This window comes from Paraliobacillus quinghaiensis, assembly GCF_003426025.1.
GTDB classification, from domain to species: Bacteria; Bacillota; Bacilli; order Bacillales; family Amphibacillaceae; genus Paraliobacillus_A; species Paraliobacillus_A quinghaiensis.
In genome coordinates this window covers 1-57,671 of the sequence record NZ_QJSH01000009.1, presented here as the reverse complement: position 1 = coordinate 57,671, position 57,671 = coordinate 1, and the positions used below count along the sequence as shown (strand labels likewise).

The 57,671-nt window shown below is 34.4% G+C and carries 54 protein-coding genes and 1 other annotated feature (1 of these 55 running past the window's edge); of the genes, 11 read left to right on the top strand and 43 right to left on the bottom strand.

Annotated features, from left to right (window positions below; all coding sequences use genetic code 11):
* The 3 genes from D2K40_RS07845 to D2K40_RS07835 all read right to left on the bottom strand — a co-directional run.
* Positions 1-41: the start of a PspA/IM30 family protein gene (locus D2K40_RS07845; RefSeq protein WP_117154709.1), read on the bottom strand. Its footprint begins 628 nt before the window's first position; the window shows 41 of its 669 coding nt (coding positions 1-41); it begins with the start codon at positions 39-41; its stop codon lies beyond the left edge, outside the window.
* 16 nt (positions 42-57) lie between these two features.
* The gene (locus D2K40_RS07840; protein WP_117154707.1) at positions 58-567 is read right to left on the bottom strand and encodes a DUF4178 domain-containing protein; all 510 of its coding nucleotides are present in this window, start codon (positions 565-567) and stop codon (positions 58-60) included.
* A gap of 754 nt (positions 568-1,321) precedes the next feature.
* Positions 1,322-2,074 (bottom strand): SDR family oxidoreductase, encoded by a 753-nt coding sequence (locus tag D2K40_RS07835; RefSeq protein WP_117154705.1) that lies wholly within the window; start codon positions 2,072-2,074, stop codon positions 1,322-1,324.
* A gap of 162 nt (positions 2,075-2,236) precedes the next feature.
* On the opposite strand from D2K40_RS07835, the gene D2K40_RS07830 reads away from it, so the two are divergent.
* Positions 2,237-2,692 (top strand): universal stress protein, encoded by a 456-nt coding sequence (locus D2K40_RS07830; RefSeq protein WP_117154703.1) that lies wholly within the window; start codon positions 2,237-2,239, stop codon positions 2,690-2,692.
* A gap of 80 nt (positions 2,693-2,772) precedes the next feature.
* On the opposite strand, the gene D2K40_RS07825 is transcribed toward D2K40_RS07830, so the two are convergent.
* The 4 genes from D2K40_RS07825 to D2K40_RS07810 form a co-directional block, all read right to left on the bottom strand.
* Complete coding sequence (locus D2K40_RS07825) at positions 2,773-3,957, bottom strand: acetate kinase (protein ID WP_117154701.1); 1,185 nt, start codon at positions 3,955-3,957, stop codon at positions 2,773-2,775.
* Between the two features lie 133 nt (positions 3,958-4,090).
* Positions 4,091-5,074: a class I SAM-dependent methyltransferase gene (locus D2K40_RS07820; RefSeq protein ID WP_117154699.1), complete on the bottom strand. Its 984-nt coding sequence runs from the start codon at positions 5,072-5,074 to the stop codon at positions 4,091-4,093.
* Positions 5,075-5,160: 86 nt separating this feature from the next.
* Positions 5,161-5,586, bottom strand: a complete 426-nt coding sequence (ytfJ, locus tag D2K40_RS07815; RefSeq protein WP_117154697.1) for a GerW family sporulation protein — start codon at positions 5,584-5,586, stop codon at positions 5,161-5,163.
* A 31-nt stretch (positions 5,587-5,617) separates the two neighbouring features.
* Positions 5,618-6,205, bottom strand: coding sequence for a DUF2953 domain-containing protein (locus D2K40_RS07810; RefSeq protein ID WP_117154695.1), 588 nt, complete (start codon positions 6,203-6,205; stop codon positions 5,618-5,620).
* A gap of 122 nt (positions 6,206-6,327) precedes the next feature.
* Here D2K40_RS07810 and D2K40_RS07805 point away from each other — a divergent pair, with 122 nt between their 5' ends.
* Entirely contained in the window at positions 6,328-7,128 is an 801-nt protein-coding gene (locus D2K40_RS07805) for an NAD kinase (RefSeq protein ID WP_117154693.1), read from the top strand.
* A 117-nt stretch (positions 7,129-7,245) separates the two neighbouring features.
* Here D2K40_RS07805 and D2K40_RS07800 read toward each other — a convergent pair whose 3' ends face one another.
* The 6 genes from D2K40_RS07800 to ezrA form a co-directional block, all read right to left on the bottom strand.
* Positions 7,246-8,853 (bottom strand): amidohydrolase, encoded by a 1,608-nt coding sequence (locus D2K40_RS07800; RefSeq protein ID WP_117154691.1) that lies wholly within the window; start codon positions 8,851-8,853, stop codon positions 7,246-7,248.
* A gap of 116 nt (positions 8,854-8,969) precedes the next feature.
* On the bottom strand, positions 8,970-9,173 hold the full coding sequence (locus D2K40_RS07795) for an alpha/beta-type small acid-soluble spore protein (RefSeq protein WP_117154689.1): 204 nt from the start codon (positions 9,171-9,173) through the stop codon (positions 8,970-8,972).
* 112 nt (positions 9,174-9,285) lie between these two features.
* Positions 9,286-10,488 (bottom strand): tRNA uracil 4-sulfurtransferase ThiI, encoded by a 1,203-nt coding sequence (gene thiI, locus D2K40_RS07790; RefSeq protein WP_117154687.1) that lies wholly within the window; start codon positions 10,486-10,488, stop codon positions 9,286-9,288.
* A 6-nt stretch (positions 10,489-10,494) separates the two neighbouring features.
* Positions 10,495-11,634, bottom strand: coding sequence for a cysteine desulfurase family protein (locus D2K40_RS07785; protein WP_117154685.1), 1,140 nt, complete (start codon positions 11,632-11,634; stop codon positions 10,495-10,497).
* A gap of 163 nt (positions 11,635-11,797) precedes the next feature.
* Positions 11,798-12,115: a hypothetical protein gene (locus D2K40_RS07780; protein ID WP_117154683.1), complete on the bottom strand. Its 318-nt coding sequence runs from the start codon at positions 12,113-12,115 to the stop codon at positions 11,798-11,800.
* Positions 12,116-12,127: 12 nt separating this feature from the next.
* Positions 12,128-13,828: a septation ring formation regulator EzrA gene (ezrA, locus tag D2K40_RS07775; RefSeq protein ID WP_117154681.1), complete on the bottom strand. Its 1,701-nt coding sequence runs from the start codon at positions 13,826-13,828 to the stop codon at positions 12,128-12,130.
* A 262-nt stretch (positions 13,829-14,090) separates the two neighbouring features.
* Between ezrA and D2K40_RS07770 the strand changes: the two genes are divergently transcribed.
* Complete coding sequence (locus tag D2K40_RS07770; protein WP_117154679.1) at positions 14,091-14,570, top strand: GAF domain-containing protein; 480 nt, start codon at positions 14,091-14,093, stop codon at positions 14,568-14,570.
* 40 nt (positions 14,571-14,610) lie between these two features.
* Here the strand turns inward: D2K40_RS07770 and D2K40_RS07765 are convergent, their stop codons facing one another.
* Positions 14,611-16,488, bottom strand: coding sequence for a sensor domain-containing diguanylate cyclase (locus D2K40_RS07765; protein WP_229666622.1), 1,878 nt, complete (start codon positions 16,486-16,488; stop codon positions 14,611-14,613).
* A 398-nt stretch (positions 16,489-16,886) separates the two neighbouring features.
* Between D2K40_RS07765 and rpsD the strand changes: the two genes are divergently transcribed.
* On the top strand, positions 16,887-17,489 hold the full coding sequence (rpsD, locus tag D2K40_RS07760; protein WP_117154677.1) for a 30S ribosomal protein S4: 603 nt from the start codon (positions 16,887-16,889) through the stop codon (positions 17,487-17,489).
* Positions 17,490-17,600: 111 nt separating this feature from the next.
* On the opposite strand, the gene D2K40_RS07755 is transcribed toward rpsD, so the two are convergent.
* The 3 genes from D2K40_RS07755 to ligD all read right to left on the bottom strand — a co-directional run bounded on the left by D2K40_RS07755 (position 17,601) and on the right by ligD (position 21,829).
* Entirely contained in the window at positions 17,601-18,407 is an 807-nt protein-coding gene (locus D2K40_RS07755) for a class I SAM-dependent methyltransferase (RefSeq protein ID WP_117154675.1), read from the bottom strand.
* Positions 18,408-18,672: 265 nt separating this feature from the next.
* Positions 18,673-19,899, bottom strand: coding sequence for a TsoY family (seleno)protein (locus D2K40_RS07750; RefSeq protein ID WP_117154673.1), 1,227 nt, complete (start codon positions 19,897-19,899; stop codon positions 18,673-18,675).
* A gap of 163 nt (positions 19,900-20,062) precedes the next feature.
* On the bottom strand, positions 20,063-21,829 hold the full coding sequence (gene ligD / locus D2K40_RS07745; RefSeq protein WP_162879169.1) for a DNA ligase D: 1,767 nt from the start codon (positions 21,827-21,829) through the stop codon (positions 20,063-20,065).
* 90 nt (positions 21,830-21,919) lie between these two features.
* Here ligD and ku point away from each other — a divergent pair, with 90 nt between their 5' ends.
* On the top strand, positions 21,920-22,756 hold the full coding sequence (gene ku / locus D2K40_RS07740; RefSeq protein WP_117154669.1) for a non-homologous end joining protein Ku: 837 nt from the start codon (positions 21,920-21,922) through the stop codon (positions 22,754-22,756).
* Between the two features lie 73 nt (positions 22,757-22,829).
* On the opposite strand, the gene pfkA is transcribed toward ku, so the two are convergent.
* Together pfkA and tyrS are read right to left on the bottom strand one after the other, a co-directional pair.
* Positions 22,830-23,786 (bottom strand): 6-phosphofructokinase, encoded by a 957-nt coding sequence (gene pfkA, locus D2K40_RS07735; RefSeq protein WP_117154667.1) that lies wholly within the window; start codon positions 23,784-23,786, stop codon positions 22,830-22,832.
* Positions 23,787-23,968: 182 nt separating this feature from the next.
* On the bottom strand, positions 23,969-25,234 hold the full coding sequence (gene tyrS, locus D2K40_RS07730; RefSeq protein WP_117154665.1) for a tyrosine--tRNA ligase: 1,266 nt from the start codon (positions 25,232-25,234) through the stop codon (positions 23,969-23,971).
* A 61-nt stretch (positions 25,235-25,295) separates the two neighbouring features.
* Positions 25,296-25,507: a binding site (T-box leader), on the bottom strand.
* A gap of 133 nt (positions 25,508-25,640) precedes the next feature.
* On the opposite strand from tyrS, the gene D2K40_RS07725 reads away from it, so the two are divergent.
* Positions 25,641-28,643 (top strand): transglycosylase domain-containing protein, encoded by a 3,003-nt coding sequence (locus tag D2K40_RS07725; RefSeq protein ID WP_117154663.1) that lies wholly within the window; start codon positions 25,641-25,643, stop codon positions 28,641-28,643.
* 75 nt (positions 28,644-28,718) lie between these two features.
* Here the strand turns inward: D2K40_RS07725 and motS are convergent, their stop codons facing one another.
* The 4 genes from motS to D2K40_RS07705 form a co-directional block, all read right to left on the bottom strand.
* Entirely contained in the window at positions 28,719-29,519 is an 801-nt protein-coding gene (gene motS, locus D2K40_RS07720; protein WP_117154661.1) for a flagellar motor protein MotS, read from the bottom strand.
* Positions 29,506-30,330: a flagellar motor protein MotP gene (gene motP / locus D2K40_RS07715; RefSeq protein ID WP_117154659.1), complete on the bottom strand. Its 825-nt coding sequence runs from the start codon at positions 30,328-30,330 to the stop codon at positions 29,506-29,508. Before motP ends, motS begins: the two co-directional genes overlap by 14 nt.
* A gap of 84 nt (positions 30,331-30,414) precedes the next feature.
* Positions 30,415-31,416, bottom strand: a complete 1,002-nt coding sequence (ccpA, locus tag D2K40_RS07710; protein ID WP_117154657.1) for a catabolite control protein A — start codon at positions 31,414-31,416, stop codon at positions 30,415-30,417.
* Between the two features lie 234 nt (positions 31,417-31,650).
* Positions 31,651-32,712, bottom strand: a complete 1,062-nt coding sequence (locus D2K40_RS07705) for a bifunctional 3-deoxy-7-phosphoheptulonate synthase/chorismate mutase (RefSeq protein WP_117154655.1) — start codon at positions 32,710-32,712, stop codon at positions 31,651-31,653.
* A gap of 217 nt (positions 32,713-32,929) precedes the next feature.
* Here D2K40_RS07705 and pilM point away from each other — a divergent pair, with 217 nt between their 5' ends.
* The gene (gene pilM, locus D2K40_RS07700; RefSeq protein ID WP_117154653.1) at positions 32,930-35,059 is read left to right on the top strand and encodes a cell division protein FtsA; all 2,130 of its coding nucleotides are present in this window, start codon (positions 32,930-32,932) and stop codon (positions 35,057-35,059) included.
* A 56-nt stretch (positions 35,060-35,115) separates the two neighbouring features.
* Here the strand turns inward: pilM and D2K40_RS07695 are convergent, their stop codons facing one another.
* The 11 genes from D2K40_RS07695 to D2K40_RS07645 all read right to left on the bottom strand — a co-directional run bounded on the left by D2K40_RS07695 (position 35,116) and on the right by D2K40_RS07645 (position 46,130).
* On the bottom strand, positions 35,116-35,556 hold the full coding sequence (locus D2K40_RS07695) for a YtxH domain-containing protein (RefSeq protein WP_117154651.1): 441 nt from the start codon (positions 35,554-35,556) through the stop codon (positions 35,116-35,118).
* A gap of 45 nt (positions 35,557-35,601) precedes the next feature.
* Entirely contained in the window at positions 35,602-36,003 is a 402-nt protein-coding gene (locus D2K40_RS07690; protein ID WP_117154649.1) for a DUF948 domain-containing protein, read from the bottom strand.
* 209 nt (positions 36,004-36,212) lie between these two features.
* Positions 36,213-37,505, bottom strand: a complete 1,293-nt coding sequence (murC, locus tag D2K40_RS07685; RefSeq protein WP_117154647.1) for a UDP-N-acetylmuramate--L-alanine ligase — start codon at positions 37,503-37,505, stop codon at positions 36,213-36,215.
* Positions 37,506-37,598: 93 nt separating this feature from the next.
* A complete protein-coding gene (locus tag D2K40_RS07680) occupies positions 37,599-38,708 on the bottom strand; it encodes a nicotinate phosphoribosyltransferase (protein WP_117154645.1) in 1,110 nt (369 codons plus the stop codon).
* Positions 38,709-38,800: 92 nt separating this feature from the next.
* A complete protein-coding gene (locus D2K40_RS07675) occupies positions 38,801-40,999 on the bottom strand; it encodes a DNA translocase FtsK (protein ID WP_117154643.1) in 2,199 nt (732 codons plus the stop codon).
* 122 nt (positions 41,000-41,121) lie between these two features.
* Complete coding sequence (ytpR, locus tag D2K40_RS07670; RefSeq protein ID WP_117154641.1) at positions 41,122-41,724, bottom strand: YtpR family tRNA-binding protein; 603 nt, start codon at positions 41,722-41,724, stop codon at positions 41,122-41,124.
* Between the two features lie 2 nt (positions 41,725-41,726).
* A complete protein-coding gene (locus D2K40_RS07665; protein WP_117154639.1) occupies positions 41,727-42,554 on the bottom strand; it encodes a DUF1444 domain-containing protein in 828 nt (275 codons plus the stop codon).
* A 113-nt stretch (positions 42,555-42,667) separates the two neighbouring features.
* Positions 42,668-42,979 (bottom strand): thioredoxin family protein, encoded by a 312-nt coding sequence (locus tag D2K40_RS07660; protein ID WP_117154637.1) that lies wholly within the window; start codon positions 42,977-42,979, stop codon positions 42,668-42,670.
* Positions 42,980-43,228: 249 nt separating this feature from the next.
* Entirely contained in the window at positions 43,229-43,744 is a 516-nt protein-coding gene (locus tag D2K40_RS07655) for a hypothetical protein (RefSeq protein WP_117154634.1), read from the bottom strand.
* A 132-nt stretch (positions 43,745-43,876) separates the two neighbouring features.
* Positions 43,877-44,389, bottom strand: coding sequence for a DUF84 family protein (locus D2K40_RS07650; protein ID WP_117154631.1), 513 nt, complete (start codon positions 44,387-44,389; stop codon positions 43,877-43,879).
* A 673-nt stretch (positions 44,390-45,062) separates the two neighbouring features.
* A complete protein-coding gene (locus tag D2K40_RS07645) occupies positions 45,063-46,130 on the bottom strand; it encodes a M42 family metallopeptidase (RefSeq protein ID WP_117154628.1) in 1,068 nt (355 codons plus the stop codon).
* 163 nt (positions 46,131-46,293) lie between these two features.
* Between D2K40_RS07645 and D2K40_RS07640 the strand changes: the two genes are divergently transcribed.
* A complete protein-coding gene (locus tag D2K40_RS07640; protein WP_117154625.1) occupies positions 46,294-46,605 on the top strand; it encodes a PepSY domain-containing protein in 312 nt (103 codons plus the stop codon).
* Positions 46,606-46,660: 55 nt separating this feature from the next.
* Here the strand turns inward: D2K40_RS07640 and trmB are convergent, their stop codons facing one another.
* Positions 46,661-47,299, bottom strand: a complete 639-nt coding sequence (gene trmB, locus D2K40_RS07635; protein ID WP_117154622.1) for a tRNA (guanosine(46)-N7)-methyltransferase TrmB — start codon at positions 47,297-47,299, stop codon at positions 46,661-46,663.
* Positions 47,300-47,390: 91 nt separating this feature from the next.
* On the opposite strand from trmB, the gene D2K40_RS07630 reads away from it, so the two are divergent.
* Positions 47,391-47,675 carry a YtzH-like family protein gene (locus D2K40_RS07630; RefSeq protein WP_117154619.1) on the top strand — a complete coding sequence of 95 codons (285 nt, stop codon included), beginning with the start codon at positions 47,391-47,393 and terminating at the stop codon, positions 47,673-47,675.
* On the opposite strand, the gene D2K40_RS07625 is transcribed toward D2K40_RS07630, so the two are convergent.
* From D2K40_RS07625 to D2K40_RS07610, 4 genes are all read right to left on the bottom strand, one after another.
* Positions 47,659-48,462: a phosphotransferase family protein gene (locus tag D2K40_RS07625; protein WP_117154616.1), complete on the bottom strand. Its 804-nt coding sequence runs from the start codon at positions 48,460-48,462 to the stop codon at positions 47,659-47,661. The genes D2K40_RS07630 and D2K40_RS07625 overlap by 17 nt on opposite strands.
* Positions 48,463-48,645: 183 nt before the next feature.
* Positions 48,646-49,563 (bottom strand): NERD domain-containing protein, encoded by a 918-nt coding sequence (locus D2K40_RS07620; protein ID WP_117154613.1) that lies wholly within the window; start codon positions 49,561-49,563, stop codon positions 48,646-48,648.
* A 12-nt stretch (positions 49,564-49,575) separates the two neighbouring features.
* On the bottom strand, positions 49,576-50,133 hold the full coding sequence (gene thpR, locus D2K40_RS07615; RefSeq protein ID WP_117154610.1) for an RNA 2',3'-cyclic phosphodiesterase: 558 nt from the start codon (positions 50,131-50,133) through the stop codon (positions 49,576-49,578).
* A 404-nt stretch (positions 50,134-50,537) separates the two neighbouring features.
* A complete protein-coding gene (locus D2K40_RS07610; RefSeq protein ID WP_117154607.1) occupies positions 50,538-51,554 on the bottom strand; it encodes a potassium channel family protein in 1,017 nt (338 codons plus the stop codon).
* A gap of 154 nt (positions 51,555-51,708) precedes the next feature.
* On the opposite strand from D2K40_RS07610, the gene D2K40_RS07605 reads away from it, so the two are divergent.
* The gene (locus D2K40_RS07605) at positions 51,709-51,927 is read left to right on the top strand and encodes an HTH domain-containing protein (RefSeq protein ID WP_117154604.1); all 219 of its coding nucleotides are present in this window, start codon (positions 51,709-51,711) and stop codon (positions 51,925-51,927) included.
* A gap of 41 nt (positions 51,928-51,968) precedes the next feature.
* Here D2K40_RS07605 and D2K40_RS07600 read toward each other — a convergent pair whose 3' ends face one another.
* Together D2K40_RS07600 and D2K40_RS07595 are read right to left on the bottom strand one after the other, a co-directional pair.
* A complete protein-coding gene (locus D2K40_RS07600; protein ID WP_117154601.1) occupies positions 51,969-52,691 on the bottom strand; it encodes a pseudouridine synthase in 723 nt (240 codons plus the stop codon).
* Between the two features lie 11 nt (positions 52,692-52,702).
* Positions 52,703-54,340 carry a putative polysaccharide biosynthesis protein gene (locus tag D2K40_RS07595; protein ID WP_117154598.1) on the bottom strand — a complete coding sequence of 546 codons (1,638 nt, stop codon included), beginning with the start codon at positions 54,338-54,340 and terminating at the stop codon, positions 52,703-52,705.
* Positions 54,341-54,626: 286 nt separating this feature from the next.
* Between D2K40_RS07595 and D2K40_RS07590 the strand changes: the two genes are divergently transcribed.
* A complete protein-coding gene (locus tag D2K40_RS07590; protein WP_117154595.1) occupies positions 54,627-55,883 on the top strand; it encodes a BaiN/RdsA family NAD(P)/FAD-dependent oxidoreductase in 1,257 nt (418 codons plus the stop codon).
* A gap of 155 nt (positions 55,884-56,038) precedes the next feature.
* On the opposite strand, the gene D2K40_RS07585 is transcribed toward D2K40_RS07590, so the two are convergent.
* Positions 56,039-56,908, bottom strand: coding sequence for a DMT family transporter (locus D2K40_RS07585; RefSeq protein ID WP_117154592.1), 870 nt, complete (start codon positions 56,906-56,908; stop codon positions 56,039-56,041).
* A 536-nt stretch (positions 56,909-57,444) separates the two neighbouring features.
* Positions 57,445-57,671 (bottom strand): zinc ribbon domain-containing protein (locus D2K40_RS07580; RefSeq protein WP_162879168.1); only part of this gene is annotated, 227 nt, incomplete at its 5' end.

The window sequence follows — 57,671 nt, the reverse complement described above, 5'->3', positions numbered from 1 at the left end:
GAACTCACAACTGTTTTTACTCGACTAAAAAATTTAAACATTTCCATTCCTCCTTGATTAATTTGAACCTGCTATAATTTTTACTTCATAATCTTCAATCTCATAACCAATACTTGCTTCTATTTCACTACCCCAGTCTTCTAAACTAATAAACAGTTCTTCTTCTTCATCATAATACTCGGCATATTCCATTACTCGACCATTTATATTACGACTTCTTCCCTCACCAACTACTCTGGCTTCACCGTATTCATCAAGGTAATATGTCTTTCCTTCATGATTAAGCTCTTTTGGAAAAGGCTTTTGCACAGGTAAAGCAATAGTTTTATAAATTCCTAACTCTAGGGAGTCATCCATTTCTACTGCTAACCAAATTGTATCTCTTCCTTGTAGTAATTGATAGCTAATCCACTCGTAGTTACCTTGCCGATATGTGATTTTTCCAACTACCTCATAATCGCCTAAATCATACTCAATTATATCACCAATCTCAATCGATAACGGATCCCTTTCTTTCACTTCTGGTTTTGTATTTTTTTTCGGGAAAAGCTTAGAGAATATTCCCATGTAACACACCTCTTCTCTAAAAACCTTATATTATTTGTACGAGTGAAACAATAAAACGTTTCACTATTTTTTAAAAAATTTACATATTAATTTTAACACAGTACAGAAAGACCTGAAACAAATTCCTCTTCAAGACGGCTGCTAGTTCCTAAAACGTGCTGTTTATGGCTAATTTAACATAAAATGCGTATTAGTCAGTAAATAGCAATATAGTTACCGCTCCTCAAATGAAATTGACTCCCTTTCCGCAGGCACGGCCTCAACTAATTTTTAGAAGAAGAGCACTTCTAAAAATGGATTTTCGGCCCGTAGGACTGCGATTTACTCGTCCCATCGAAAATATTTGATGTTCCTGCAGGAGTGTCGCCAATTTCATTTGATCCGCTAGTGTAACTCGTGAAGTAAGTAGTGTGTAAAATACTATATTACATTTAACTACAACAAGATTTAGCAACAATATAAATTGAAAGTTATATGAAAAAAATACGCTATCTAGCGATGTAAGTGAAATGGTCGAGACTCCTCGGAAATATAGTTCAATTTCCTTCGTGCGATGTTAGTTCATAGAAGCAATCCTTGTCCTGCGGGAACAGCGAATGTTTCCGAGTTAGCTGAAGCCGTGCCTGTGGAAAGGGAGCGAATTTCATTTGAGGAGCGTGTTAGTAACTCGCGTTACTAATTAATGCGCATTTTATATCAAGTCTGAATTTATAGAATCAACAAAACTACCAAAATAAGACTTGAAAAAGGTTATTCAACGGTGTCGATGAATAACATCTAACCCTCCTGTAATCTCAAAAACAGAACCTGTTATCATATCTGAATCTTTTTGACAAAGAAATAATACTGATCTTGCAATGTCTTCCCCAGTACCAGATCTACCAATTGGTGTATCAAGGTCTGGCACACGACGACTTTTTTCAATGGATGCTTCTTTCATTGCACCCGTAATGTTTCCAGGACAAATCATGTTTGAAGTAATACCATGTTCAGCTTCCTCAAAAGCAATTGTTTTTGTCAGAGAAACAAGTCCGACTTTGGCAGCAGCAAATGCAGAACGATTTAACCACCCTGCTGCTGTATTTGCACCTTGAAATCCATAATTAATAATACGTCCAAATCCTTGTTCACGCATTGCTGGAACTGTCAGCTTCAGTAAATGAAAGACTGCATCTAAATTACCTTTTTGCATTAAGTCCCATTCTTTTTCTGTATAATCCATTAATTTTTTTCGTTCAAAAACAAATGGGCCAGCATTATTAATTAAATAATCAATGGTACCAAATTTATTATTCGCTTCCAGTACCGCATTTCCTAACTCTTTTTTTGATGTAACATCTGCTCGTACTGCATGTAATTGTTCAGAAGTATAAATTTCTATTAATTCCTCTACTTTTTTATTATCTGAACGATATGTAAGGGTCACGTTATGTCCTGATTGAAGAAAAAGTTCTGTGACCTTTCTCCCTAAACCTTTACTTCCCGCTGTAATGAAAGCATGTCCCATTTCACTCCTCCTTTTACCATAATTATGTACTTCTATCCTACACGAAGGAAGCCTCTTTTTCTAATAAATTGAAAGTTATGGCTATTTCTAATTTATATTCATGTTTTGGTAATCTTAAACATGGTATAATATAAATATAATAAAGAAAGGAAGTGTTTCATAATGCCATCCGAATACAAGAAGATTTTAGTAGCCGTAGACGGTTCGAGGGCTTCCGAAAAAGCGTTTCAAAAAGCAATAGCTGTTGCAAACCGAAATGATGCACAACTTATTATTGCGCATGTTGTCGATACCAAAACAATTTCTACAGCTGAGACCTATGATCAATCGTTAGTAAACCGTTCTGAAACTTATGCGAATGCTTTATTAGAAGATTATCGTAATCAAGCAACAACTAGTGGGGTAAAAAATGTAGAAGTTCATATTGATTATGGTTCACCAAAGGTTCGTATTCCAAAACACGTTGCAAAACAATTTAATGTAGACTTAATTATTTGTGGAGCCACTGGATTAAATGCTGTGGAGCGTTTTCTAATTGGAAGTGTTTCAGAAAACATTACGCGCTATGCAAAGTGTGATGTGCTTGTAGTACGTGCAGATGAAATGATTGAGGACTAATTCAAAATTCAGACATTAATAATGAATACAAAAGCTGGTACAAGGTTTTCATCACAACCTTGTACCAGCTTTTATTTTGTTTATGTTAATCGTAAAACGTCTCTTGCAATCATTACTTCTTCGTTAGTTGGAATAACAATGACTTTTACTGGTGAATGTGGATAGTTAACAAATGCTTCTTTTCCACGGACGTTATTTAACGCCGGATCCCAATAAACACCCATAAACTCTAATCCTTCTAATACACGTTGGCGAACTTCCGCACTATTTTCACCAACACCTGCAGTAAAGATGATTGCATCAACACCCTGCATTCTCGCTGCATAGGAACCAATGAACTTGTGAATGCGGTCTGCAAAGATTTTAAGTGCTAATTCTGCACGTTCATCTCCATTTTCTGCTTTTTCTTGAATATCACGTAGATCACTAGAAAAACCAGATAATGCTAACATACCACTTTCTTTATTTAACACCTGTAATACTTCGTTAACTGACTTTCCTGTTTTCTCCATAATGTAAGGCACAAGAGCAGGATCAATGTTACCTGAACGAGTTCCCATTGTTACACCAGCAAGTGGTGTGAAGCCCATTGATGTATCAATTGATTCACCATTTTCTATTGCAGCAATACTTGCACCATTTCCTAGGTGACAAGAAATAAGACGCAATTGTTCTACTGGAACACCCATTAAGTCTGCTGCACGTTCTGAAACATATTTATGTGACGTACCATGGAAACCATATTTTCTAATACCATACTTCTCATAGTATTCATATGGCAAGCTATAAAGATATGATTGCTCTGGCATTGTTTGGTGGAAAGCAGTATCAAACACTGCCACCGCTGGCACATCAGGTAAAATGTCTTTGAACGCACGGATACCTGTTAAATTAGCCGGATTATGAAGAGGTGCTAATTCAGAAACTTCATCAATCTCTTGGATGATTTCTTCTGTCACAAGTACAGAATCACTAAATTTCTCTCCACCATGTACGACACGATGACCAATTCCGTCTATTTCATTTAGTGATTTGATTACACCTGAAGCCTTTAATTTTTCTAATAACATTTTAACTGCTTCTTCATGGTCAGGAATATCTTTTACAGTACGATCTTTTTCTTCACCATATTCAATAGTAAACACAGAGTCGTTAATTCCGATTCGTTCTACTAATCCTTTTGCTAAAACATTTTCATTTGGCATTTCGATTAACTGGAATTTCAATGATGAACTACCAGCATTAATTGCTAAAACATTACTCAAAATCATCCATTCCTTTCAACACGCTAATTTATCTTTTTTTATCCATTACTATTCTAACCAAGTTTTTAGTCAAATTGCAACATGAACCTACAATATTTAAGTATTCCATGTCGAATTTGTTATTTTCTAATAATTAATAACCTTCATTTTTAAACCAGTGATTCATTTTTTCTACAATTTGTTCAGTAGCACGTATGTCTTTAAATGAAGGTAATTGTGCTAATAACGCCTGTTTTGGAGCTTTGGTATTTTCACCTTTTTTCTGCAAGATTAAAATACTTTTGGCTTGCTTCTCAGACGCAAAAATACTAGTAGGTAATTGCAATAAACCAACTATATGAACGTGCTGTTGTAAATAAACATGTAATTTATCTGCTTGATCACTATCAAATAAAAAGTTTGGGATAACAAACAACATAAATCCGCCATCTTTCGTATAGTGTACACTCTGTTCAATAAACAAATGATGTGAGTAAGCATGGCCGTCAGCTACATTTAATTGATACTCGCTTGCTCGCACGTCATCTGGGTAATACCCAACAGGTAAGTCAGATATAACTAAATCTACGGGTTCTAACAAAAATGGTTGTAAACTATCTTGATGGAAATACTCAATTTCTGTTTTTTGTATATTTGCATTTATCAATCCAAGCTTAATTAAAGTAGGATCTATCTCACTACCATAAGCCTTTACTTCCATTCCTAGTTGATTTATTACAGCAGTTAACAAGTTAGCAGTGCCTGATGCGGGATCAAAAATGCGTATTTTTTCATTGTTATGTACTAACTTTTGTGCAACATAACCAATAAACATTGCAACAGTATCAGGGGTAATCAAATGCTGTTGCTGTGTTGCCCCTTTCATACTTTTTAGTATCGCAAGCTGGATCACTTTACGAATTTCTTCCTTCTTTAATTTATCAAAAGAGAGAGCGCTGATTTTTTCATCAACAAATTGCTGAACAGACTCTGACATCTCTTCTGGAGGACTTTGTGTAAATACATATTCTAATCCAATTATTAAACTTTCCATATACGACAGCTTCATGTTTTTCTCAACATATTCCGTCATTTCGTCTAATAACTGATAGTTTTTTTCCACATTTGATTGTTCCATGTACGATCTTCCTCTCAAAGCATTTAAATATGTAAAAAAGAATGCCAACAATATTATGAAGGCATTCTTTAGATATGTCTAGCAATTTAATTGTCTTTATCTTGTCCTTTACCTTTTCCAGCGATGATATCCTGTATTTTTTCCAATGCTTGTGGTGCAACATCGACTAATTTTTCATATAAATTAGCAGTACCATCCAAGTGTATCATTTGTACACCTTGTTGCTTATTGACAATTAAAAATCCAATAGGCGTAATGGTAACACCTCCACCACTACCTCCACCAAACGGAAGTGAAGGCTTCTCTTCCTGATCGTTTTCCGAAGGTTTAGTTTGTCCAAATTCACTTCCTCCAGCTGCAAAACCAAATCCTACCTTTGATACAGTAATAATGATGCTTCCATCAGGTGATTCAATAGGTTCACCAACAATAGTGTTCACATCTATCATTGTTTTTAAGTTTTCCATTGCAGTTGACATTAATCCCTCAATCGGGTGTGTTTTATTATTCATTAGATGACCTCCTCATACACAATATTGATTTTTAATTAAGTAATTTTCTGTTCCATTTTCCGATTTGCATCAAGGTATACATAGCTTGCCCTAGTCTAATTGAAAAGATACATGTACAAGTCGAGTTAATTAATTTCTCTTGAAAAACGGGAGTTACTTGATAATTGGGGGTAGTTTTCAACTTCATGAATGAATCAAGCATAGCACCAACACTCCCCTTAATTGACCAGCACAACCCACTAATCATCCCTGTGCTTGCTGCATCAGCTGTACCAATGGTTGTCTCCCAATCAAAAGTATGAACTTTTACTTTTCGTAACCTTCTACGAATTAATTTTTGAATAATGTGTCTTTTTTCATAAAGATTTATATATTTTTTGAACCTTTCTTTAAATCCACTGATTATATTCTTTGATCCTTCTACTAGGTCCTCAGTACCTTCTTCGCTCATATCCATCTCAATTATTTCTTCTTGTTTGTAACAAGGGATACCGGCAACATGTATAATTAGTAAATACAGAAGATCTTGTTGTTCCCATTTAATTTCAACTGTGAATTTAATTGAAATGAATAAACTAATTAATAGAATTGATACAATAATTAAAATAATAATAAGCATGCCTATAAAACCTCCCTATTATCAGTATGGCAATTTATTCTAATAATTAATCATATTGCGTTTAAAATTCCTTTGCATAGGCTATAAAGTAAATAAGAATGAGTTATATAGGAGGATTAGCAATGCGATCTTTAAAGAATATTTATTTTTATTATCCAAAAGAAAGTGTGTCGGCTGAGAGACTGTCACAATTAACTCAAGCATGTAAAGATAATGGCTTTAACATTGTGGAAGCAGATAATGAAGCTGATGTAGTAATTTGTATTGGTGATGACGGTGTATACTTACAAGGTGTTCGACATACCGGATTTCGTAGTGACTGTTTATATATCGGAATTTCAGAAGAAGATCAAGCGGGATTGTATGAAGGATTTTTATTAGATGATTACCAAGAGATGTTTGATACATTAAAACAGGAAACATTCGAAGTTCAAAATTTTCCTCTTATTGATGTCTCAATTAATGGTGCTACACCATTTTACTGTTTAAACGAAGCCAGTATTAGGTCCTCAATTATAAAAACAATCGCTATAGATGTATATATAGATGATCGCCATTTCGAGCGTTTTCGTGGTGATGGCTTGATTGTGGCTACCCCAACAGGTAGTGCTGGGTATAATAAATCCACCCAAGGTGCTATATTAGATCCTGCAGTACCATGTTTTCAATTAACAGAATTAGCTTCACTTAATAATAATCACTATCGTACTTTAGGCTCTTCGCTAATTTTAGCGGAAAATAAAACACTCCGTTTAGAAGTAATACAAGATGGAAATGACTACCCAATCATCGGTTTAGATAATGAAGCGTATTCCATCCGTAATATTCAGCACATAACACTAACTATGAGCGGAAAATCGATTCAGACAATAAAGCTTCCAGGTGATACTTACTGGGACCGTCTAAAACATATATTTTTATAAAGTAAACCTTCAATCAGTGGGAGTTTTACGGACGGTTACACCGGGATAAACTAATTTTTAAGTATTAATAAATTAAAAACAGTCTCATTTGACTTAAGGTCAAATAAGACTGTTTTTTCATTTCCTGTTACTTTGTTCAAACATAATCGACTCATCAACAACTGTCATCACTACATTAACATCACGAATAGACTCTTTTTTCACTTTAAACAGATCTTGATCAAATATAGTGAAATCCGCCACATAGCCCGGCTCAATAAGGCCACGATCATGTTCATGTCCAATTACATAAGCACTTCCTTCTGTATATAAAGAAACTGCCTCAAATACTGATAATTGTTCTTTTTCGTTATATATTTTGCCATTCAGACTCGATTTTCGTAAAACAAAGGCCTCAATACCTAACAATGGATTAACTTCTTCAATTGGTGCATCAGAACCAGCAGCACATGGGATGTCTTCTTGTAAAAATGTTTTCCAAGGATAAGATGTCTTTACTCGCTCTTTTCCAATTCTTTCTATAACCCATGGAAAGTCAGAAGCTACAAAAGAAGGTTGGATATCCAATACAGCATTTGTCTTCTTTAGTGCTTGTAGAACCGCTTCATCAACAATTTGTGCATGGATAATCCGATCTCTTCTCTCATTTTTTAATGGATATTTGTACAACAAATTAGCAACTGTCAAAATGGCTTGGTCTCCAATTGCATGAACTGCAATTGGCATTTCTAATTGACGTGCACGGATAACAAGAGACTCTAAATTTTCTTCTGTGTGAATCGGAATACCAACGTTACCTGGGTCATCTGAATACGGGGCTTGAAGCCAAGCCGTCCTTCCACCCAATGCTCCATCAGAGAATATCTTCATTGCACCTAAAGTAACATAATTTGTCCCTGACCCATAGCCCAAACCTCGCTTTTCCATATCCTCAATAACTTCATGATGAACAAGCAAATGTGCACGAAATTTTCTGTTCTTTCCTTCTATGGCTTTATGAAATGCTTCCCACGTCTTATTAAAACTGTTTTCACCATAATAAGCTAAATCTTCACTATGTCCACCTACTAGACCAAGTCTTAACAAGTCATCGACGGATGTTGTTACTAATTTTGTTAAGTCATTCTTTGAGACATCTGGAATGGCCTGCTTAATAAGGTCTTGTGCATTATCTAAAAAATAACCTGTTAATGCCCCATTTTCATCTCTCACAATCTTACCACCTTGCGGATCCAGTGTTTCTTCTGTGATATTTGCTAATTGAATTGCTTTTGAATTGGCAATTATAGCATGCCGACAAACACGGGTTAACATAACGGGGTGTTTTTCCGTAATTTCATCTAGTTCTGATTTATCAATGACACGCGGGTCATCCCACTGATTTTCATTCCACCCTTCACCAATCAACCATTCCCCTTCTGATAACGTCTCCAATCGTCTTTCTAACGCATACAATACCTCATCCGCATGCATCATCTTAGATAGGTCCAAGTGAACAATCTTCTCACCGTGACCAATAATATGTAAATGACTATCAACGAAACCTGGAAATAGCACAGTACCTTGTAGATCATGATTAGTCACTATCCGTTCATTATATTTTTCCTTTAATTCATTTAAATTTCCAGTAGCTACTATTATGCCATTTTCAGTATAAATAGCTTCTACTTTTTCATTTTCTTCTTTCATTGTATAGATTGTTCCACCAAACCATAATGTGCCCATGCACCTATTCTCCTTTGTACTTCCCTTCTTATATGATTAAACGATACCAAAATAAACGCCTATTGAAAAGAGTAGTGCTCATTTAGAGCACTACTCTTTGTTATGCCATCTGATATTTAGTTAGATTGTCCGCCCATTTGTTGTTCGGCCATTTGTACTAGACGTTTCGTGATTTCTCCACCTACAGAACCGTTAGCACGAGAAGTTGTATCAGCACCAAGATTTACACCAAACTCTTGTGCAATTTCATATTTCATTTGGTCTAATGCTTGGCTTACACCAGGTACTACTAATTGGTTTGAGCTATTGTTACTTGCCATGATTTCTTCACCTCCTCTGTGGTACATCTATAGAATGTGTCGAAAGGAGAGAAATCATTCAAAAAAATAGCTGGTAGTTGTTTCATCTTTCACCTAAATTTACGTATTTAAATTAGAACAAATCGTCCATTGGATCAATTGCCTTGGTGTTATGCGAAACAGTAACTACTTTAATACCATCGAAAATATCTTGCATTTCTTTTTCAATATCCATTTGCTCTTCAAAATAGACAACTTTATCACGTTTCGGCTTTGTCTTAGGAGCTTTCGGAACAAATAGTGTACAGCAGTCGTCGTATGGTCGAATTGAAATATTATAGGTGTCTATTTTCTCAGCGATAGAGATAATTGATTCTTTGTCCATTGCGATTAGTGGTCGTAGCACTGGATAACGTGTCACATCATTAATAGCATGCATACTTTGCATTGTTTGACTTGCTACTTGACCAAGACTTTCACCCGTTATCAATGATAATATCCCTTCGTTATCAGCAATTCTCTCACTAATACGTAGCATCATTCGTCGCATTACTGTCATGGAGTAACCATACGGAATTTCACGATGTATCTTTGACTGTAATGCAGTAAATGGAACAATATGAACTTTCACTTTTTTTCCATACTTCGTTAATTCTTTAGCCAAATCTAAAACCTTTTGTTTAGCTGCTTCACTAGTATACGGAGGTGAATGAAAATGTACTGCCTCTATTTGCACACCTCTGTTCATTGCTAAGTAGCCAGCTACAGGACTATCGATGCCACCTGATAATAACAATAATGATTTCCCAGCCGTGCCAACAGGTAAACCACCCGCACCCTTAATTTTTTGTGAAGTGATATATGTGGCATCTTTCCGAATATCAATATGCAATTCTAAGTCAGGTTTGTGTACATCAACTGTATAATCAGTCGTATTAGTAAGTAAATGAGTACCTACTACATGATTAAATTCTTGTGAACCAATTGGAAATTCTTTATTTGCACGTTTTGTTGTGATTTTAAAGGTTTTAACGTGTAGTGCTTTGTTTAAAGCGAATAAAGCCGCCTCTTTAATAAGCTCTACATCATTATCAACTCTAATTGCTAAACTTAAACTTTGAATTCCAAAAATAACTTTACATTTTTCAATGATTGGACTTGGGTCTTCACCATTTAACATAATCGTCATACGATCACGTGCATTTTTAATTTTCACATTAGGATATGCATGCAATTTATCACGAACGTTTTCATGTAGTTGATGAATAAATATCTTTCTGTTTTTCCCTTTTAAAGCTAACTCTCCATATCGAATTACAATGTGATCATAATGCATTTTCATCTACCCCATAACTTTACTCAATTGTTGTACTACTCTTTGTAACGAGCGACTAAATAATTCAATTTCCTCTTTTGTATTATAATAAGATAAACTAATTCGTAATGCGGATATTGTTCGATCATGTGAAAAGCCAACAGCTTTTAGAACTGCACTCTCATCAGTTTTTTTTGAAGAACAAGCAGACTTTGTTGATATAAAAATATCTCTTTCTCCTAGAGCATGGATAATTACTTCAGGTTTATATCCTGGAATAGAGATGTTTAATATGTGTGGTGCTTGATCCTCAATTGTGTTGATTTTTATAAAGGATATTGCTAACAGCTCTGCTCGCAGTTGTTGATTTAACTCTTTGAGATACTCACTGTGTGTTTTTGACTTTTCAGTTATAAGACGCATGGCTTTGACCAAAGATACAATACCAGCTAAGTTTTCTGTACCAGATCGCAAATTACTTTGTTGATTTCCACCATGTAATAACGGAAATAATTTTGTGCCTTTTTTTACATACAATAATCCCGTTCCCTTTAAGCCGTGGATTTTGTGGCCAGATACTGTACATAAATCAATCCCAGTTCCATTCATATCTAATGGGATTTTACCATACCCTTGAACATGATCTACGTGGAAATATATTCTCGGCATCTCTTTTAGCATCTTTCCAATAGCTTCAACGGGTTGAATTGTTCCTAATTCATTATTGACATGCATAATACTAACCAAGATTGTTTCTTTTGTAATTGCTTGTTTAACATCTGCAAATTTCACTATACCGTTACTGTCTACTGGTAAATAAGTAACTGTAAAGCCTAATGTCTCTAATGACTTACATGCCTCTATTACGGAAGGATGTTCAATCTCTGTTGTAATTATATGTCTTCCTTTATTTTGATGGGCTAGCGCTATCCCCTTAATTGCCATGTTATTTCCCTCAGTACCGCCAGAAGTGAATACAATTTCTTCTTGTTCAACTCCAAATAACTCGGAAGCTTGATTTTGAGCTTTCCTCAAAAGATTTTCTGCATCAATTCCAAAGCGGTGAATCGATGATGGATTACCATAAAATTGCTGTGAAACTTTCAGAAAACTTTCCAGCACCTCTGGAAATGGTTTCGTTGTTGCACTATTATCAAAGTAAATCATTATAATCTCCTTAAATTCCTTTTTGCATTGAAACATCTTAACATAGATTACACATGAGGGAAAGTCTTTATCCGATGTTTTAACTACAATGAACACACTATAAGAGAGTCTCACATAAAAGTCCCTTACTATACATTAGCAAGGGACTTTCTGTAACCGACAGTTACTCTGTTTCAATATTCAATGCGCTCAATAGCTCATCAATTGATACACTATTTCCTTGTTCAAAATCATATAAAACATTAGTTGTGTCTATTGTTTGTTGATCCGTTAGGTTTATATTTGTGTTAGGATCTTCATTTATTAGATGAGTTGTTTCAAATATCCTTAGATTCTTACTTAAGACAACTTTTTCTCGAACGGATATTGCATGTTGCTGACCAGCCAATTGTGGTGTCTCTTTTCCAAGTAATACAAAAAAGAAGGATATCCATACAATAATTATTGAAGAGCTAAGCCCAATAACCATCCATTTTTTCATATTCTAATCACCCTAACTTGGTACTTGAACTTGTATCAAAGACTCTAAACGTTTTAGGGAGCCGGGTTCAATCTCTTCTAATGCGTTAGCTGCTGTTTCAAGAGATTCTTCATAAGCATAATCTCTAAACAGCTTTTCAGATTCTGATAACTTCGCTGCTAGTAAAGGATATTTACTACGGTATCGATTCGCATACTGTATGATTGTTTCCACTAAATATGCTTGATCTAAAACTAGATTAGTTTGTTCAATCATTGTTTGAACAGAAGCTTCAGCCTCTTCTAAAGCATATTGCACTTCGCCCATATCAAGTGGTTGTCTCTCTAGTTTATCAATAACTAAACTGCTTTTTTCTGTAGCTTCGTCTAACTGAATCCATAAAAATGCAGGCACACCTGGAATATTACTTTTTTGCAATTTGCGGTTTGTATTGAATAGCTGCTTTTTTAATGTATCAACTTTCTGTTTTGCGTTTATTTCATCTTTTCGAATTGTACGAACCTGCTCTTTAAAATCCTGATGTGACGTTTGTAACTGTTGTAAATCTTGATAGGTAGTTTCTAAATGATCACTAAGAGCCATGTAAGTCCGTTTTTCATTTTCTAGATCCGCTTCTAACTCTTCAAATTGCTGTTGTATCTGACGAATCCACTTCTCTAAGTTTGAATGTAATTCTAGATCACTTTCTTCTAAATAGTATGTCTGTTGTAAATTTTTAACTTCTTCATTTGTAGCTTCAAAATCACTCGAAACATCACTAATCATTTTTTTAAAGTCTACTAGATTTTTCTCAACATAAGATCTTGCGTGTGCTTCTTTTTCTAATATATTGTAAATTTCCGTTATCCGTTCTTCAATTGATTCCAGCAACTCATTAATATCAGCTACATCACCTTTTTCAAGTTGATCAACACATTTCGTTAATTGATCCTGATAACTTTTTAACTCTCTTTCAAATCCTAGGTGTCCAATTCGATAGCCTTCATCCTTCATTTGTTTTACGCCAGTTAACAATTTGTCTATTTGATGAGGAATTTCGCGGTTACATTTTTTGTAAATGACAGGAAACTCTTCAATTTTTTCAGATAACATCTGCATATTTGTTTTTAGTTCATCAACATATTGTTTTGCTTCAGAGTAATTTCCTGAATCAATTGAAGCAAAGTATTGATCCAATAGCTGCTGTAGGTCATCGATTTCAACTTCAAAGCGAATTTCTGCCTTTCCATATTGATGACGATTTCGTAATAATTCTCTTCGTAATTCTTTAATTTTCGGTTGGACTTCTTCTACTTCTTTTCTGCTTTGTTTTTCAGAATCAAGTAACTCATCTAATTCATTAAACATTTGCTCAATAGTAGTTTCAACTGTTTGTAAAGTCTGTTCAACTGTTTTTAAGTTTTTCTTAGCAGTTGCTATTCGAAAGCGATCTGCGGCTTCTTCCGCATCTAATAAAAATTCTTCTATATCAGGCAATTCTCTTGTAAGAATATAATCCCAGCTATTTTTCCACTCTTCAAATTTTTCCTGTGTTTCACCTGACAAATTTAAACTTTTAATCCGCTGTAATTCTGTTGTTACATTTCGGTTCATAATGTCCATTTTCCAGCTCTCGTGTCTATCTACTTCATCATATACCTTTTTTCGTAATATTAATCCGATAATAATCAACGTGATTATAACGAGAATAACCCCTATGATATAGGCAACCATGTTTGTTAATCCCCCTTAAACAACTTAAACTCAAATAAACCTAATGATTACTATTGCTTCTAACTTGTTAATTAAAATTTTATGTATTAACCATATGATACCATGATACGACATATTTTTGCTAAAAAATAAATAAATTATTTATCTACTAGACATTTTTCTTGTTAATATCAAATAAGTAAACAATTGGACTGGTGAAAATCTGTAAGATATAATAAGATTCATTGTAAGATTGCTCTTACTAAAAAAGGGGAGAGATATCATGTTTAATAGTGTGTCCTACACAAATTCACCAGAAAAAGATTACCAACTTTTATTAAAACAATTGGAAGCATTAATAGAGGATGAAAAAGACATCGTTGCTAACCTATCCAATGCTGCTGCCTTATTAAATCAATTTTTGTCAGATATTAATTGGGTAGGCTTCTATCTTCTTAAAGAGGGGGAGCTAGTATTAGGACCATTTCAAGGTTTACCAGCCTGTGTACGCATTGCAGTTGGAAAAGGGGTTTGCGGCACAGCTGTTAGCGAACGTAAAACACAAAGAATTGCTGATGTACACCAATTCCCTGGTCATATAGCTTGTGACGCTGCAAGTCAATCTGAAATTGTTGTGCCAATTATTGTGAATGAAGAAGTTATCGGCGTATTAGATATTGACAGTCCAAATAAAGATCGATTTGATTCACTTGACCAGAAATACCTAGAAGAATTCACTGGGATTCTTGAGGGTTATTTATAAGAAAACAGCCTCCTTAATTTCTTAAGGGGCTGTTTCTTTCTTATATCTTAGCTACTCCATTTTTCCCTAAACGTTTCGCCTCATATAGGGAACGATCTGCACGGTCAAAGATAGACTGCATTTTCTCTGGATTGTTCTGGTCCCAATGCGCAATACCAATTGAGACAGTAATTTTAGGCTGTGTATTTGCTTCAATCATCAATACTAAATCAGAAGCCTCTTGCAAACCGTTCTCAACAGAAGATTCTGGTAAATAGACCGCTAATTCCTCACCACCCCACCTTGCAGTAAATCCTTTATTTTCTATATTTTCACGTATGATTGTTGCCACTTGAATAATTAATTCATCACCAACATCATGTCCATACGTATCATTAATTTGTTTGAAATCGTCAATATCAATTAACAAAAATACACCTTTACTATCTACTTCCAGATGTTGTTTGCACTTCTCATCCAAATACTTACGAGAATATAACCCTGTTAAATAATCAGTAATAACAAGCTTTTCTAATTGCTCTCGTAACATTGAATTGACAAAGGCTAATGTTGAATGATGTACGATTGACTTAATTAATTTAAAACTATCAAAAGAGAAAAAATACGGATTTTGATGTAAAAGAATAATTACACCCTTTAATTGGCAAGACTGTACCATAGGTATTACCATCACTGATTTCAAACCAAAGAATCTATTTGGATACTTACTAGAGAAATCTCCAATAAAAATTGCATCCTTTTTTTCTTTTATTATAAGAAGCATGTCATCTAAAAAATCCTCTGCTAGTGGTGTATGAAAAAATGTTGTTGACTCATCCAGGAGATTATACTTCTGATTCTCTTCATTTAATAGAACAAAACCAACTTCCTCAGCATGAAATGATTGTTTAAATTGTTCCCTCATAAATATTGTTGTTTCAGTCAAGCGTAAATTTGAGTTTAAATTGTGTGAGATTTCGTTTATTAATTGCAAATCTGCAATGAGTTGATTTGATTGCTGATACAATTGTGCATTTTCTAATGCATTTCCTGCTGTACTGGCTAATAATCGAATAAATTCAATATCACTTTCTGGAAATTTAGAGATATCATATGCTGTAATTTGTAATACACCATAAATTCCTTGTTTTCCGTGTAATGGTGCAAATAAACGTGTTTTACCCTTAAGCATCTCTAATTTTATGTCTCCTGTCAAAAAGGCCTGTACACTTAACTTTTCAGCAAACTCCTCATTATAAATCAACCGCTTAACTGGTAGATTTTTATCATTTTGATAGTCACTAGATAAAAACAAGTTGCATCTAAATTCAGGATATATATAACGTATGGTGTTGACTATTTCCGTCAACACATCATTTGTATTCATAGTTGAATGAAATTTTTGAGTTACACTGTACATTAATTCATATTTATTTGCTTGTTCCATCATTAGTGAATAATCATCTAAACTGCTTAACAGGCTATTTGTTTCAGATGCTATTTCCTCCAAAAAGCAATAGAAATGATCATTATCATCCACTTCCTCATCAAAGGCAATTAACATAAAGCCAACTTTAGAATTGTTGTTATTTAGGGGAACTAAGAATGTTGGGTACTCGTAGGTGTTATGAAATGCGGATTGTCCATTATAAATATTAAATTCTGAATGAAAGCTTTTATTTACTTGCTTATTAAAAAAACCATCTGTAATCAAGTGCTTTATTAATAAGTTGTCTTCCTCAGCATTTGTTTTAGCTAATTTAAAATCATCTTTCCAACGATCATACAAATATACTGCAACATGTGAGGCATATGTAAGATATTTAATTTCTCTAACTATCTTTTCAATCATCTCTTCCTGATTATGCATGGTAGAAATAGCACCTTTTGGAAATAGCTTATGGAATCTATCTTTAGCAACCATATAATTAATTTTCATTGTTCCCTCACCTACTGTTTTTAACTTAATGTCACATCTTACAAAGGTTGTTATAAGCATGATAGATATTACTCTTTTATAGAATATGTTCTATTATCTATTATAAAGCATTACTTGTTATTTTCCTACCAATAAAATAGGACAAATTTCTCACAACTATATTAAAAATCTTTCTCTATTGACTTCATGTGCAAAAAGTCATATAATGAACTTTGTGTAAAAAAGGTAGCCTATGTGAACCACCGTTTGTTCATTTTGTTCCTTATCTTTTAAAAGTAAGGTGTATCGTGTAACTCTCTGCTGCTGGAGCGATGGTACATGAAAACAAAATGTCATGCGATCATGGAACACTCTGTCTTATTTTATGCAAATCCAATATATAAAGGAGAAGATGCATAATGGCTCGCTATACAGGTCCTGTATGGAAAAAGTCTCGTCGTCTCGGAATTTCATTAACTGGTACAGGGAAAGAATTAGATAAACGCCCTTACCCACCAGGTCAACATGGTGCAAATCAACGTAGAAAGCTTTCAGAATATGGTTTACAACTACAAGAGAAGCAAAAACTTCGCTTCATGTATGGTGTTAACGAACGCCAATTCCGTAACTTATTCGACAAAGCTGGTCACATGAAAGGTATTCATGGTGAAACTTTCATGATTCTATTAGAATCTCGTTTGGATAACATTGTTTACCGTTTAGGTCTTGCACGTACTCGTGCACAAGCACGTCAATTAGTTAACCACGGACACATTACTGTAGACGGAAGTCGTGTTGATATTCCTTCTTACAGTGTAGCTCCTGGACAAGTAATTGGTCTACGTGAGAAGTCACAAAAGCTAAACATTGTTGCTGAAGCGATTGAAGCTAACGCATTCGTACCAGAATACGTTTCATTCGATGCAGACAAATTAGAAGGTACGTACACTCGCTTACCTGAGCGTTCTGAACTACCTGCTGAGATTAACGAAGCACTTATCGTTGAGTTCTACTCACGTTAATCTATATTTACAAAATCCCCCTGATACATTGTTTTATACAATGTATCAGGGGGATTTTATTTTTGATTAAATTGCAAGAAAAGTACTATCCTTTTGTTTTTATTTTTATTTTTACTTTTTCTCTGCTTTCAAACTTAAAACCAAAGGTATTTTACCATCTAGTTCAGGATAATAACTCATACCATGTTCATCCACTGCACTTCCACTCATTCCTGGAGCACATCTATCATACTCTTTAATATACGACACATACAGGTTTCCACTTAAAAGACCGTTGATAATTGTGCTTAATTGGTGCCCCCAAAAGTAGTTTTCTGCTTCTTTAGCTTCGGAGGCATATCCTCCAATAAATCCATCTATGTCAGCTGTCAAATCGAAATAAGGGTATGTAGGGATCAAATCACCTTGAGATAAAGCATCCTCATCAAAGATCATCATAAAAGGATGCCCATCATGTAAATAAAAGAAACCTTCCTCTTTAAGAAAATGTGCTACAACTTTACCCCACTTATTTAAATCTGGTAACCAACCCAAAACTCCATCAGTTGTCATTACTATATCATATTCTCCTTCATGAACTTCCATCAGCTTGAGAACATCAGATTCAACAAAATTTACATTATTCACCTCAAAATCTTTCGCTAATTTTTTTGCATAGCAAATGTTCTCAGGAACTAAATCCACACCTGTAACGATAGCTCCCTTTTGGGCCAAAAGAATAGTATCAGCCCCAGTATTACATTGTAGATGAAGAATTTTCTTACCAGCGATATCACCTAGCTCTTCCTCAACTATAGGGTTTAATTTGTAGTCCTCTTTCACTAACCTCATTTTAAAGTGCTCGTAATGTTGTTGAGCAATTTTACCCCATGCAATCTTATTTGTTTCTATTTTATTTTTATTTTCTTCTAAATTCATATATTTTTCCTCTCCCTCTTCTAAAATAGACCTATTATATTATTTCAACAAAATACTAAAATTTCCTGTAAATTCAACAAGACACTTATGAGAAACCAGGCATTATTCTTTTTGGGACTAATATGTCGTGCTTAGAGGTTAAACAATTCTTTTTGGGTGGATTTAGGATCGATTGTGAGAGCTGCATATGATTATTCATTACTTTGATTATGGCAAACAAAAAGGCTCTTATCTAAGATAAGAGCGCCTTTTGACTTAGCTTCTATTAAACTCCCTGATAAATATTTTCATCAGAAATCACTGTTTTTTGTTTATCTTCTTTTAATAGTTTTCGGTTTAACTTAAATAAGGTTACAATTGTTTTTATTTGCACATAGATGAATGGAAGGAGCATAGCAAAATAAATAGGAGAAAATTGGGTAACGATACCGTTTTTTACAAATCCCCAATGTATAAAGAACATCCCTAAAACCATAAAGGCTACTCCAGGGCAAATAAGTGCAAAGCTTCCAGGACTTTTGTGTGGACCTTGAACGTAATCTTTAAAGTAATTAATGTTCTTCAATACAGAATAGCCGATGAATCCAAACATGATTTGCAAGGATACTAAAACAACTAGTACTAAAAACACTGGTAAAGCTGACGGACTTTGCACATGAAGCAAGTTATGACTCACCCCCATGTATAGACGTACAAATGTAATACCTAAGAGGGTGAGAATAGGGATAGAGATCCAGACACTCGGACTACCAACCTTATCAATTCCTTGTTTGAAAATCGATTTAAAACCTAGCACCATCTTGATTCCCATTAACAATAGAGCAAGACTTGCAAAGAATAAAGACATAACTAACCCAATCACAAAAGTTGCTAATGTATGACTCATCGCTGCTGGCGCTGCAAATCCTACTGAAATCATAGAGAAGGCGAATACGGTGAGCATATGGCTCAAGTTGTTGTTGTTGACGAAATCTAGATCTCCATGAATCATGAATCGAGTAAAATAATCCTTAAAGATCATAAGTGCATATACCCCAACTCCCATAAAACCTAGTAAAGCAACTGGAAACAAGTACTCCACCACACTCCATAAATTAGGAACAAAAACAGCTCCCACTATAAACAACACATTTATCGTCATCCCAAGCGTTAATGGAATAGCCATAAGTGAAACTTCTGCGTTTGAATTACGCAAATATTTGTACGCAGACGTACGCTTATAGAGACGGTATTCTTGCATATTCCAAATTAATAGCTGGATATGCTTGATACCAAAATAAATAATTCCCAATAGGGCAATAACAACTGTAATCGATAGTAAAATATTATTCCCGCTTATTGCTGCTGAAACGTGCTCAAAATTTGCCATTGGTCTGCCTGTGTGTTTTACCATAAACATTAAATACATAAAGAATGAAACCGCTAATCCGCCACTACCTAATGCTGCTAGAAAATACAATGGGCTATACTTTTCTTTCAGTTGCTTTGGCATTTCTCTACCCCATCCTTTTGGTTGATTTATTTTACAGTGTTCATTATATATACCCCCGCAGGTAATTTCAACTGACTACTTCGTATATTTGATATTCCATTTGTAAATTTGAACGTTTTTGGACAATTGTTTTTATCCGTCATAATTTTTTATTAGTATTTTTTTAAAGATAATATAACGGACACCCTTTCTCAATTAATCGCGTTGGGATCGTTTTTATAGTGAAAGCTTTTGGATCTAATTGTTCATTTACTTCATCCCAATATAATGGTGTAGCAACCGTGGCTTCTTTTGTAGCTCTAGGTGAATAGGCTGCAACAATTGTTTTCCCAGGTGCATGTTGTACATAATCTATATATAAGCGTTTCCCACGATTCTTTTTAAGACGTTCAATCGTAAATGAATCTGGATATTTTTCAACTAATATTTTAGCAACTGCCTCCATAAATTCTCTCGTCCGATCAAAAGTCATGCTCTCCTGTTCAAGTGGAATATGAATTTGAAGACCAGTTTTTCCTGATGTTTTCACAAACGGGATAAACCCTTGGTGTTCAACCATCTCTTTAATTAAATGAGCTGCTTTCACTGCAAGGTGAAATTCTTCTAAAGTTGGTGGATCTAAATCAAAAACAATCTCATCAGGATAAGTTGAGTTTATTGAATGAAAAGGGATGTGAAACTCTAATGAACCATGATTTCCAAACCAGAGCAAACTTCTTAAATCATTACATAGAATATCCGCATTACCATCTACGCCTTCGACAGTTTGGATAAATTTTGGTGCATAGTCTGGCAGATGTTTTTGATAGAACGAGTGCTTTTCTATCCCGTCAGGATAACGAATCATTGTTAGACGTTTATTTTTTAATTTGGGGATAAGTAGAGGAGCGACCTGACGTAAATACAAAACATAATCTTGTTTGCTTACTTCCGGAAAAAGTGATTTTTTAGGCTTAGATATCTCAATTTCTTCTGGCAATTGAGCCAAACCTAACCGAACTTGTTCAATCATACACTCTTCAGGATCTAAATCGAAGCGAAATTGATGAAAGAAAGCCTCTCGTATCTCTTCATTTTCTGCATCTAAACAATTGATATCTATAGCAACACTTGGTGATACGGACCATGAAAATCCATTTACTTTTTTTCCGTTCTCTTGGATAAATGTTTGCAACGTTTCTTTTTCTTGATCTTGGAAACCATTTTTCACTTTCCCTAATGGAACCAGCTGATCATTATTTCTGCTGACAATATCAAAGTAATCATTATTTGTATTCCAACCTGCTATTAATCCTTGTATCACACGATAATTTTTAATTTTCAACCATTTATCTGATCGTTTACCAATACTGTAGTTAGCATTTTTTTGTTTTGCAATAATTCCTTCACTTTGGTGGAGTGTTACAACATTTTGCACTTCTTTTATCGTTTTAAAGGAGTCTATAAGGTGGAGACGTTGCTCGTACCTATTAAAAGCTTCATTTTGTAAAACCTGAAAAAGATTTTCCAGTTTGTTTCGCCGATACTGGAAAGTCTTTTCTACCAATGACTCTCCTCTTACATTAACAAGGTCAAAACATATAATTGAAGCGGGGCGTAGTTGACTTATACGGTTTATTTTATCCTTAGATTTAAGGCGCCCACGTTGTTGAACAAGTGAAAATATAGATTGAAATGCTGTACGCAATACAACAATTTCCCCATCAATAAATAAAGGGAGCTGCTCAACTATTCGCTCTTGATGAACTTGACACCATTTAACAATCTCAGGAAAAGATGCTGTTAAATCATTCCCATTACGACTCCATATTTTTATATCATTCTGTTTCCATTCTAATCCACAACGAAAACCATCATATTTCACTTCATACATCCAGTTTTTTTGATTTGGCGCACTTTCCGTTAAAGTCGCAAGCATCGGTTTCCACATAAGTATATCTCCCCTTTCCATATTATTCTTTCTAATAATTGAATTATTATTAACATAGGAGAAAAACTAATTATAAAAAGAGGTGATAACATGCATACAATGTGGAAAGGAACAATAAGTTTTGGACTTGTTAATATCCCAGTTAAGCTGCATTCAGCAACAGAGAATAAAGATGTGAAGCTACGTAATTTGCATAAGGAATGTCAATCTCCAGTTCAATATGAAAAAATTTGTCCTGTATGTGAGAAAGAAATTAGCAATGATGATATTGTTAAAGGGTTTGAATATACAAAAAATAAATTTGTGATTTTAGAAGATGAAGATCTAAAATCTATAAAGGATGACAAAGACGATAAATCTGTTGAAATTTTAGATTTTGTTAAGTTGGCAGAAATAGACCCAATTTATTTTGACCGAAGCTATTATTTATCACCAAATGATGGTGGTGGAAAGGCTTATGCTCTATTACGCGAAGCATTGAAGGATACGGAGAAAATTGGCTTAGCAAAAATTACAATACGATCAAAAGAGCAATTAGCTGTTGTGAGAATATATAACAATACAATAGTAATGGAAACAATACACTACCCAGATGAAGTGCGTGATTTTCAAGAGGTTCCAAATGTACCCGAAGATACTAATGTTGTTAAAAAGGAATTAGAAACAGCCAAATTATTAATTGATCAATTAACAACAGCATTTGAGCCCGAAAAATATACAGATGAATATCGAACAGATTTACTTGATCTGATTGAGAAGAAAAAAGATGGCGATAAGATTTCTACAGCCAAAGAACCAAAACGTAAAGACAACGTAACTGATCTACAAGAAGCGTTAGAAAGATCACTAAATAAAACTAAAAAAGCTAAAAAAAAGACAGCCGCGAAAAGAAAAACAGCTACAACCAAGAAAACATCAACTGGATAAAAATAAAAAGGATTCTCATGCATAAACCGCATAAGAATCCTTTTATTATTTTAAAGCAATCATGTAGTTTTTCTTAAATTAAATCTTGGAAAATTTGATATAAATGCTTATCCACAACATTCTCAGAATCAAAAATATCATCAAATGAATGATACGTGATTTCGTTTTTCTCCATACCTAATGCAACACCCGTAATTTCATTTTCAATAAGTTCAATTACTTTGTGTCCCATTCGACTTGTGAATATACGATCAAAAGCAGTTGGTATGCCGCCTCTTTGGATGTGTCCTAACACAGTTGGCCTTGTATCTAAATCAGAATGTTTCTCTATTAATGAAGCAACATCCTCAGCTGTTCCAGCACCTTCTGCCACCATAACAATACTATGTGTCTTCCCTCTTTGAAAACCTTTAGCAAGCTGATCAGATATTTCTTTTATATCCCATTCAAATTCAGGAATTAAAACAGCATCTACTCCACTTGAAATTCCAGCTTGTAATGCTATGTCACCACAGCTTCTACCCATAACTTCAATAACACTTACACGTTCATGACTGCTCATTGTGTCTCTTAAGTTACTAATTGCATTTGTGACTACATTTAAAGTTGTATCAAATCCAATAGTATAATCAGTCAAAGGGATATCATTGTCAATCGTTCCTGGTAATCCATACGTCTTAATACCACGGTTAAAAAGTGCTTGTGCGCCACGATAGCTTCCGTCTCCTCCGATAACAACAAGGTGTTCAATTCCGTGCTCATGTAAATTATTAATTGCTTTATTTTGTCCAGCTTCTGTTTTAAATTCATCAGAGCGAGCAGATTGTAGAAAGGTGCCTCCGCGGTATAGAATATCACTAACATCACTTGTGCCTAATGTAATAAAATCATTTTCCATTAGGCCTTTAAAACCTCTTCTAACACCGATCATTTCAAACCCATGCGCAATGCCTGTCCGCACTATTGCACGTATAGCACTATTCATTCCTTGTGAATCCCCACCAGATGTCAAAACCGCTATTTTTTCCATCGATTATTCAAATCCCTTCTGATAATTTTCATTTAAGTTGCTAAAGTTTATAATAGTACTTTCTCCATTTTGTTTAACTTTCATCATCATTATTATAACATGTACAGTTTAATTCTTTTATTTCCCTAATTAAAGTTAAAAAAACACTATTCCTGCACTGAAATAGTGTTTTTTTATTAAAGTTATTTAAATCGGATCAAGAAATATTTCTTTTTACCTCGACGTATAATTGTGAAAGTATCATCAATACGATCATCTTGAACTAATTGATAATTTAATTCCTGTTGGCGATCGCCATTAATATATATCGCTCCATTTTGAATATCTTCTCTTGCTTGGCGTTTGGATGGAGATATTTTAGCTTCTACCAATAGTTCAATTAGTGACTTATCTTCTTTAGCTATTTCCACTGTTGGTACATCTTTGAATCCTTGCTCAATCTCTGTACCATTTAACACCTTAATATCTCCACTAAACAATGCTTGAGAAATCTTTTGTGCTTGTGCTAACGCATCTTCTCCATGTACTAATAGCGTCATTTCTTCAGCCAATCGTATATGTGGTACACGTTTTTCTGGAGCTGTTACTAATTCTTTTTCCAAATCAGCAATCTCATCTAACTCCAAGAAAGTAAAGTATTTCAAAAACTTGATAACATCACGGTCATCTGTATTAATCCAAAACTGGTAAAATTCATATGGTGAAGTTTTTGCTGGATCTAACCATACAGCCCCACCAGCTGTCTTCCCAAATTTTGTTCCATCAGCTTTTGTAATTAGCGGTACAGTTAATCCAAATACTTTTGCTGTCTCATCATTTCTAGTGCGGCGTATTAGTTCCATCCCTGCTGTAATGTTACCCCACTGATCACTTCCACCAATTTGTAAGGTGCAATTTTCTTTCTCAAATAAATTCAAAAAGTCATAAGACTGAAGAATCATGTAGGTAAACTCAGTAAATGAAATACCATTTTCTAATCTTGATTGAACTGAATCTTTCGCTAGCATGTAATTAATACTAAAGTGCTTACCTGTATCTCGTAAAAATTCAATTAGTGTCATCTGACCTAGCCATTCTGCATTATTACGTGCTACTGCTCCATTTTCCTCTTTTTCAAAATCTAATATATTTGCTAATTGTAATTTGATTTGGTCACTAAAGTATTGCACCGTTTTTTCATCATTTAACTGTCGTTCTGTTGAACGGCCACTTGGATCGCCAATCATGCCTGTTCCACCACCGATTAAAGCAATTGGTCTATGGCCAGCTCGCTGAAATCTTCTTAACATTAGAGCTGGCACTAAATGCCCGATGTGTAAACTATCCGCAGTTGGATCGAAACCACAATATAGTGTAACGACCTTTTCTTCTAATTGTTTTCTTAAACCTTTATCGTCTGTTGTTTGTTGTATTAAACCTCGTTGTTCTAAATCTGTTAATATATCCACATTTCCCACTCCTTCATTGACTTAATTTATCCAAATAAAAAAAAGTATATCTCATCCCTAAGAAAGGGACGAGATATACTCGCGGTACCACCCTCGTTGCAACAAAAGTTGCCACTTGATTACATAACGATGCATGGTAGCACCGTCTTCCTTAAATAGTAAAGAAGAAGCTCTGGAACGTAATTCATAAAGGAAATTTGTACTGGCTTGCACCTACCGCCAGCTCTCTTCAACAGGGAATCCCTTACTACTTCAATCCTTCACAGCTTTAATTATTTTTTGATTGTGTTACATTAATATCACAATTTCATCACAAATGCAATAGAATCGATAAAAATTTAAAACTACTTAATTCATATTTCAACATTTATGCTATAATATAGATTGGAATTTAGGAGGTATTAACATGGATTATAAACAGTTTTTTCATAAATTGAATAAAAACATAATAAATTGGTGGAAAAAAGGCGGCTTTCTTCGTGCCACACGTATTAGCTATGACGTTGTATGGAATGTCATTCTCTTCTTCATCATTATTGGAGTAGTTGGCTTATTTTTTGCTGGTGGAGTTGGTGCTGGATATTTTGCTTCTCTGGTGAAAGATGAAACAGTTAGAGCTGAGGAAGATATGGAAGCAGATATTTACAACTATTCCGAAACATCGGAAATCTATTTTGCTGATAACGTTTATATGGGAGAAGTTAGTGCTGATTTGTATCGTGAAGAAATCACTCTAGATCAAGTCTCAGAAACACTTCAAAATGCTGTTATTGCTACAGAGGATGAATATTTCTGGACACATGAAGGCATTGTACCCAAGGCTATCATGCGTGCACTTTTTCAAGAAGTAACTAACTCATCCGTTAAATCTGGTGGTAGTACATTAACACAACAAATTATTAAGAATCAAATTTTAACGAATGAAGTTTCATTTGAACGTAAAGCAAAGGAAATGTTGTTAGCATTACGTGTTGAGCGCTTCTTAGATAAAAATGAAATATTAGAAGCATACTTAAACATAGTACCCTATGGCAGAAATGCAAACGGTCGAAATATTGCTGGAATCCAAACAGCAGCTAAAGGGATATTTAATGTAGATGCAAAAGATTTAAACATTGCACAAGCTGCTTATATTGCGGGAATTCCTCAAAGTCCTTTTTCTTATACACCATTTACAAATGGTGGACAAGTTAAAAGTGAAGAAGGTTTACAACCTGGCTTAAGTAGAATGAAAACTGTATTAAGAAGAATGCTTGACTCTGAACATATCAATGAAGAGGAGTATAACGAAGCACTACAATATGATATTGTTGCAAACTTAGCAGAACCTTCACCGACCAGTTTTTCACAATATCCTTGGTTAACAAATGATATTAAGAAACGAGCTACTGAAATATTAGTTAAACAGTTAGCTGTTGAAGATGGTTACACGGAAAATGATCTTGTTGACAACGAGAATTTAAAAGATCAATACGAAATTTTAGCTTCTCGAGCTTTAAGCCAAAATGGTTATAAGATTCATACTACAATAAATAAGGAAATATATGATGCACATCAAAAATTGGCTGTAGAATATAGTAACTATGGTAGAGACAAAACGGCAAGAAATGAGAAAACTCTCGAAATAATTATGACTGAAAATGAAGAGACCGGTGAAGAAGAACCCTTAGTTCAGCCAGTACAAGTTGGCAGTATTCTAATTCACAATAAAACAGGAAAAATCATCAGTTTTGTTGGTGGTCGTGATTTTGATATTGCTGAGATAAATCATGCAACAGATGTACGTCGAGCAATAGGGAGTACTGTAAAACCAACATTAGTTTATGCTCCCGCAATGGAATTAGGTGTAGTACAACCAGGTTCTATAATTGCTGATACTGACACTGAATTTTACGTGCCAGGATCCAACGACTATTGGAACCCAGGAAACTATTCAAACAGAAACTACGGATTAGTATCCGTTCGTAAATCACTATACAGTTCTTATAACGTTCCAGCTGCAAAAACATATGTTGAAATACTTGACACAGATCCTGTTGAGAATTATTTTTCAAAAATGGGATTCAGTAATATTCAAGATAACCAACATGAAATTCCTTCTATGTCTTTAGGAGTATTTGAAGCAACTGTTGAAGAAAATACAAATTCCTATGCTACTTTTGGCAATGGCGGGAAATTTACTGATGCATATATGATTGAAAAAATTGAAACAATTGATGGTGATACAGCTTATCAACATGAAAGTGAATCTGTTGAAGTATTCAGTCCACAAACAAATTATCTGACATTAGATATCATGCGTGGCATATTAACTCAAGGCACCGCGACATCTGCACGAGCTAACTTACGTAATCCAGGTGTTGATTGGGCAGGTAAAACAGGTACTGGTAATGACTATACAGATACGTGGTTTATTGCAACAAATCCTAATGTAACAATGGGAAGTTGGATGGGCTATGACTATAGACAAAAACTTGATAGAGGATACAGTGGTCGCAATCAAGTTTTTTGGGCACAATTAGTTAATGTCGCAACTGAAATTGACCCAGACTTAATGGCACCAAGTAATAGATTTGAGCGTCCAGGAGGTATTGTATCTCGCTCTTACTGTCAAGTATCTGGTAAGATACCTTCAGAAATTTGTAGTGACTTAGGGTTAGTTGGGTCTGATCTATTCAATGCCAAATTTGTTCCTGAAGATGAAGACAATAGTCTAATCAGAGGACGAAATGTTCTATTAGATGGAGAGGCAATTATTGCTGGTGAGAATACACCTGAAGAATTTATTCAAGAGGATGGTGTATCTTTCAATCCAGTATGGTTAGAGGAAAATGGTTATGATGAATTAGATGATATTGCAGAGCTTTTCCCTAATAACAATGAACCCTGGTCTAATATCGCGATTCCAAGCCTTGATGAGATTAATAATGATGGAAAAGTACCAAATACACCAACATCTATATCCAAATCAGGAAATGCATTAACTTGGAATACATCAACAAGTAAAGATGTTGTTGGCTATCGAATTTATCGAGCAAATGACCCAGACAGCTCTTTCAATTTAATAGGTAATACAATTGAAACTGATTTTAATATCGGTAATAGCAAAGCAGTTTATTATGTGACAGCTGTTGACTATTTTGGAGAAGAATCTGAACCTTCTAGTACGCTTGAAGTTGGTGACTTCAGTGAGCCAGAGAAAAAACCAGAAGAAGATTCTAGTGAAGAATCGGATGAAGATTCTAATGATGGTTCTAATGATGATTCTGACGATAGTTCTGGTGATAGTTCTGATGAAGAACCTAATGACGAACCTAATCAAAATGATGAAGAAACAGTAGAAAATGACAACTCAGATAGTGATGGGAATTCAACTCCTAATGATGAACCTTCTGAAAATGAAAATTAATCAAAAAATACAAAAAGAGAAATCATGGTAAAAACCGTGATTTCTCTTTTTTTAAAATCTAAAAAGTTATTAGTTCTATTCAAAATCTTCATCTAATTCTAAAATAACAACTTCAACACGTCTATTCTTACTCCAGTTTTCTGGGGAATCATTTTCAACAATTGGCTTTGTATCACCATAACCAACTGCAATAAACCTACTTTCTTCTAACTCTCTGGAATTAATAATTTCTCGAATTACACTACTAGCTCGCGCACCTGATAATTCCCAGTTTGAAGGAAATTGTTGCGTTGAAATAGGTCGATTATCTGTATGACCTTCTACTCTTACATTATTAGGAATATTTGAAAGCAATAAGCCCACTTTATCCAAAAAAGGAATCCCTGAAGATATAATATCTGCTTGAGCAGAATTGAATAGCACTCTCTCCTGTAAAATTAAAACTACACCCTTATCAGTACGATTGGCTGTAATGGTATTTTGCAAATTATTTTCTTCTAGGAAAGTTTCAACCTCTGCTAACAGTTGGTCTAAATCGTCTTGATTATCATCCATCACATCACTATTAGTTTGCTCATTTGTATCTTCAATATCAGTCTCTGCATCTGATAAGTTATTTTTAAACTCGTCTGATCCTTCATTTTCAAGGCGATGTTCTGAATTTTCAGTAGGATTGTCCATTTCTAATGGAGAAGGAAAACTATCAAAAATCATCCGGTTTCGAAACGACTCAGCAACTGCTTGGAACTTGACTAAATCGATTTGCGACATAGAAAATAGCAAAATAAAAAAAACAAGAATAAGGGTCATCATGTCAGCATAAGTTACCATCCATTTGGGGGCACCTTTATCTAACTTTTTTTTACGACGCTCCATTTGCTGCACCCTCCACAGCATTGGCTGTAATTTCTTCTTGTTTTTGTTTCATATCTTCAGATAAAAAGGCGCTTAGTTTTTCTTTTAGAATCCTAGGATTCTGTCCAGATTGGACCCCAATTACACCTTCAATAACAATTTGTTTCATAAAGATTTCTTCTTCTGTTTTCATTTCTAATTTACCTGCCATCGGAATGAATACTAAATTAGACATGACTGTACCATAAAACGTTGTTAGCAATGCAACTGCCATGTTGGGACCAAGTGTAGCTGGGTCAGTTAAATTATTAAGCATCAATACTAAACCAATTAATGTTCCAATCATTCCCCAAGCAGGTGCATATTCTCCTGCCTTCTCTATAATTGTACGACCTTTTTGATGTCTATCTTCCATTGCAGTAATCTCAGCATTCATAATATCATTGATCACTTCTGGCTCAATACCATCTACGGCAAGTAAAACACCCTTTTGGATAAAAGGATCTTCAACATTTTCTAGTTCATTTTCTAGAGCCAGCAAACCTTCACGCCTAGCTCTCTCAGACAATCGTTCAAACAGTTTAATCAAATCAGCTAAATCATGTTCATTCCGATTAAAAGCCTCTTTTATTACACGTCCTGTTAATTTCATTTGATCCATATTAAAATTAATTAGTAGCGCTGCCGATAATCCACCTAGAACAATTACCACAGAAGAAATCTGAATAAAAGAAACAAAACCACCGGAACCACCACTTGAAACTATACCTAAGATGATCATCATAAAACCTAAAGTTATGCCAATCGGAGTTAAAATATCTCTCTTTTTCATATGCACTCTCCCTAACTAACGTACAAACTTGGATGAATTAGTATCATGCCAAGGATTTGCATTTTGATATTTTATATATCGGCATTATTTAGATTTTGTTGAGTTTCTTTCTATAATTTGATGTGGTAAAATCACATTCAATTCTTCTACTTCTTCTTTATTCATATATTTGGTTAATAACCGCATGGCAACAGCTCCAATATCGTACATTGGTTGTACAATGGTAGATAAAGTTGGGCGAACCATTGTCGCAAGGCGCGTATTATCGAATCCAAATACTTCAATATCTTCTGGAACTCGCAAGCCTTTATCTTGTATTCCATGAATAACACCTAATGCCATTTCATCAGACGCAACAAATATAGCAGTCGGCTTATTATCCATCTCAATGAATTGTTCTGCTGCTTCTATCCCAGAATCATAGGTGTAGTCGCCTTTTATAACAAGGGATGAATCTACTTGTTCTTTTGTATCGACTATTGCTCTTTCGTAGCCTTTATACTTTAATTCATTAATTGGCGTTTCTTCAACTGCTGATACAAACGCAGGGTGATCGTGTCCATTTTCCATTAAAAACTTCGTTGCTTCATATGCCGCTTTTTCATAATCAATGTTAACTGATGGAACTGTTTCTGTGGGATCAACCGTAGCTGCCAATGCTACAGGTACAGGTGCTGTTTTAAACTGCTCAACATGTTCTTCTGTAATTTTTCCACCCATAAAGACAATACCATCTACTTGCTTTTCAAGCATTGTGTTAATTAACTGAATTTCTTTATCAACATTTTGATCCGAATTACTCAAGATAATATTATACTTATACATATTTGCAATATCATCAATTCCTCGTGCTAATTCAGAAAAGAAAATGCTTGAAATATCTGGGATGATAACTCCAACAGTTGTTGTTTTCTTACTTGCTAATCCTCGCGCAACAGCATTTGGACGATAACCTAACTCTTTAATTGTATTTTGAACTTTTTTTCTTGTTGCTGGTTTCACATTCGGGTTTCCATTTACTACACGTGATACTGTTGCCATGGAAACATTTGCTTCTCTTGCTACATCATATATTGTTATATTCATCTCATAACCTCCGTATATTACTATAAACTGGCATTCTGCAATTTTTGATTTCATCATACGATACTTATACACTACTAATGAGCAATAATTCTCTCTATGTAAATATGCTTTAACAAATGCCTTTGTTTTATTATATCAAATTTTGTTACATTTTGTTATAAAAAACAACAATCACTTACATATAGTTTACCCTCTTGTTATAGATTCTAACAAGAGGGCTAATAAATTAATTATTTAAGATTTTACTTCTTTCATAAAACGATCAAACATTTCAAAATCCATTTGTTGTGCTGAATCTGAAAGGGCTACTGCTGGATCAGGATGAACTTCCGCCATAACACCATCTGCGCCAATTGCCAAAGCAGCTTTAGCGGCGGGGATTAATAAATCTCTTCTACCAGTTGAATGTGTCACATCCACCATAACCGGTAAGTGTGTTTCCTGTTTTAATATTGGTACTGCTGTAATATCTAACGTGTTACGGGTTGATGTTTCATATGTTCGAATTCCACGTTCACACAAGATAATATTCCCGTTACCTCTTGAATTAATATATTCTGCAGCATTAATGAAATCGGCAACTGTAGCAGACATACCTCGTTTTAATAAGACAGGTTTATTAACTTCACCTGCTGCTTTTAATAATTCAAAGTTCTGCATATTACGTGCCCCGATTTGGATGACATCAATGTAATCTAAAGCTTTCTCAAGATCTGCTGGGTTGACTATTTCACTAACTACAGCTAAATCATATTCATCTGCTACACGTTTTAAAATCTCTAATCCTTCAAAACCCAACCCCTGGAAATCATAAGGAGATGTTCTAGGTTTAAATGCACCACCTCGTAATAATTTAAGACCTTTCTTTTTCACCTGTTCTGCAACTTGTGCAACTTGTTCATAACTTTCCACCGCACATGGTCCAAATATAAAGTGTTGATTACCGTCTCCAAATTTTTCACCATTTATTTCTATAATTGTATCTTCTGGTTTTTTCTTCCTAGAAACTAATAATGCTTTACTATGATTATCTTCTTGTAATTCAAGTCCAGCTTTAAAAATTTCTTTAAAAAGATGGATAATCGTAGCATTCTCAAATGGTCCTTTATTATTTTCTTTGATTAAATTGAGCATGTCACGTTCTCTAACTGGATCATAGCTACGATTAGCACCTTGCTTCTCTTTGGCTTGTGCTGATTTTTGTACAAGTTCGGCGCGCTTATTGATCAAATCTAAGATTTCTAAATTGACTTGATCAAGTTCTTGTCTTAATTGATCTAATTGTTTATTACTCATTGGACTACCTCCTATTTTAATTTCACGTTATAATATATTAAGATATAATTAATAATTAGGGATAATTATAGCTAATATTTTCTCTCTTGTCACCATTTTGTTTAAATATTTAGTATATTCTTTATTTTTTCTACAATTTTAAGCTTAATAAGTGATAAAATATGAAATAGAGAACAAAATTATTTCATTTTAATTTTGTTATGAAAGGACTAGGTTTATGAATGAGCGTATCTTTGCATTAGATATTGGCACACGTTCGGTTGTCGGTTTACTTTTAGAACAAACAGAACAGCATTACAAATTAATTGACTATGTAATGTTAGAGCATGTTGAGCGATCTATGCTAGATGGACAAATACATGACATCGTTTCTGTGGCAAAAGTAATTCAAAAAGTGAAAGAGAAATTAGAAGCAAAACATGACATTAAACTTACCAAAGCTTGTGTTGCTGCAGCTGGTAGAGCATTAAAAACTAGGCGCACTACTATTACCAAAAACATTGAGCAGCATCCATTAATAGAAAAAGAGGATATTTTGTTCTTAGAACTAAGTGCTGTTCAGCAGGCGCAGCATGACCTGGCTTTAGAAGAAACGGATCACACAAGTTCACACTATTACTGTGTTGGTTATTCCGTTATACAATATAAATTAGATGATGACAGCATCGGTTCTCTAATTGATCAACAAGGTAAATATGCAGAAGTAGAAATTATTGCAACATTTTTACCTAAAGTAGTTGTTGAGTCGCTACTATCCGCTTTACAACGTGCTGATTTAGAAATGGAAGCCTTAACATTAGAGCCAATCGCTGCAATCAATGTTTTAATTCCTGCTTCTATGCGTAGAATCAACGTTGCATTAGTTGATATAGGAGCAGGTACGAGCGATATCGCATTAACAGACACTGGAACTATTACTGCGTATGGAATGGTTCCACGAGCAGGGGATGAGATTACTGAAGCAATTAGTGATCATTATTTATTAGACTTTAATGAAGCTGAACGTGTAAAAAAAGAAATTACAGTTTCTAATCAAGCAACGATTACAGATATTCTTGGATTTGAACAAACAATTACTTATGATGAGCTTGCTGATGCAATAAGTCCAGCTATCAACCAGTTAGCTGATGCAATTGCTAGAGAAATAATGGTGCTTAACGCCAGAGCGCCTAAGGCAGTAATGTTAGTTGGTGGCGGAAGTTTAACACCCCACTTAACAAACCAGCTTGCTGAAAAATTGCAACTACCAAATAACCGAGTAGCTATTCGAGGAACAGATGCGATTCCATCGTTACAATTTGAAGCAGATATACCTGCTGGTCCAACTTTCATTACACCAATTGGTATTGCAATTGCTGCAAAACAAAACCCTGTTCATTATATAAGTGTAACAGTAAATGACCGAGCTGTACGACTATTTGATATGAAACAATTGACTGTAGGAGATTGTTTGTTAGCTGCCGGTATTCATATCGATAAACTTTACGGCCGGCCAGGAATGGCTTATATGATTACATATAACGGTCAGAGTATTACTCTTCCAGGTACATATGGTCAGCCTCCTAAAGTCTGGTTAAATCAAGAACACATTACGATTGAAGAACCCATAAAACATGGGGACAGCTTGTACGTTGAAAAAGGGAAAGATGGAAACGAGCCGCACGTAACAATTAAAGAACTTGTTGGTGAACTACCAACCTTTACAGTCTATTATAATGATGAAAAGAAACAGCTAGCTCCAGCAATAGAAGTTAACAAACGGGCCGAAGATGGAAATTATCTAATTAAAGATCATGATACGATTAACGTAATAGAAACCAAAACAATACAAGAATTTCTAGTAAAGCATAATAAACAAGATATTTTAAATGAGTTATATGTTTTCAAAATATATATTAATGGAAAAGAAAAAAGTTTCCCGCAATTATCAACAAAATTATTTGTTAATGGTAAAGAGGTAACTAAAAAAGCCCTTCTACAACCTGGTGATAAAATTAGAGTACAAGAAGGACAACAACCTACAATTAAAATGTTACTTGAAGAAGCTGGTATTAAATATCAACAGATGATAACAGTAATTTACAATGGTAAACCTGTAACACTAACCAAGCAGTCAATTCGTATTCTGCAAAATAATAATGAGCGTAATCTAGATGATCGTCTACAACATGATGACAAAATAGAAATAGAATCTATTGAAGAAAATGAATTTATTTTTCAAGATATATTTCGATTTATTTCTGTTGATTTATCACAGATTAAAGGTGGAATTGACATCAAAAAAAATGGACAACCTACTACTTTTTTTGATCTATTAGAAGAAAATGATGAGATAATCATCAATTAAATTGAAAATATATAAAGAGGATGTAACTCTAAAACGAGTCACATCCTCTCTTAAAGTTATTGTTTTTTTAGGTCTTCTGCTGCTTCATCAATTGCTTCTGCTACTTCTTCGGCTGCTTCCTCAGCAGTCTCCTTAACAGTTTCAGCATCTTCTTGTGCGACATTGATTTTTTCTTGAATAGATTTAGTCGTTTCTTTGAATTTATCACCTAACTCTTGTGATTTTTCAGAAACATTGCTTTTTACTTGTGAAGAAGTTTCTTTTGCATAATCTTTCCACTCAGCACCTTTTTCATATGCCACGTCAGCCCACTCATTTGCCCGTTCTTTTATGGAGCTAGCTCCATCATTTAGATCTTCTCTTAGCTCTTTTCCAGATTTAGGTGCGAATAAAAGTGCAACAGAAGCACCTACAATCCCACCTATTAATGAACCAATTAAAAAGTCTTTACTGTTGATGTTCTCATTTTGTACCTGTTTTTCTTCTTGATTACTCATTCTTATTCCTCCCTAATAAAAATTCTATATGGACATACATTATTCCTATTTTCGCTTTTTGAAGATTTCCATTACAATGGTACCCCACTTAACAGCCTGTGCAGTCTCTTCCTTGTTCTCTTCTACTACGTTTGAAATACTAGTTGATACACTTCTAATGGAATTATTGAATCCTTGAACTGTTTCACCAATACCTTTTATTCCATCAACAAGAATATTTAAGCGTTTAGATTTATCATTTACATCATCTGCAAGCTGGTTTGTTTTATTCAAAAGCTCTGTGGTCTCTAATGTAATACCCTCCATTTGCTTTTCTAAACCTTCTAATGTGTCAGCTACATTTGACATTGTACGTTGCGTAGCTTTTAGAACTTTTGCTAAATAAACAACTAATACAGCGAATGCTACAGCAAATATTAATGCGGCAATATAAAGTAAAATAATCATTCTTCTAATACCACTCCTTTGTATGTATATCTTATGCAATTATTTATTTATATAATGATATTTACCCTAAATATATTGAAATAAACCTATAATATAAATTTAACAATTACGCACCAAATTATTCTCTCTTTTTATATAAAAAGAGAGAAGGTATCATCTCCACCTTCTCAACCTAATTCGGCAATCAACATCTAAATTCCTTTTTAAAATTAAAGCTTTGTTTCATACGCTTCTTGAAACTTCTGTATATCTCCTGCGCCCATAAAAACAATAACAGCATCTTGATATTCTTTTAGAACTTCAATATCCTCAATATCCAATAACTGCCCATTATCAATTAAAACCTGTAAGTCTTCAATTGACAACTGTCCTGTACCTTCTCGAGCAGAGCCAAAGATATCACATAAATAAACATGGTCTGCCGCTTGGAGACTATCAGCAAATTCCTGTAAAAACATTTTTGTTCTCGTGAAGGTGTGTGGTTGAAACACAGCAGTTATGGGTCTATTTGGATATTTTTTTCGTATTGAATCTAGGGTTGCTTCAATTTCTTTTGGATGATGTGCATAGTCATCAATCAAAATTTGATTGTGTATTTTTTTCTCAGTAAATCTTCGCTTAACACCAGGAAAAGTATCCATTTTCTTAATATCAGAAGCTTGCATTCCTTCATAATGGCAAATGGCTATGACAGCTAATGCATTCAAGATATTATGATTACCATACATTGGTATTACAAAAGTATCATAATAATTATTCCTTAAGAACACATCAAAGCTAGTCCCCTCAGGTATGTCTTTCACATTTTTGGCTTGAAAATCATTACTCTCAGAAAACCCATAGTAAAGAACTGGTACTTTAGCTTGGATCTGCTGTAAATACTCGTCATCTCCACAAGCAATAATACCTTTTTTTACCTTTTCGGCCATTTCTTGAAATGCATCAAAAACATCATCTACACTCGTAAAGTAATCAGGATGGTCAAAATCAATATTAGTCATTATTGCATAATCTGGTTCATACGCTAAAAAATGCCTACGGTATTCACATGCTTCAAAGACAAAATAACTGCTATCGACATGTCCTAATCCAGTTCCATCTCCAATTAAATAGGAAATGGGATATGTTTGTTTTAATACATGTGCTAATAGTCCAGTCGTCGATGTTTTTCCATGTGCACCTGTCACAGAAATACTTGTATATTGTTTTAACCATTCAGCTAAAAATTCATGATAGCGATAAAAAGATACCCCTAATTGAAATGCTTCTTGGATTTCCTCATGATTGTCAGAGAACGCATTACCTGCAATAACAATTAAATCTTCATTAATATTGTCTTTTGAAAAAGAATAAATCGGAATTTGCTTCTTTTCTAAAGCTGTTTGTGTAAAAAACTCTTTATCGACATCAGAACCTTGCACTTTTTCCCCAGAGTCATGTAGAATTTGTGCTAGTGCACTCATTCCAGTCCCCTTAATACCAATAAAATGGTAATTTGTCATAAATAAGAACCTCCAAAAAAAAGCATTGATCTTTTTATCTATTCGGTGTTAATTTTCCGACTTAATATTTTAACATAAAAAACAAAAAAAGTATTAGTCAATATAAGAAACTTTTTCTAATCTTGGGTTAGGATGATATTGTCGACCATCCTTTGATTCAGGTTTCCCATTTAATAGTACATTATCTCCCGTAAACCCTATGTGAACATCTAATAAACTTCTTCCAATACCGTAAATATCAACCGGTACGTTTTGCTTTTCAAACTTGCGAATGCGTTCCTCATTAAAACCACCACTAGCAACTATTTTCACATGCTCAAAACCTTCTTCATCTAATGCTTTCCTTAAGGCAAAAATTAATGGTGAATTCACCCCTCTAGGATCAAAAGTACCCATAAGGTGTTGGTTTCTCAAAAAATATTTATCAACCATATTATTTGAAGTATCTAATCGAACACCTTTTAATGTGTCACCAAATTCGTGCGCTACTTTTAACGAGTCAGTAATAACATCATTGTTATAATCAACTAATACCGTTAAATCATCATTAGGATAGAGTTCATGGTAAGCCTTGGATGCAGCCACAACATCACCTTCAAAAATTTGAATCATTGCGTGTGGCATTGTTCCCATTCCTGTTCTTCCCCACCATTCATTCATAGCATGCGTTGCTTGTGCTGTTGATCCTCCAATAAAGGCCGCATAACCATCACCAGCTTGTTGGGTATAATGGTCATCACGATCACCCATAAAAATAACTGGTTTTTGTTTTCCAGAAGTTCTAGCCGCTTTAACCACATTATATACATTCGTAGCGACCGACGTTCGTCGAGCCAAAATACCATCAAGTATACCTTCTAAATAACCAAAAGATTGATAAGGACCTGTAATAGTTAGGACTGTTTCAAAAGGACTAATCTTATCCCCATCTTTAAGAGAATGAATTTCTAAGTCTTCGGGTTTATCGGCAAACGTATGTATCAACGCAATTGCTTCATCAGAACCACATAATACAGCATCACTTTTCTGAAAAAATTGCATTGTTACTTGATTATTAGGACGCAGTTTTTCAGCTATTTCTTTTGTCTTTAAAAAATATACAGCAGAAAACCAGCCATCTTTAATACGTTGATCAAATTTGAAAGTTTTATTCGTTAATCTCTCTATTTCACCATTTAATTTCTTTGTTATCTCTTTTTTCATCATACATACCCCTCGTTACGTTCTTAAAAAGTTTGTATATCATTGTCTATCATATAAGATAAAGAATACTTCCACAAGTTATTTTCCTCATTCTAATTATTTGTTCGGTTTAATTCTTGTTCAAGATCGCTTGCTGATACGAGAATATCACGTGGTTTACTCCCTTTTTGGGTCGAGATAATACCGTTATGTTCTAATGCATCAATTAGTCTTGCAGCACGATTATAACCAATCTTAAACCGTCTCTGTAGCAATGATGCGCTTGCTCCATTATGTTCTAAAACAAATGAAAGGACATCAGAATATAAATCATCTTCCGTCTCTTCTGTGTCTACTTGCTTTAATAATTGTTCTTGTTCAAATAAATAATTAGTCGGAGCCATTTTTTTAGCATAACTTGTTATCCGTTCAATCTCATCATCAGAAACAAAAGCTCCCTGAATTCTAACTGGATTGCGCGCACCATTTTCAACAAACAACATATCTCCTTTACCAAGGAGACGTTCTGCTCCACTTGTGTCAATAATTGTACGAGAATCTACTTGAGAGGATACACTAAATGCTATTCGTGTTGGAATATTTGCTTTGATTAAACCTGTAATAACGTCCACAGATGGACGTTGCGTTGCTAATAATAAGTGAATACCACACGCTCTTGCTTTTTGTGCGATTCGACAAATTGCATCTTCAACGTCTTGTGGAGATACCATCATTAAATCAGCTAACTCATCTATTACAATTACCATATAAGGCATTTTCTCTTCGATCCTGTTTTGTTTAATCATCTTCTGATTGTAGCGATCAATATCGCGCGTACCTTCTTGAACAAACTTTTCATAACGTTCTTCCATCTCCATAACTGCCCATTTCAATGCATGAGTAGCAGCTTTCACATCCGTAATCACTGGTGAAACTAAATGTGGAATGTCATTGTAAGGTGCTAATTCGACCATTTTAGGGTCAATTAAAAGAAAGCGTACATCTTTGTGACTGGCTTTATATAAAAGACTAATTAAAATGGAATTTATACAAACACTTTTCCCTGATCCAGTAGCTCCTGCTATTAAACCATGCGGCATTTTCTTAATATCAGTTACAACCGAACTACCTGCAATATCCAAACCTAATCCTACACTTAAATTAGAATTACTTGATTGAAAAGCTTTTCCTTTAAAAATCTCCTGTAAACCTACTGGTTGTGCAGCAATATTAGGTATTTCGATACCTATGGCATTTTTACCCGGAATCGGTGCCTCCATTCGAATGTCCTTTGCTGCCATATTTAACTTTATATCATCACTAAGATTTTTAATTTTACTAACTTTCACACCTGCTTCAGGTTGAATCTCAAATCTAGTCACTGAAGGTCCTTGCATCGTGTTAATCACTTTTGCATTTACGTGAAATTGATGTAATGTAGTTTCTAATAACTGTGCCTGTTCCTCGATCCATAATTGATTACCATCTGAGTGCTTAATTGGATCATCTAAAAGATAAAAAGGAGGAAGATTAGTAACTTTCGATTTATTTTGCTTGTTTCTTTCATGATAGTGCTTCTTATCACGGGGACGCATCAAAACATTAAACGGAACAGCCCTTCCCTCTTTTTCTTCTGTTTTTTTGGAAGGTTGTTGAATGAAGGAAGTCTTTTCTTCAGCTGAATGAGAGTCATCTATATGTAATATTTCCTCATTTGAAACTTCAATGTTTGAGTCACTTTGAATCGGTACATTATTATCACTATATTCTTCACTTTCAATTGAATCTATTTGATCATTAACTAATTCTGGTTGATTTATTAAGGACACCTCGTTATCGCTTGCTTCCTCCCAATGATCGATTGAATGATCTTCATCCACAGGATCGACCTCAAACTTCTCGAAAGTAAGTTTAGCTTGATTGTGGATACTGTCTTTACGCATAAATGCAGGTGTGTCGATTTCATTTTCTTGACTTGGCCTTTTTTTAAAACCATAGACAGGAGAAGGAACCTCTGTTGCGACAAATGGTCTTTTATTTTGATCATTTTTTACAGGAGATTGCTGCTCACGCTTTCTGTAATGTTTATCAATATCTACAGTATTATCAAGCTGTCTTGTGACAATTTTAGGATGGTTCTCTATTTTATCTGGAATAACAGGAAAATCAAACTTCTTTTTACTTGGGTATTGATAAGAAACCCTTGTCTCTACATGCTTATCAACATTATTATTTATTTTAGATTCTGGTAGTTCCATATTTTCATCTGGATCTAACCACTGCTTCATTTTATTCTTAATTGTTTCCCACATAATACCTTCACTCTTCCATTTCAATAATTATCTTTATTTTAACAGGTTTTTTTAATTTTTGAATCCTCTAACCTACCTATTTAAAAAACGCAAAAGAATATAATCTTTTGCGTTTACTAATGTTAAAATTGAAATACTTGTCCTGCTTCAACTTCTCCTGTTAATACATATATCCCTTTTTCTTGTGGTGCATCTGGAAGGCCTAGTTCTTTCTGGGAACAAATCATACCATTTGAAGGTACCCCTCTTAATTTAGCAGCTTTAATTTCCATACCGCTTGGCATGATCGCACCTACCTTTGCTACAACTACATGTTGACCTGCATCAACATTTGGTGCGCCGCATACAATTTGCACTTCTTCATCACCGAGATCCACTTGACATACATTTAATTTATCTGCATTCTCATGTGGAGCCTTTTCTTTAACATAACCGACAACAAATTTTGGTGATAGATCAATATCTAATGCATCATCAAGATTATTCTTCGTAAAAATGTCTTTAATCTGACTTAATAATTCTTCAGTTAATGTAATTTTGCCATTTCCTAATGAAAGGTATTGTGATGCTTGAAAAATATTATAACCAAGTACTTCTTTTGTTTCAGTGTCAATTATCTTTACTACATCACCAAACGTTTCAAATGTTGTTTGGTAGCGATCTCCTTGTTTGAAAGGAATTAATAAACAATCCCCTATTCCCTCTTTGTTATAAAAAACATCCATCTTTATTCATCCTTTTTTGATTCATTTTTCGTAGTAGGTTTGTTTTTTGCTAATATAAAAATCGGTTCTAAATGTTTATCTTCATAGAGAAAAGATAATGAAGTTATTGGAACACGCCCTTCAGCAAAATATTGCATCGTCATTTGCGCTAATATATCATAACCCATATCATTTTGGACATCAACTAGAATTAATACATCTTGATGTGGAACTGCAATAGCTAATTCTCCTTTAGCGTTGGTCCGCATCTCTTCTAAGAATGTTTCATTTAATATACGGCTAGCATCATAACCGTCTTTTGTTGCAATAAAATAAAAATCATTGCCAGCAACATGATCAATTTTAGGTTCAGTTGATAAAGAGCGAACATTAAACATAGAAATTTCTTTTAACTTTTCACTAGTCCAACCTTCTTTATCCAACATTTGTTGATCAATTAATTGATAGGTATTGTCTAAATCAAGCGCGTAGTAGATACGTGTTTCAGCTGTATGTTCGCTATAGACTAAATTAATGCCGCTTTTGGTTTTTTTGGGGAAAGATGTTGAACGGATAACTGGATAAATCTGTTGTTCTTTCCCAGTTAAATTTTGCGTTTTGTGCATCATTTTCAATGCTTCTTCTACATGGTAATGCAATTCTTCAATAGCTTTATCACCATTTTGTTCATACTTCGCTATCACATTAGGGATAGTAATCGATACGCCTTGATGTGTGTCTTGCCATTCGACACGATAAGTATCCTTATCTCGATTAAAAGACGTTCGCCAATCTGAATTTTCGAATCTATCATCTAATAGCTGCTTCATTTTAATACTTGTCATTTTCATCTATTATTCCTCCTTAAGGAGAGGTTAATCACGGTTGATCACGATAGCTATTGTAGCATTTATTATTAACACTTAAAAGAAATTAAGCTCTTACTGTATCACTCAAGAAATATTTAGATCTTATTCAAAAATGCTTCTACTTCTTCTCTTGATTTACGATTTTTACTTACAAAACGACCAACTTCATTACCATCTTCAAAAGCTAAAAAGCTAGGAATTCCAAAAATATCATACTTTATGCACGTGTCGATAAACTTGTCTCTATCCACGTAAACAAAAGTAATGTCAGCATATTTTTCTTCTAATTCGGGTAAAAATGGTTCGATAACCCGACAATCTGGGCACCAATCTGCTGAAAACAACAGGACTGTTTTTCCTTCTAATATTATGGTTTCCAATTCTGTTTCTGATTGCAATGTTCTCATTTTTTCTTCCTCCTAGTATCATTGTATTTTAATCGTCTAAAAGACTATAGTATGTATTTTAAAAGTTACACTACCTTTTCTTTGTTAATCTTACACAAACTAATCATTAATCTCAAGAAAACAGATTAAAATGTAGAAAAACCGTATCCTAGTTGTTCGGATACGGTCATACACCAAAAGAAGAGGTGCTTGTCCTATTCATTTAACATTGACCATTTCAAAAAATAAAAGATTGAAGTCATGGTTAGTTTAATTTTGGTCTGTATAAGCAATAGAAGTCGCCATTTGCATCATAGCTATAGTATCATCTTCCATAGTTTCAAGGGTTGTTTGTGTCGTAATCTTAACGCCACCTACCCCCACTTGTAATTCATAAATTTCTTCTGTTTCTGCAACCTTAACATAGCCAAAACGTTCGTTATCTTCAAATGATTGTAATAAAGAATAATTATCATTTGCTTCTGCAGTTTGGTAATTTAGTTGACTTGTACTAGCTTCTAGAGCATTATAAAATAATATGAACATTTGATCGCCTGATTCTAATAGAAGATTACTCTCGGTCTCCTCTACAATCTCAAAGTCATCAGGTAAATATACCGAAAAACCCTCTACTTCTTGATTAGGTTCAATAGTATCAGCTTCAAATGTGGCTTTAGCCGCTTCCTCAACTAAATTAAGCGCTTCCTCTTCTGTAGGGGCACATGCACTAAGAAAAAGTAGACTAACGCTTGATAAAGCAAATAGCAGTCCAACGATTTTTTTCATTTTCGATTTTCCTCCTGCTTATATAGTTCTTTTTTCCCTCTTCCTATCATACTATGAATTTTCAATTTGACAAGATTTGATTTACATGTCACAAAAAATTCACTTTTTCATTAATGGAAGAAAATCTTAACCTTAAACTTTGTTTTTATAGTAAATTTCATGTTGACCTTTCATAAGTTTTAAAATATGAACAAACATCTCTTTTCTACCAATTAAATTATTAGTAAAAATACCTATTGCTCCTTCATTCTTACGAACATCCTGTTTTTGCGCATATAAATCCATCAGATCACCTAGTTCCTTCCCCTGTCGTAAACCTTCTGTAATTTCTATGGGTAAAGGAATTCTAGCACCACTTGCATTGAATTGAACACCTTTTTTATCTATCATAGCTCCCCAACTACATAAATAAGTCATTCCATCAAGTTCCATCACGCCACCCTCTAGGCCTATACCTATCTCAGCATTATTTAAATCAATAGCTTGTTTTGCGCGATTAGAAGCTCCCATTAATGTTTCTTCATCAGATAATGGTTGATTAGAAACATTTGAAGGAACATCTTCTGCATACACTATCTGATTGTTAAAAACTTCTTGTACCGCTTTTACCTTAGTTGGGTTTTTTGAACCAATTATTATAGCCATTTTGCATACTCCTTTTATTAAGGTTCTTTTCGTAAATATTATTATTTTTATATTCGGACTTGATATAAACTCCGTCGTAACTAGTAACGTAAGTTACTAACCCACTACGGAATCAAAGGCTTTCCCTTTCCACGGGCACGACCTCAACTAATTTTTAGAAGAAAATGCACTTCTAAAAATGGATTTTCGGCTCGCGCTGTTCCCGTAGGAGTGAAAAGCCTTTGATTCCTTCGCTAGATAGCGCATCTTTTTTCATATACCATGCACTCTCTATTACCGCTATCTTGCGTTTTAATTAAATAAAGCATTTTAAACTCTTCTTAATTTGTGAACAACACTAGCGTATCAAGCGAAATCGGTGACACTCCTGCAGGAACAGCAGATGTTTTTGATGGGGCGAGTAATCGCAGCCCCACGTGCTGAAGATCCACTCGAAGGCGCTTTTTGCCTTCGAGTTAGCTGAAGCCGTGCCTGCGGAAAGGGAGCCGATTTCGCTTGAGGAGCGGATCCGAAAATTCTTTTTACGACGTAGTTTATAGAAATTGTGCCATAAGCAACAATTTTTTAGAAAAAGGCGTTTATTAAAGTATTGCACCGAAGATCATTAAGAAACAAATCCAAAGAAAAAGTGAGGTACAAATGCCCCCACTTATAAATAAAAATACGTATATGATTAACTGTTTTTTCGAATTTGTTCAACTGTATTAGCATCTGTATTTTTAACCAATTCCACAATTAATGCCTTAGCTGCTGCATAGTCATCAACATGAATCATCGATGCATGAGTATGAATATAACGTGAACAGATACCAACCACTGCTGATGGAACACCTTCATTTGATATATGAACTCGTCCAGCATCTGTACCACCTTGAGAAATAAAGTACTGATATGGTATGTTGTTTGACTCTGCTGTGTCTAAGATAAATTCACGTATACCACGATGTGTAATCATAGAACGGTCAAAAATTCGTAGTAACGCACCTTTACCAAGCTGACCGAATTCTTTATCATCACCAGACATATCATTTGCTGGTGAAGCATCTAAAGCATAAAAAATATCAGGTTGAATCATATTTGCTGCTACTTGTGCCCCACGTAAGCCAACTTCCTCTTGTACAGTTGCACCAGAATAAAGTTGATTTGGTGTCTCAACACCTTGAAGTTCTTTTAATAACTCAATCGCAAGGCCACAGCCATATCGATTATCCCACGCCTTAGCTAGAATTTTCTTTTCATTAGCCATCGGTGTAAATGGAGTAATTGGAACTACTTGCTGGCCTGGTTTAATACCAATCGATTTAGCATCTTCTTCATCATCTGCACCAATATCAATTAACATATTTTTTATTTCCATCGGCTTTGCACGTTGTTCTGCTGTCAAATTGTGAGGTGGTATGGAACCTATCACTCCAGTTATAGGACCATTATCTGTCATAATTTGAACACGTTGTGCTAACAATACTTGCGACCACCAACCGCCTAGTGTTTGAAACCGTAGCATCCCGTTTTTGGTAATTTGTGTGATCATAAACCCTACTTCATCCATATGACCAGCAACCATAACTTTCGGCCCCTTACCTTGTTTTATTCCAAAAACACCACCTAAATTATCTTGTATTACCTCATCTGAATACTTTTCCAATTCACCACGCATAAATTTTCTAACATGATGCTCATTACCCGCCGCACCTTGTAATTCAGTTAATGTTCGAAATAACTGTTTTGTTTCTTGATTCATATGTATAACCTCCCATGTTTTATAGCAACATATCCTAATTGTATCTAAAATAGATCCTCATTACCACTTTTTCGATATAAATCGAACATCCTATGTAAGAACATTTTCTAATTGACACAAAATAAGTTATACTAATAATAAATTTACTAGTAGAGGTGACAAAATGAATTGGAAGAACATAATTTGCGCAGCTGGAATTGGAGCAGTAATCGGTTATGCAGCAAAAGACCAAATGACAAAGCAACCAATTAAACCTGAAAATGCTTTAAAATTAGCAAAAGAGGCATTTAAAAAGCACGGACCAGTGAGTGGATCATGGATATATATGAAACCAGAAACATTCACTGACAATGGCTTAGATTATTCTGTGTACCGTGGAGGAATAACACGTACAATTGATAATCTTAATAAGCAATTTGAATTTTTTGTTGATGCAAATACTGGTTCTATCATTGATGTAAAAGAGTCTGCATAAAACATAGTTAGTAAAAAACGAGCCCATAGCTATATAGCTGTAGGCTCGTTTTTTACTATTTAAAATGCGCTCGACAACGATAGATGTTTTGTCCTTTAGCAGAGAACTTTTCTTCATATTCTGTCATTATATTTGTTGGGTCTTGGAGTTCATGAAGGTCTAAACTTACTTCATCTAATACCATACCAAACTCGGAAAAACTAACTAAGGAGTACTCAAATAATTGCCGATTGTCGGTTTTTAGGACAATCTCTCCATTTTCTTTTAAAACTTGCTTATACTGTTCCAAAAATGTTTTATAAGTTAGTCGCCTTTTAGCATGCCTTGTTTTGGGCCATGGGTCTGAGAAATTCAGATATATTTTATCTATTTCATTATCAGCAAAAAGTAAACGTAGATCTTTTGCATCCTCATTAATGAAATGAACATTGTCCGGTTTTTTGTCTACTGCTTTTTGAACAGCACTTATTATAATGCTTTTAGCAACTTCAATTCCAATGAAATTAACATCTGAAAACTGTTCAGCCATTCCCATAATAAACTGACCTTTTCCCGTGCCAATTTCTAATTGAATTGGTTGGTCCCTTTTAAATACAGATTGCCAATTATTTTTTCGCTCTTCTGCAGATAATGTCACAAATTGTTCGTGTTCTTTCAAAAAATCATCTGCCCAAGGTTTATTTCGTGCGCGCATTGTTGTTTCTCCTTTATTAGGATTATTTATTTATTTGATAGTATATTTCACTTGTGACGGTGAAAAATATAAAAGAAGGTGGTGGATATCAATGGCTTTAAATGCCTATGATCAATTAAATGTTTTAGCTGATATTTTAAGTGAACAAGCTGAAGATGCTTGTGGTAGTATAGCTGAATGCCAACAAATCAAACGGCTTGTTCAATCATTAATGGCTAAACAAGCTGTAGATGACCAACATTTATCACAGCTATTACCAGAAATATATAATTATGGACGCCAAGGAGAAATTGCTCAAAATCTTGAACAACATATTACAACAAACCAAGCAAATTTAGAAAATTGGCTCCAACATATAGCTACTTCTCATAACTAATTGCTCGATCTAATAGTCGTTTCAACTCTTGTAATTGTTGAACGGCTTCTTTTTCTTGTCCATTATTTAGTTTGGATATATACGATGAAATTACCTCAATCATTACATACCAATGCATACGAGTAAGCAAGTGATTATTATTATTTATATCATAGCTCTTTAACCATTCATTCCAATCTGCTTCAGGAATATACCAATGTAATAGCATACCCAAGTCAATAGCAGCATCACCGATTTGTGCATTATCCCAATCAATTAGATATAATTGACCAACTTGAGACAATAACCAGTTATTATGATTTAAATCACAATGGCAAACAACTTGTTTGACGTCATACATAAATCTTAGTTTATCTTGCAAATACTTAAATACCTGATGTAAAACAACAGGAAAGGCAACTAGGCGACTTTCAAATACTTTTTGTTTTAGGTCTAGTAAGATCTTTTCTGGATCAATTGGTTTTTTCCCCATACGCGTTAACATATCTAACAACTCAGAAGAATGATGAATTTTACCAAGTAAATGTGCTACCTTAGGATGTTGCATTTCTTCTGGATTTAATTCTTTACCTTCAAGCCACTCTTGTGCTGTAATAACATCGCCATTTTCTAGACGTTTTGTCCATACTAATTTTGGTACAATGCCTTGTGCTGATAAAACAGCTAGGAAAGGGGATGAATTACGTTTTAGAAAGAGACGTTTATTCTCATTATGTGCATAGTAAGCTTCACCGGTTGATCCGCCTGCTGATGCGATTATCCATTCGTCGCCAAGAATATCCTGCACGTCCTTCACCTTCCATTTCTACATACTTTTACGTTCATTTATACACGTTCAAAAAAAAGACGGTAAATTTAGATTAACGCATAATGGGGGTGAATATCAAGAGAAAAATTTAATAACTATATATAACCATAAGTTTAAAATGAATTATTTTATTGCAGAAACTAGGTTTCATAAGTCTTTTTATCACAAATTAAAATCTTTTTCTGAATCATCTTGTTTCCATTCTGGACGTCTTACCGAGATTGTATCAGAGAATTGTAATAGAGCTTCTGCAATTTTTAACTGATTATGTTTTAAAGGGGATATAAAGTTTCTTTTTTCACTCAACCATTGTTCATGCTGTTCTTTACCAATAAAGGTTGTTAGATATGGTTCTGTATTAAAATCAATGCTATTTGTCCGAGATAAGACAACCTTCTCTATCGGTATTTCTAAGTCATTTACAGACAATATGCTTCGTATTATTTTTTCTGTACGTTTTAATGAGAGCATTGGGCTTAATAAACGAGATCGTACATTATTCTCTTCAGAGTACCAGGTGCGATCATCACCAGCTATTAGTCGTTTCGTTGAATCAATTTCAATTAATCGAATAATATTAATACCAATTGGTGTGATTAAAATAATATCTCCGTCCATAGCAGCATTTTTAAATTGAAACACTGGACGATACAATAACAAAAAAGTATCTGGAAAACGCTGCAAGAAATATTTAAGTGTCAAATCATCATAATAGGAGCGATCTAAAAAGGACATTTCTTGAATTGTGGTAGAAGCCCATTTTAACTGAAAAGGTAATAACATATTTAAGAAATATTGCTTTAGATCATCTTTTGTAGCAGGTAAATCTTCTATTATAGATTCTTCATCCATTTCACTCTCTACTTGTTCTCTTCGATGAAAAAATTGTTTCCATTTTGATAAATTCTCAGCAGGTTCATCTTGTTCATCAATTTCAGTTTCAATTTGTAACTGCTGTTCCCATGTTTGAACAAGTTTGCGCCAATTTTCTTGTTTTAAGCGGATAAATTGTCCTGGATAATGAAAGGGATCTTTTTGATATCTAGATATATAATTTTCTAATTTTATTAATTGTGCCATTTCCCCACCCCATCAGAGCTTAAACTCACTTACTTTTTGATATTTTGGTGTGTTATTTGGGTATATACGATAAAGTACAAAACGATCTACCTCTATTGTTATTGGTTCTGATATTTGTCTTTCTAAAGATTCTAATTCACTCTTAACTGCTTCAGAACCCAGCCACCTTTTTCCTAAAGTAATATGTGGACGATACGGTCTGTTTTCCTTCTTGAAACCATATTGTTCAGTAGTTTTATCTATTTGCTGTTGCAGTTGCACTAATTCTAGTGATTTTTCTACACCAATCCACGCAACTCGAGGTTTGTCACTTAAACCAAACCAGCCGAAATTACCTAATTTCAGTTGAAATGGCGCTGGCGTTTCAATTTGTTTTACCTCATCGATTAGTTGTTGTTTCGTCATATCACTAGTTGCCCCTAAAAATTTTAAGGTTATGTGAAAATCATCGATTCCTACCCATTGCTTATATGTTAATCCTTTATCTTGTAATTTCTGTTGACAATCGTATAACCAACTTTTCACATCTGATGCTAACGGAATAGCAAAAAAATAATGTGCCTGTTCCACATATCACACCTCCCTCTTTTTTTAAATACCGAGTTGATATAAAAGCGCAATAGCTTTAATTCTTCTTTGTAAAATAAGCGGTATTCCCACGCTTTCGAAAAACACTCGCTTTCCGTGGGGAACGCTTCAGCCTCCTCGTAAGCAAATGTTTTCGGTGGGCCGAGTAACCTCAGGCCAAAAATCGCTTACTGTGGGGACTTCAGACTGTTCCTTTCCCACAGGAGTCTCGCATTTATCTGCAGCTTAATCTAAGTGACTTTTCAAGAAAGAGGAATGCAACACCATCCTTATTAGACGCGATTACTAGCGGATCCAATTTCATTTGAGGAGCGGGTCAGAGAAACAGAGACTTAATGCACATTTTATATAAAATCAGTCATAAAAGAATCATCTTAGATAGCAGGTTAACTTTCTAGACGAATTTTTTCAATGGTTACTTTATCACAAATCACATATAACTCAGCATCAGATGGTATTGACTCATCTAGCATACGGTTAATGCTTAGATTATTTCGATCCGCTATTAAAGTAGCTCCTTGTTCTAGCAATGTGTTAAAGGCATCTCGATATGTTTTCCATCCTTTTGATAGTGGAACATAGTATAAATCATCCCCATACTTACGGCGTAGTAACTGGCCATACACATTTGAAATTCCTTTTCGAAAGGCAGATCGAACAAATAACGAGGAAATAGTTTCTGTTGATACGATAAATTCATCCACTTTCATGAACTCAAAATTCTTAATGTGCTCTTCTTCCATTACTTCAACAATTGTGTGAACTTCTGGAGCGAAAGACTCAATTGCAGAAGCGATTAATAGTGTTTTTCCATCTGACAATTGATCATCATTTATTGTATCATCCGCAAAAATTAATACTGATTGTGCTTTTGAGATATTGGCTTTTTCTAAAGTTGCTAATTCAGATGCATGTCCTCTAATATAATGAATATTCTCTGCTAAAATAGGAGCTTTTTCTAGATTATCTATAATTACTACTTCAATATTATTTGACGTTTGTAACATTTCATTAACAGCAAATTTTGCTTTCTGTGACCAACCAATAATAACGTAATGATTTTTTTCTTTATACACAATATCACCCTCTTCTTTTTTTCTACGGAACATTGCTAAACCATCTACAACTTTACCAATAACAACACCCACAAGACCTATACCAAATATATAAAGAAATATTGCAATTATTCGCCCTGCCATTGTGACCGGGTAATAGTCCCCATATCCCACTGTTGTAACAGTTGTCATAACCCACCAAAACCCCTCAAAAAAAGTAGGAAAGTTTTCACTTTCAACTAATACAATTAATAGTGAGGTAGTCAACACTAATAATAAGCTGGCTATAAACAAGACAATATTACTAATATGAACCATTTTACGTACAATTCGTTTTAAAAGATACACCTATATCTCCTCCTTTATTTTAAATTTAATTATTTTTAATCGTTTATAAAATTAGTTGAATCACTAGCGTTTCTGGATAAAAAGGTGTAAAATGGAGGTAACTTCAAGATTCAGGTTCACCACAAGTCTAATGTCACCATTAAGGAGTGGTTTTTTGAATCAATCAACAACGCGTATGCTTACGCGAGTAAAAGCTGTCTATATGTTTATTAGAGAAAACGGGCCTGTCACTACATTAGAAATTGCCGAAGAATTTGGTATTACTGACAGGACAGTTCAAAGAGATCTCAATGTATTGGAATATAACGGCTTAGTGACTAGTCCAAACCGCGGAACATGGAAAATCACAGAAAAGAAAGTAAAAATTTCATAACTATTTTTATATAACAATGCTGACTACCTGTATTTGTCAGCTTATTTTTTTGCTGTCAATGTGCTTAAATACGATAATTCTTCGTCAGTTAACTCTCGATATTCTCCCTTTTCTAATGCTTCATCTAGCTTCCACTCACCCATTGAAATCCGTTTTAAATAGAGAACACTTTTATCAACTGCTTCAAACATTCTTTTTACCTGATGAAACTTTCCTTCTGTGATTGTTACATGTATTTTTGACTGCTCACCACTTGTTATAATCTCCAACTCTGCAGGTTTTGTAAGATATCCATCATCTAACGTTACACCAACAGCAAAATCCTGAATATCTGCTTCTGTTACTTCTCCCTCTATCTCTGCATAATACGTTTTGCCTACATTTTTCTTAGGTGATAGCAATTGATGTGCAAGTTTGCCATCATTTGTGATAAGCAGTAATCCCTCTGTATCTTTATCCAAACGTCCAACTGGAAAAGGATTAAGAACAAGATCATCAGGTTCTAACAAATCGATGACCGTTGTTTCTCTACTATCTTCTGTGGCAGTAATTACTCCACTAGGTTTATGAAGCATGAAGTACACAAACGGCTTGTAAATTACCTGCTCCTCAAAAATAGTAATTACGTCTTTCTCTGGGTCTACTTGTTGTTTACCATCTTTCACTACGGTTTCATTTTGTGAGACTGCGCCCTTTTTCAATAGTTGCTTTACTTCTTTTCGACTGCCATATCCCATATTTGCTAATAATTTATCAATTCTCATATATATCTCCTTTAAGAATGCTTTCTTCTGAAAATTTTATCTATAATTCGTATTCTACCACCTAAAATACGTTCCAATAAGGTCGATTGATAACTGAGCCACAAAAAAACACCTGCACCTGCTGTTATAGTAATAATTAAGACGATGATATTTTCTAATCTCCCATCTTGGTAATCAATCAAAAAATGAAGCGACCATTTACTGATACTAACAACTAGACCCATTATAAACGTTAATATCACTATTAATGTTGTTCGTTTAACCAGTTGACGGGTTGGAAATTGAATAGATACTTTTATACGCCATACATTTAGTAACACTGTCGTAAACGAAGCAATCATTGTTGCAATTACTGCTCCTTTAGGTCCAGTTAACTGCAGCAAAGGAATTGTTAATAATCCTTTTAGTAACAGTCCAGATAGTAAGCTAATAACAGCAAAATTCTGTTGATTGATTCCTTGCAAAATAGATGATGTAACAGCAAAAAGACCAAAGAACAGCGCGACTGGCGCATACCAGCTTAATAATGATCCATTTAAGTCAATGTAATCATTAATCCCATAGAATGCTCCCCAAATTTCTGTACCAAGTAAAGACATCCCGACAACTGCTGGCAAAATCAATAAAATAATAATTTGTAGCGATTGATTAATATGCTTAAAAACCTGTTCCATATTTTTATCTACAAATGATTTTGTCAAGACAGGTAACGTTGCTAGAGAAAGTCCAGTAGCTAATGTAATTGGAATCATCACAAGCTTATGCCCATATAAAGTAATTGTAGAAAAAGCATTTACTCTTAAATCTTTTGCATAATCAAGAGCAAACATCGTACGTTCAAATGTGAGGGCATCAATTTGCTGATAAAGAGGTATTGCAAGTCCAACCACAACAAACGGACCTGCATAACGAAATAATTCCTTAAATAAGGCGTTACTTGGAATGTCATATGTAGTTACTTGTTGATTCATTTCACGATCTAAATACGGTTTTCTCTTCTTCCAATACCAATATAATACCAATGCAGATGCAATTGCACCAATAAATGCAGCGAATGTTGCAAAACCAACTGCTGTTGTAATAGACCCATTCATTAATTCTATAATAATAAAAACAGAACCAAGTAAAAAGAAAATCCTAACGATTTGCTCAACTAGTTGTGAGATCGCTGTTGGTCCCATCGATTGATGTCCCTGAAAAAAACCTCTAGTAATACTCATTGCAGGTATAATCAGCAAAGCAAAACTAACCATTTTTATAACCATTGTTACATCTTCTACTGTTATTCCTTCTGCATTATCAGGAATATATATACCAGCTAGTAGTTCTGCACCAAAAAATAGCACAAGAAATGAAATTAATCCTGTAATAGCCATAAATTGTAATCCTAACTTATACATCCTCCTACTTGTTTGATAATCACCAAGAGAATTATATTTAGATACAAATTTAGATACGGCTAACGGAATTCCTATTGTAGATAAACTAATAAATATAGTATATGGTACATATGCAAGAGTATATAAAGTACCACCCTCTGCACCGACCATACTTTCAAATGGAATTGTGTAGATCATTCCAAGTAATTTAGAAAGAAATGTCGCACCTGTTAATAACATTGTTCCACGTAATATGCTTGACTTTGACATATTTTCACCTTAATTTCTTTTATAATCGAATGTTACTATTTTATCATAGATACAAAAATGTGATAGTATTTAACATGAATTTTTAACATTCTAATTTGATTTGGATTGAAAAATACCAAGGTACCTACAAAGATGTAGTATATTAAAGTATAGAGTAGATTCTTCATTTGAGAAATTTAACAAATTAAAAAAGATTTCTTTCTAGTATTAGATGCTGTAATTTTGTGTGCTAAGTAAGAAAAAGTGTATAATAGATATTTCGTTACATGTAGAGAGGATGAATACTATGACTTACGATGTAATTGTTATTGGAGGAGGACCATCCGGTTTACTGGCTGCTATCGCTGCTGCTGAGAATGGTGCTACCACTTTATTAATTGACAAAGGAAATAAATTAGGTAAAAAACTTGCTATCTCAGGCGGCGGTCGTTGTAATGTAACCAATCGATTACCACAAGATGAATTAATAAAACACATCCCAGGAAATGGACGTTTTCTATATAGTGCTTTTTCTGTTTTTAATAATTATGATATTATTGATTTCTTTGAGCAATTGAATGTTCCGTTAAAAGAAGAAGATCATGGACGAATGTTTCCAGTAAGCAATGCAGCAAAAGATGTAGTTAACGCATTGCTAACCCGATTAACTGAATTAAAAGTAACCATTAAAAAAAACGCGCCTGTACATGCTGTTCAATATGGCGAAACAAAGCATACTATTACGTTGTCAAATCATGAAGAAATAGAAACAAAAGCAGTTATTATAGCTGTAGGTGGTAAAGCTGTTCCACATACTGGCTCAACTGGTGATGGCTATAAATGGGCTGAAGAAGCTGGACATACTATTACAGATCTATACCCAACAGAGGTACCATTACTTTCTAATGAGAAATTTATACAAGATAAGTCACTACAAGGATTAGCTCTACGAGACATTGGACTTTCTGTTCTTAACCCTAAAGGAAAAACAATTATTACACATCGTATGGACATGCTCTTTACTCATTTCGGAGTTTCCGGACCAGCCGTTCTAAGATGCTCACAATATGTTGTGAAAGAACTGCGTAAAGGTGCTAGACAGGTAGTAATGGAAGTTGATGCATTACCTGATCAAACCGAGCAACAGCTATTAGAGGAAATAACAATTAAATTAGAAGATAACCCTAAAAAAACAGTACGAAATATCTTAAAAGGAATTGTTCCTGAGCGTTACTTAGATTATTTATTGTCAAAGAACGATATTCAATCAGACATAAAATCAGCAAATATTTCCCGGGAAAAGATACAAACCTTTGTAGATGATCTAAAAAGTTTCCAGTTCCATATTTATGGTAGTCAACCGATTGAAAAAGCTTTTGTAACTGGAGGTGGAGTATCAATTAAAGAAGTAATTCCAAACACAATGCAGTCAAAAATAATGCATGGTTTATATTTCTGTGGAGAAATCTTAGATATTCATGGCTATACCGGTGGTTACAATATTACATCTGCTCTTGTTACTGGACGGGTTGCAGGAATGCATGCAGCCTGGGAAGTCAGTTAGGCTTTAATGCTGATTTTGCACAATCTAGATTAAGTAAACTTATTAGGATAAAAATTATACGATTAATTAAACAGCACCAAAACATACATTAGATCTAAATTAATGAGTGTTTTGGTGCTGTTTTACGACTACAAGACAATTTTTATCCGCATTGATCAGTGGGACTGCTTTACACTAAGTCCGGTGATTGTAACTAGTAAGAGCACCATTCCAAGAATTTGAACGATGGTCAAATGATTACCAATAAGGAGAACGCCAAATAATGAAGCTGTCACCGGCTCTAACATAGCGACCATCGAAGCAGTTGTGGGGGACACCCAACGTATGCCAATCACATAAAATATAAATGATATTCCTGCACCTATAATCCCTAATAGAAGAAACCACCCTATGTCGCTTGATGTCACTGCCCTTGCTACTTCATCATTGTCTGTAAAAAGAAAAACAATGAAACTAAATGAAAGAAAAGCGATTGTTAAGGTGCTCTCCGGATTTCCGGTAGAAGAAGCGTTCTTAAAACCAAATATGAATAAAGCATAGGAAAATCCAGAAGCAAGTCCCGCAAATATCCCTATAAAACTCACTGAAATCGATTCAGTGTTGTAGGCACCTGTTAGCAATATAATCCCGATAAGTACACCTGAAATGCATCCCCATTTAAACCATGTAGAACGTTCTATTTTAAATAAAAAGGAGATTAAAAGGACGAATAGAGGTGCGGTGTACATTAAAGTAGCGGCAACAGCAATACTTGAGGCTTGGATACTCACAAAATAAAAAGTGAAATTTCCCGCAATACCAGCGCCTGCCAATATGGACCATAATAATAAACAAGTAGAGAAGATCCAATTTTGTCTAAAGCGAAAGAGAAACCACGTGAAAAAACATATAAATCCAACAGCCCCTCGGTAAAGTGAAATCACAATAGGATCCCAGCCTTTGTTTAGTAAAATATCGGCAATTACCCCACTAATGCCCCAACATATAGCGGCTAGCATAACAAAAACTATACCTAAAAACCTCATTGTATACCTCCTAAAGAGAAAAAATAACACGAGCTATTAGAAATCTAACCTGAACTTAATAACGTATATTGAAGGACCAAACACATTATTTTTAAACAGGTATAAATGATCATTCCTTTAATTTCTCATACCAAAACCTAAGTTGGATCACATGCAATATGAATGAGGTATCTATTAAAAGAATATCTCGATTTTTAGTCGGCAGGGGATAGAGATAAAAACAGTGAAGTTGAAGATTAGTTGTAGACTAAAGATAATCTCAATATCGAGTGTTTAACAAACGGATAGCATTAATTTAATATGTGATATCCTCTCGGCATTGAAATACCGAGCTTCCCAGGGATGACCTCTCAAAGAGACGTGGGAGCGGCTCATTACGGTGGAGGCTCTATCTCACGACATTACCCGTGTTGTTCCATTTCTGACCCACTTTCGAACATGACCGCTATATCTCGTACCACACGAGACTCCTGCATCGGATTATACCGCACAGGCACTTGGACTATCAGTGAAATCCGTCTTACGACGTCAATCACCTACACCGCCAAGCTAGTGCTAATTGCAATATTGTTAGCCGCGTTTAAATCAGCATGGTTTTTGTATCGGCATTTTTTGCATTTGAATGTTTCATTGTGTCGATTCCCTTTATCTGCATGTTTACAACAAAAGCAAGTTTGACTCGTTTTATATGGATTAATATCAACAACCGGAATATTGAATTTTAAAGCCCTTTCTTTGATAAATTGCTTTAATTGATAAAACG

Coding starts and splice junctions, on each gene's coding strand:
- D2K40_RS07840 (WP_117154707.1), bottom strand. CDS start 567: ATGGGAATATTCTCTAAGCTTTTCCCGAAAAAAAATACAAAACCAGAA.
- D2K40_RS07835 (WP_117154705.1), bottom strand. CDS start 2,074: ATGGGACATGCTTTCATTACAGCGGGAAGTAAAGGTTTAGGGAGAAAG.
- D2K40_RS07830 (WP_117154703.1), top strand. CDS start 2,237: ATGCCATCCGAATACAAGAAGATTTTAGTAGCCGTAGACGGTTCGAGG.
- D2K40_RS07820 (WP_117154699.1), bottom strand. CDS start 5,074: ATGGAACAATCAAATGTGGAAAAAAACTATCAGTTATTAGACGAAATG.
- ytfJ (WP_117154697.1), bottom strand. CDS start 5,586: ATGAATAATAAAACACACCCGATTGAGGGATTAATGTCAACTGCAATG.
- D2K40_RS07810 (WP_117154695.1), bottom strand. CDS start 6,205: ATGCTTATTATTATTTTAATTATTGTATCAATTCTATTAATTAGTTTA.
- D2K40_RS07805 (WP_117154693.1), top strand. CDS start 6,328: ATGCGATCTTTAAAGAATATTTATTTTTATTATCCAAAAGAAAGTGTG.
- D2K40_RS07800 (WP_117154691.1), bottom strand. CDS start 8,853: ATGGGCACATTATGGTTTGGTGGAACAATCTATACAATGAAAGAAGAA.
- D2K40_RS07795 (WP_117154689.1), bottom strand. CDS start 9,173: ATGGCAAGTAACAATAGCTCAAACCAATTAGTAGTACCTGGTGTAAGC.
- thiI (WP_117154687.1), bottom strand. CDS start 10,488: ATGCATTATGATCACATTGTAATTCGATATGGAGAGTTAGCTTTAAAA.
- D2K40_RS07785 (WP_117154685.1), bottom strand. CDS start 11,634: ATGATTTACTTTGATAATAGTGCAACAACGAAACCATTTCCAGAGGTG.
- D2K40_RS07780 (WP_117154683.1), bottom strand. CDS start 12,115: ATGAAAAAATGGATGGTTATTGGGCTTAGCTCTTCAATAATTATTGTA.
- ezrA (WP_117154681.1), bottom strand. CDS start 13,828: ATGGTTGCCTATATCATAGGGGTTATTCTCGTTATAATCACGTTGATT.
- D2K40_RS07770 (WP_117154679.1), top strand. CDS start 14,091: ATGTTTAATAGTGTGTCCTACACAAATTCACCAGAAAAAGATTACCAA.
- D2K40_RS07765 (WP_229666622.1), bottom strand. CDS start 16,488: ATGAAAATTAATTATATGGTTGCTAAAGATAGATTCCATAAGCTATTT.
- rpsD (WP_117154677.1), top strand. CDS start 16,887: ATGGCTCGCTATACAGGTCCTGTATGGAAAAAGTCTCGTCGTCTCGGA.
- D2K40_RS07755 (WP_117154675.1), bottom strand. CDS start 18,407: ATGAATTTAGAAGAAAATAAAAATAAAATAGAAACAAATAAGATTGCA.
- D2K40_RS07750 (WP_117154673.1), bottom strand. CDS start 19,899: ATGCCAAAGCAACTGAAAGAAAAGTATAGCCCATTGTATTTTCTAGCA.
- ligD (WP_162879169.1), bottom strand. CDS start 21,829: ATGTGGAAACCGATGCTTGCGACTTTAACGGAAAGTGCGCCAAATCAA.
- ku (WP_117154669.1), top strand. CDS start 21,920: ATGCATACAATGTGGAAAGGAACAATAAGTTTTGGACTTGTTAATATC.
- pfkA (WP_117154667.1), bottom strand. CDS start 23,786: ATGGAAAAAATAGCGGTTTTGACATCTGGTGGGGATTCACAAGGAATG.
- D2K40_RS07725 (WP_117154663.1), top strand. CDS start 25,641: ATGGATTATAAACAGTTTTTTCATAAATTGAATAAAAACATAATAAAT.
- motS (WP_117154661.1), bottom strand. CDS start 29,519: ATGGAGCGTCGTAAAAAAAAGTTAGATAAAGGTGCCCCCAAATGGATG.
- motP (WP_117154659.1), bottom strand. CDS start 30,330: ATGAAAAAGAGAGATATTTTAACTCCGATTGGCATAACTTTAGGTTTT.
- ccpA (WP_117154657.1), bottom strand. CDS start 31,416: ATGAATATAACAATATATGATGTAGCAAGAGAAGCAAATGTTTCCATG.
- D2K40_RS07705 (WP_117154655.1), bottom strand. CDS start 32,712: ATGAGTAATAAACAATTAGATCAATTAAGACAAGAACTTGATCAAGTC.
- pilM (WP_117154653.1), top strand. CDS start 32,930: ATGAATGAGCGTATCTTTGCATTAGATATTGGCACACGTTCGGTTGTC.
- D2K40_RS07695 (WP_117154651.1), bottom strand. CDS start 35,556: ATGAGTAATCAAGAAGAAAAACAGGTACAAAATGAGAACATCAACAGT.
- D2K40_RS07690 (WP_117154649.1), bottom strand. CDS start 36,003: ATGATTATTTTACTTTATATTGCCGCATTAATATTTGCTGTAGCATTC.
- murC (WP_117154647.1), bottom strand. CDS start 37,505: ATGACAAATTACCATTTTATTGGTATTAAGGGGACTGGAATGAGTGCA.
- D2K40_RS07680 (WP_117154645.1), bottom strand. CDS start 38,708: ATGAAAAAAGAGATAACAAAGAAATTAAATGGTGAAATAGAGAGATTA.
- D2K40_RS07675 (WP_117154643.1), bottom strand. CDS start 40,999: ATGTGGGAAACAATTAAGAATAAAATGAAGCAGTGGTTAGATCCAGAT.
- ytpR (WP_117154641.1), bottom strand. CDS start 41,724: ATGGATGTTTTTTATAACAAAGAGGGAATAGGGGATTGTTTATTAATT.
- D2K40_RS07665 (WP_117154639.1), bottom strand. CDS start 42,554: ATGAAAATGACAAGTATTAAAATGAAGCAGCTATTAGATGATAGATTC.
- D2K40_RS07660 (WP_117154637.1), bottom strand. CDS start 42,979: ATGAGAACATTGCAATCAGAAACAGAATTGGAAACCATAATATTAGAA.
- D2K40_RS07655 (WP_117154634.1), bottom strand. CDS start 43,744: ATGAAAAAAATCGTTGGACTGCTATTTGCTTTATCAAGCGTTAGTCTA.
- D2K40_RS07650 (WP_117154631.1), bottom strand. CDS start 44,389: ATGGCTATAATAATTGGTTCAAAAAACCCAACTAAGGTAAAAGCGGTA.
- D2K40_RS07645 (WP_117154628.1), bottom strand. CDS start 46,130: ATGAATCAAGAAACAAAACAGTTATTTCGAACATTAACTGAATTACAA.
- D2K40_RS07640 (WP_117154625.1), top strand. CDS start 46,294: ATGAATTGGAAGAACATAATTTGCGCAGCTGGAATTGGAGCAGTAATC.
- trmB (WP_117154622.1), bottom strand. CDS start 47,299: ATGCGCGCACGAAATAAACCTTGGGCAGATGATTTTTTGAAAGAACAC.
- D2K40_RS07630 (WP_117154619.1), top strand. CDS start 47,391: ATGGCTTTAAATGCCTATGATCAATTAAATGTTTTAGCTGATATTTTA.
- D2K40_RS07620 (WP_117154613.1), bottom strand. CDS start 49,563: ATGGCACAATTAATAAAATTAGAAAATTATATATCTAGATATCAAAAA.
- D2K40_RS07600 (WP_117154601.1), bottom strand. CDS start 52,691: ATGAGAATTGATAAATTATTAGCAAATATGGGATATGGCAGTCGAAAA.
- D2K40_RS07595 (WP_117154598.1), bottom strand. CDS start 54,340: ATGTCAAAGTCAAGCATATTACGTGGAACAATGTTATTAACAGGTGCG.
- D2K40_RS07590 (WP_117154595.1), top strand. CDS start 54,627: ATGACTTACGATGTAATTGTTATTGGAGGAGGACCATCCGGTTTACTG.
- D2K40_RS07585 (WP_117154592.1), bottom strand. CDS start 56,908: ATGAGGTTTTTAGGTATAGTTTTTGTTATGCTAGCCGCTATATGTTGG.